The following is a 54,566-nucleotide window of genomic DNA, read 5'->3' as shown; positions in this document are numbered from 1 at the left end:
CTCGTCGTCATGTCGGGGAAATTGCCGACGACCTGGCGCTGTCCGGTCTCGATGTTCAGCACATGCACGCGCGGCTGCTCGCCGGTGCGCTGCGCCATATAAGTGACTTCCTGGGCCACAGGCGAATAACGCGGCGTCACCACCGAGGTCGCGCCATCGGTCAGGTAGCGCACATTGGCGCCGTCCTGGTCCATGATGGCGAGCCGCTTGCGCCTTGCCTCCTTCGAGCCGGATTCATCGACGAAGACGACACGGGTGTCGAAGAAGCCGCCGACGCCGGTGATCTTGGTGAAGACCGCGTCCGAGATGATGTGGCCGACCCGGCGGGAATTGTTCGGGTCGGTGAAGTATTGCTGGCCGTCGATCTGCTGGCCGGCGACCACGTCCCAGAGCCGGAACTCGGCCTTGAGGCGACCGCCATCGCGCGAGACCCGTCCGATCACCAGCGCCTGCACGCCGGCCGCCTTCCAGGCCTCGAACTGTGGTGCCGCGTCGAAGGGCGGGTTTTTCTCTGGATGACGCGCCTTCTCGATCGGCAGGAAGTAGCCGCAGCGCTTCAGGTTGTTGGAGATGATGCCGGAGACCAATGCCCCGCCCTCGCCGGCAAAATCGGCGACCGCGATCGGCATCGGCTGGAAGGTGCCCTTGCGCAGGTCGATCACCAGTTCGGCTCGCGCAGGTGCGATCAGCGTCGGCAAGACCAGCACCGAGCCGGTCAGCGCGAGCGCGTGCCGACGGGTCGGCCCGGTAGCCCTGCCAGCCGGAGGAAGGGCAGGATGATGGATGCGGTCCATGGCGGTCACAGCACGTCCCTGGCGTCGAAGTTGACGATGACGTCGCGCCAATCGTCATAATAGGAAGCAAATTGCGCGGGAATGCGCAGCGGCGAGCAGCGACGCGTCGCCGTCAGCGCCGAATCCGCCGCGACCCGGAAGAGCGGGTCGGGCGAAGAATTGGTCACGCTCGCCTGGCCGATGAGCGAACCGTCGGTGTTGAGCTTCATGCGCACCTGCGGCACCACCGGCTTTTGCGCGCTCTGCAGCGCGATCGGCACGTTCCAGCACTTCTGCAGCTGGTCCTGGATGATGCCCATCAACTGCGCCCTGAGCGACGGCGAGAGCTTCTGCGAGGAACCGGTCTGGGTGCCGAGCGAGGCGGTGCGGTTGATCTGCGGCGCACTCGAACCGGAGGACTGCGCCTGCTCCTTCGATTGCAGGAGCTTGGCGATGTCGTTCGGGTTGAAATTCTTGGCGATCTCGGCCTCGCGCTTGGCCTTGGCCTCCGCCTCGCGCTTAGCCTTGGCCTCGGCAGCGATCTTGGCCTTCTGCTCGGCTTCCGCCTTGGCCTTGGCCTCCGCCTCGGCCTTCTGCTTGGCGGCCTTGGCCGCCTCGACACGCGCCTGCGCCTCGGCTTCGGCCTTCGCCTTGGCGGCGGCCTTGGCCTCCTGCTCGGCCTGCTTCGCCTTGCTCTCGCGGTCGGCCTCCTCGGCGAGCTTGGCCAGTTCCTCGCGGCGCAGCTCGGCTTCCTGGGCGGCGACCTGCTCGGATTTCTGCGGCGGCTGCTTGACCGGCTCGGCCGGCGGCGTCGGCTTCGGGGTCGGACGGGCCGGCGGCAGCGGCGCTGCGGCATTGTCGTCGGCAACCTTGAGCTCCGGCGGGCGCGACGGCGGCGCAGGCGTATCCTGCTTGGCTTCGCCTGCTTCCTTGCGCTCGACGACCTCGGACTGGCGCTCGGCCCGCTGCTGCGGCTGCTCCTGGACCTTCTCGGCCTGGCGCTCGCCGCGGGTGACCTGGTTCAGCGCCGAGGGATCGACCACCTCGACCGCGATAGCTTCCTGATGCTCAGGCAGCGGCGTCGCGCCGGCAAACGCCAGCAGCCCCGCGACCAGAACGGTCGCGTGGCCCAGGGCGGAGATCGCCAAGCCCGGCTCGGAACGCGAAACCATCAACGCGACGGCACCTTCTCGTTCAACGCGAATTCGGTTCGGTGACCAGCGCCACGCGTTTGAAGCCGGCGCTGGTGATCGTCGCCATCACGGAAGCGACGCGGCCATAGTCCACCTGCTTGTGGCCGCGCACGTAAATCCGTTGGTCGAAACCCTCTTTGGCGACCGTTTGCAGCTTCTGGACGAGGTCGGGCTCCAGCGTCGGCTGGTCCTGAAGGAAGATCTGGCCCTTGTCGTCGATGGCGATGGTGACCGGCTTCTGATCGACATTGATCGGCTTGGCGCCGGTTTGCGGCAGGTCGATCGGCACGCCCGTCGCGATCAGCGGCGCGGCGACCATGAAGATGATCAGCAACACCAGCATGACGTCGATGAACGGCGTCATGTTGATCTCGGCGATGGCGCCATGACGGCGCGGGCGACGCCCACGGCGTCCCCCGGCCTTGGCCCCAGTTGCGGCTGACATGCCCATGATTCAGGCCCTCACGCCGCCAGACGTTCGTCGATCTGCCGCGACAGGATCGCGGAGAACTCGTCGGCGAACGCCTCCAGCCGGTTCTGTGCCTTGGCGACCTCGGCCTGCAGCTTGTTGTAGGCCATCAGCGCCGGAATCGCGGCGAACAGGCCGATCGCGGTGGCGAACAGCGCCTCGGCGATGCCGGGCGCGACGACAGCGAGCGAGGAGTTCTTCGAGACCGCGATCGCGGTGAAGGAATTCATGATGCCCCAGACCGTGCCGAACAGGCCGATGAACGGGGCTGCCGAGGCGATGGTCGAGAGCACGAGCAGCTTCGATTCGAGACGCTCGGCCTCGCGCTGGATGGTGACGTCGAGCACCTTGTCGATGCGCGCGGACAGGCTCGCGACCGAGCGCCCGCCATTCTCGAAGGAGCGCTTCCATTCGCGCATCGCCGCGACGAAGACGGCCGCCATGTCGTTAACCGGCTGGTTGGCGAGGTCGCGATAGAGCTCCTCGAGCGAACGGCCGGACCAGAACACCTCCTCGAACGCGTCCATGTCGCGGCGGGTACGGCGATAGAGCAGGGTCTTGTCGACGATGATCGACCAGCACCACACCGACGCGCCGAGCAGGCCCATCATCACGAGCTTGACGACGATATGGGCGTGCCAGAACAGCGACCAGAAAGACATGTCGATCTGCGGCGCGGCCTGCGCGATCTCCACGGCGGGGTTCATCCTGTCATCCTTCTGCCTGGCGGGCGCGAAACTAAGTTCAGTCCCGCACAGCCTGTAGCTTGCGCCGCGAAGGTCGCGCCGCCGCCCGATCTGCGCTCCGGGGATATGCCATCGACACCAATTGCCGCTGAATTCGGCGAAAGATGGGCCAAACGGCGGTGCTCGCGTGCGCCAGAGGCCTTGTGTCCCGCTAAATCCCCATCGAGGTTAAGGGCCGGCATGGTTAATATCGCGTTATGACGGCCATGCGGGCCGCATCCAGGAGGGGTCCGTAGCTGTATGCCGCGGCCTCGTGCGCGAAGCGTTTCGTCGAGATGCGGCCCATAAACGCCAACGGCCCGCTTCCATGAGGAAGCGGGCCGCCGATAGTCGACAGGACTGACGGGGCGGGTCAGGCGCTTTCGACGGTATCCGTGCCAGTGCTGGGACGGCGCGTGTTCATGAACTGGTCGAACTCGGCCTTGTCCTTGGCCATGCGCAGCCGGCCGAGGAAGTCGTGGAATTCGCGCTGCTCGTCCTCGAGACGGCGCAGCGTCTCGTCACGATATTCGTCGAAGGCGCGGTTGCCGCTCGACGACGGACCGCGGCCCCAGCCGCCGCCGAAGCCGCCACGACCGAAGGGCTGAGCCCCGCCCATGCGCTCGCGCAGGCGCTCCATCTTGTCCTGCAGGCGATTCATCCGGTGCTCGTAACGTGCCGGTCCACAACCATGTCCCATGCGTCCACTCCAGAACAGAAAGACCAGGGTCGCCAGACCCAGCGGCCAGAAAATGATGAAGCCGAGCACCGCAAAGGCGATCCAGGCCCCTTTTCCGTATTCATCAAGCTTTGCGACGATCGGCATCGATTCCTCTCGAACCTGAATGACAGCGACGGATGCCGCTGCCGGCCAACCTCCCGATCGGCTCGGAGCCCGTTCCGATCAGCCTGTAAGCGGGCTGATCGGCAAAACGGTCTCCATTTAGGAGTGAGGGACGGATTCACTGATCAGGTTATCCAACCTGATCAGATCCGGCCCTCGCCGACCGTGTGAATGTAAATCACATTCACATATCTGGACGCACCTGCCAAGGCTTTCAAGACAGCCGGATCAAAATTTTCCGCGAAACGTCAGACCGCTTGATCGGGGGGCAGGCCCAGGCCTTTGAGATAGACCAGCATTCCAGCCTCGAGCAGGTCGGCGGCCGACATCGGCAGCGGCCGCCGGCCGGCATCGGCGCGGCCGAACAGCGCCGCGACGCCGTGCGACATCGCCCAGATATGCAGCGCCATCATCAGCGCCGGCGGCCGCTTTCCCTGCGGCAGCACCGCGATCAGCGTCTCCGCGGCCTGGCGCAATTGCTGGAAGGCGCGATCGGCGGCGGCGCGCAGCTCCGGGCTCGCGTCAAGCGGGACACCGGCTTCGAACATTGCCGAATAGAAAGCCGGCTCGTCATGAGCGAAGGCGAGATAGGCCGGACCGAGCCGGTGGAAGGCCGTCTCGGCATCCGGCTTGCCGCCGTTCCAGGCCTTGGCCAGGGCGGCCTCGAAGGCGGTGAACCCCCGCACCGCGACATCAGCCAGCAATTCATCACGGTCGCGATAATGCCGATAGGGCGCGGCTGGGCTGACGCCGGCCATGCGGGCGGCTTCGGCGAAGGTGAAGCCGTTCGGGCCCTTCTCGCCGATAAGCCCCAGGGCGGCACGCACCAGCGCCTCCTTGAGGTTGCCGTGGTGATAGCCCCGCGGCTGCTCGGGCTCGTTGCGTTTCCAGCTCATGTTACGGGCCCTAACATGGCGATCCGTCAGCGTCGATGCCAGCAGGCAGCATGAGCTCTCGAAGAGATCGGTCGAGAGTTCGCTGGCGCGAGCTGAATGGCGTGACTGTCGAGAACCGGAGCGGAGCGGACATAAGTCCGTGAGCACCGGAAGCGCAGATGGTCGCGTCAGGCTGCCGCGCCAGTAGAACTCGCGGCCGATCTCTCAGATGATTTCCAGTCCGAGCCGATGCCGCAGCACATCGGGAATGCGCCGCGCCTTGCCGCCGCCGATACAGGCGACCTTGACCTGCGCCGTGATCAGCACCTCCTCGCCGCGCAGGATGCGTTGGTCGAGTTCCATGGTGGCGCCGCGCGCCACCGTCGGCTTCGTCTCGACCGTGAGCAGATCGTCCATCACGGCGGGCTTCATGAAATCGATCAGCATGCGCCGGACCGCGAAGCCGAGCGCCGCATCGCCGTCGAAGAGCTCGCGCTGCTCGATGCCGAGCGCCCGGATCAGCTCGGTACGACCACGCTCCATGAAGCGCAGATAGGAGGCGTGGTAGACGACGCCGGAGAAGTCGGTGTCCTCGTAATAGACGCGGACGGAGATGCTGTGGGCGCCGGCCATGACAGTCCTTCTGCAGATTGGCGCACGATCCTTAGACCGGCCTGCCCCACACGAACAACCGCGACGCAGCCATCGGAACCGTATGCGGCTCCCCTCGTTCCAGCTTGAGAGCGAGACGGAGACCGCGATGCGCAAGCTGAAGCAGGCCACCCAGCGGCAGAAGGCGCGCCGAGCGCTGAAGGAAAAGAAGGAACAGGCAGAGACCAGCCACGACAGGCCAAAATCCATGAAGGCGGGCACGCGGACGGGTCAAACGTCGACAGGGCGTCCGGCGGGCGGGCGCAATGGGCACAGCCAAAAGGCTACCCTCCACTGAGCGATCGTCAGCGACTGCAGGGCTTGCCCATGAACGAGCCGCAATCATAGGGCTGCGACAGGGCGGCGCGGATCGAATAGGCCTTGCCGTCGATGCGATTGACGATGTCGTCGATGCGCCAGCCGCCGCCTTCCTCCACCATCAGGAAGCGGACGGCCATCTTCTGGCCAAAGCTGCGGAAGGAAGCGACCACCCGAGCCCGCCCGCGCGAGGCTTTGCCGGCGAGACCGATCTGAAGATCCTTGACCTCGCCATCCTGCCCATTGATGAACGGATCGGCCCCGACATGGCCGATATCGCCGCTCTCATCCTGGTAGCGGTCGTCGCGGGCAAACAGCGCCGCCAGATTCTTGCTCATCAGCGCGTCGCGATGCGGCGGTCGCCAGGGTGGCTCGCCACCGCCATCCAACGTCTTTTGCGTGACCTCATAGGCCTTGCGCACCGTCGCATCGGGCGTGGGTTCGGCGGCGTGGCCTGGCAGAGACAGGACCACAAGAGCAGCTGCCGCCGCGGCCTTTTGACAGAGATGTCTCATTCCGCTGCCATACCATCTCCAGCGGGCGCCTTGGATGATATTTCGGTCAAACACGAGGCAATATAATTTGGGAAAATCGTCTTAAATTTAATTAAGTTAGAAATACTCCAGGATTTAATTTCATTAAGAAGTTCTGTTTCCGCATCTATATCACCGTCTCGGTAGATAGCGATACGACATGCGCGTCGGCTTTCAAGCTTCTCCCAACTTAGAGGAGATCCAAAACTCGCTTCAAGCTCAGCCCCTTTTCCCTGCAAGCACTCAAACAAGGCTTCATTCCGCTCCTTATCGTCGCAATCAATGTATATCTCGACTCGAACTTGACCACCTTGACTGAAACTTGTTCCATATTTGAATATTTTTGAATTTTCAGAGGAGAAACTATACCAATTCTGCGGCTGCCCAGCGCGAGCATTAGTAAATTTATGAATCACCCTAAGATCATCAATAAGCTGCTGAAAATATTGACGATACTTCTCTCTCGTCTCTGAGATCGTTTCATTAACAACCCCCGATGGAATCGGTGCCTCGACCGGTTCAGAGACGACATCCAACAGAAATGCTGGCTTCGAATTCTCAATACGGACGATAGAAGCTTCTACCGCAAAGAATATGACATTCCCCTTGAAATTGCTATTCAAGAAATCGATAGCAAGTTTGTGTTCCGGTCGACTTCTTTCAGAAATCCAAACGATGACCTCTGCATTCAGGGAAGCTGCATATGTAATTATTTGACCGAGATGACGATGATCTGTCTGCCCAAACTGATTCTCAATAATAACTTTGCGGTTCGTTGACACTTCACGCGCCACAATGTCAGCAGAAAAGTCACCAGCGGTGACTTCCGTTGATTCAAGTTCAAGCTCCATGCCGATCCGCTCGCCAAGCTTGTCGAGATTTTCCGCAAGCCAGGGCGTGAAATCTGTTGCCTCCCCAAGCCAGATGGAACGCAGTGGAAATTTCTCCAATTTCCCAAGAAGAATCTCTGTCATCACTCCTCCCCCTCGTCCCCGAATAGGCCGAACTGCGCTGCCTCGCGGCTCGGCTCCGGCATGCCGAGATGGCGGAAGGCGTGCGGTGTCAGCAGCCGCCCACGCGGGGTGCGCTGGATGAAGCCCTGCTGCAGCAGAAAGGGCTCGATGATCTCCTCGATCGCGTCGCGCGGCTCGGAGAGCGAGGCGGCGATCGTTTCGATCCCGACCGGGCCACCGCCGAAATTGATCGCGACGGTAGTGAGATAGCGCCGGTCCATCTGGTCGAGGCCGATGGCGTCGACATCGAGCAGGCCGAGCGCCTTGTCGGCGACCTTGCGGGTGACGATCGCATCGCCGTCGACGATGGCGAAGTCGCGCACCCGCCGGAGCAGCCGGCCGGCGATACGAGGCGTGCCGCGCGCGCGCCGCGCGATCTCGTTCGCGCCGTCATCCGACATCGGCACGCCGAGCACCCGCGCGCCACGCGCGACAATGCTCTGCAATTCCTCGACCGTGTAGAACTGCAAACGGATCGGGATGCCGAAGCGGTCGCGCAAAGGCGTCGTCAGCAGGCCGGCGCGGGTGGTGGCGCCGACGAGCGTGAACTTCGGCAGGTCGATCTTGACCGAGCGTGCTGCCGGCCCCTCACCGATGATCAAATCGAGCTGGTAGTCCTCCATCGCCGGGTAGAGGATCTCCTCCACCGCCGGATTGAGGCGATGGATCTCGTCGATGAAGAGCACGTCGCGCTCTTCGAGATTGGTGAGCTGCGCCGCAAGATCGCCGGCCTTGGCGATGACCGGCCCCGAGGTTGAGCGGAAACTGACGCCGAGCTCGCGCGCCACGATCTGCGCCAGCGTCGTCTTGCCCAGCCCCGGCGGCCCGACGAACAGCACATGATCGAGCGCGTCACCACGGCTACGCGCCGCATTGATGAAGACCTGGAGGTTCGCCCGCGCCGCCGCCTGACCGGTGAAATCGGCGAGCGAGAGCGGCCGCAGCGAGGTTTCGCTGTCGTCGTCGCGCTTGTCCGCCGTCATCAGACCGGGCCGCTTCGGTTCGCTCACAATGCGATCTCCAGCTCCAGCGCGTCATGCACCGGAATGTCCTGGTAGCCGGACTTGATGATCGTCGGAATCACCGAACGATAGGCATCGATCGCCTCGATATAGAGCCCGGAGAAGCGGAAGCCGTGCTTCTGGTAGAACGCCAGGGCCGGCATGTTGTCATTGGTCAGCATCGCCCTGAGCTTGACCGCGCCGGCGGCTCGCGCCGCCGCCTTCACTGCTTCGAGCATGCGCGACGCGGCGCCTTCGCCCTCCTTCAGGGAATGCAATGCACACAGCACCGCAAGCTCGCCGTCATGCGCCCAGCTCGCCACCGCCAGAAGCTCGCCTTCGGCCGCAAACATGCCGAGCAGGGGCAATTCGGCGCAATCGTAGAGCTTCAGGCCGATCACCATGCGATGCGAGCCCCAGTGCCGCATCATCAGCGCAAGGAATGCCGACTTGTCGGCGATCTCCCGGAAGATCACCGTCGGTCCGTTCGTCACTTGGCAAGCTCCTTCAGCCCGAGCCGGATCAGTTGCGCCGTGCCGGCCCCCTCGCCTGCCGCACGCGATGCAGCCGCAACCGCCGCAACCGCCTGCGCCTGCTGGTAGCCGAGATTGGTGAGCGCCGAGACGGCGTCCGCCACCGGCTGCGGCAGCTTCCTGTCCTCGAGCGCGCCAGAAAGCTGCGCGATGGCCGGGTCGACATGGCCGAAGGCCGGCGCCTTGTCCTTGAGCTCGGCGCAGATGCGCTGGGCGAGCTTGGGGCCGACACCGGGCGCGCGCGCCACGGCCGCCTTGTCGTTGCTGGCGATCGCGGTCGCGAGCGCGCCGGGCTCGAGCGTCGAGAGGATGGCGAGCGCAACCTTGGCGCCGACGCCCTGCACCATCTGCATCAGCCGGAACCAGTCGCGCTCATTGTCCGACATGAAGCCGTAGAGCCGGATCGCGTCCTCGCGGACATGGGTCTCGATCGACAGGGCCGCCGCCTCGCCGACCTTGGGCAGGCGCTGCAGCGTGCGTGAGGAGCACTGCACGACATAGCCGACGCCCTGAACGTCGACGATGACGAAGTCCTCGCCATACGAATCGATGAGGCCCTTGAGCTTTCCGATCATGCCTCCTGTTAGCATGGCGACAGCCCGCCGCCAGATCGGATCATTCGCGGCGATCATGCGTTCTCCACCGACGATATGGAGGGGTGGGCACGTGCTGACGAAAGCGAGAGACCTGCGGACCGGGCGCTCGGTCTGGCAGGGCAAGCGGCCACCGCGCTTTCCGAGGCAAGGCATCACCGAGGATACGCAGAGCGACGTCGTCATCATCGGCGCCGGCATCTCCGGCGCGATGCAGGCCGACGCGCTCAGCGAGGCAGGTTTCAGCGTGCTGGTGGTCGACCGGCGCGGCCCGGTCCGCGGCTCGACGCCGGCGAGCACCGCCCTCCTGCAATACGAGGTCGACCAGCCCCTGACCAAACTGACGCGCCAGATCGGCGAGGAGGCCGCGATCCGCGCCTGGCGCCGCTCGCGCCTCGCCGTCGATGGGCTGGCGGCGCGAATGAAGGCGCTATCGATCGCCCCTGTCATACGTCGCGATTCGCTTTATCTCGCGGGCGACGTGCTCGATGCCAACGGCTTGGCCCGCGAGGGGGAAGCCCGCCGCCACGCCGGGCTGGAAACCGCCTTGCTCGATGCCGCGGCGCTGAAGGAGCACTTCGGCATCGATCGCGAAGCCGCCTTGCTGGGCTATGACAATCTCGAGGCCGATCCGGTCGTGCTCGCAACCGGCTTCCTGCGCGCCGCGCTCGGCCGCGGCGCCCGCCTCGCCTGGCCGGTCGAGATCGTCGATCTCGACGCCAAGCCGCGCTCGGTCGATCTGCGGACCAAGGAGGGCCACCGCATCCGCTGCCGCCACCTCGTCTTCTGCACCGGCTACGAACTACCCTTCGGGGAGATGCCGAAGGGGCACGGCGTGCTCTCGACCTGGGCGCTGGCCACCGCGCCCCAGAAGCGCAGCCTCTGGCCACGGTGCTGCTTCATCTGGGAAGCGTCCGATCCTTACCTCTACATGCGCACGACCCGCGACGGCCGCATCATCTGCGGCGGCGAGGACGAGGATTTCGTCGACGAAGACAAGCGCGACGCGCTGATCGGACAGAAGGTCGAGGCCCTGCGCCGCAAACTCAGCAAGCTCCTGCCCGGGGTCTCGACCGAAGTTGACTATGCCTGGACCGGCACGTTCGGAGCCTCGACGACCGGGCTGCCGACCATCGGCCCGATGCCTGATCTCAGGAATTGCTGGACAGTGATGGGCTTCGGCGGCAACGGCATCACCTATAGCCGCATCGGCGCCGAGATCGTTCGGACCGGCCTCCTCGGCAAAGGCGACCCGGACGCCGAGCTCTACGCCTTCCGCAGCTGATACTGCGCCAGCAGCGCCCTGGCGCCGCGATGCTGCGAGTGGCAGATCGCAACGGCGAGCGCGTCCGCCGCGTCGGCGCTGCGCGTCTCGGCCTTCGGCAGCAGCACGCGGATCATCGCCTGCACCTGCTTCTTGTCGGCGTGGCCGACGCCGACCACGGTCTTCTTCACCAGATTGGCGGCGTACTCCGCGACATCGAGCCCGGCCAGCGCCGGCACGACCAGCGCGATACCGCGCGCCTGGCCGAGCTTCAGCGCCGATTGCGGATCGCGGTTGACGAAGGTCTCCTCGACCGCGACCTCCTGCGGCTGATGCCGCGCGATCACGCCGGCGATGCCGTCATGCAGTTGCCGCAGCCGCTCAGCGAGAGAATGCTTGTCGTCGCTCTCGACCACGCCGCAGGCGACGAAGGACAGCTTCGTCCCCTCGCTGACGACGATGCCCCAGCCGGTCTTCCTGAGACCGGGGTCGAGGCCGAGAATGCGAATCGGATCGGACATGCGCGAACGCTATGCCCGATCGGGCTCCGGCGCACCCCGTCACTGCGAGACAGGGCCGAGGCGGGAGCCTCGGCCCCAAATAATGACAGGGACTGAGAATGCTTTGCTCAGGCGCCCTTCAGCCGGGTGTTGCACTGGCTGTAATAGCCGCCACCCTTCTGGATCCACTTCAGCTCGCCATTGCCGCCATTGGCCTTGTTGGCGTTGTACTGGTCGTTGCAGGTCTTGAAGCGCTGCTTGCCGGCCGAGAGGGTCGAGTATTTCGGATCGACCTTGCTCGGGAACATGGCATTGCCGGCTGCGGCAGGCGCAGCGGCGGCCGGCTTGGCAGCAGCGGGCGCGCTGGCAACGGGCTTGGCAGGGGTCGCCGCTGCCGGAGCAGTCGCGGCGGCGGGAGCGGCTGCGTCACCGCATTGCGCCTTGCGGAAATCATTCCACGACTGCCCGGCCAGCGTATTGCCGGCCTTGGCGGCGTTGTACTTGGTGCTGCACTCCTTCATCGTCAGCGCCAGTGCGGGCGATGATGTCTGCAGCATGAGACTGCCGGTCAGCGCGAAGAGCCCGGCGGCAAGCGCAAATCTGGTGCGTGTCATGATCGCTATCCCCCTGTGGGGTCAGGTTTATGCAGCGTCGACCAGGCGAAACATTCCGGGAGGTCTCGCAGCCGAGGGACGCTAGGACCGCCAAGATGAACGCGCGATGACGGATTGTATTAAAGTTTTGTAAGGTATCTGGCCCAGGAACAGGACGGAAGGCAGGGACGAGGGCTCGCACCATCGATGAGCGATACTCATCGCCGCCATCACTGCAACAGGGGTTGATCGTCTCGCGCCTTGCGTGAAGGAAAGACAATCCTTCCCCGGCGTTCCGATGACAGCTCTCCTGATCTCGCTCTTTCCCGGTGTCTCGCTCGACGGCATCGCCGTCCTGATCGGCGCGACCTTGCTCGGCGGCCTGGTCCGCGGCTTCACCGGCTTTGGCTTCGCCATGGTGTTCATGCCGCTGGCCTCGATCGTGCTTGGGCCGGTCGCGGCGCTCGGGCTGATCTGGGTGATCGACCTCCCCTTCGCCCTGCCATTGGCGGCCCGTTCGGCAAAGCGCGCGGAATGGAGCGAGGTCATCCCCCTCTTGATCGCCGCGACGCTGACCCTGCCGCTCGGTATCGCCCTTCTCACCTGGCTCGATCGCGAGACGATGCGCTGGCTGCTGGCGCTGCTCGTGCTCGCCGCCGTCCTGCTGATGGCCTCCGGCTGGCGCTATCACGGAAAACCCGGCATGCCGCTGTCGCTCGGCGTCGGGGCGGCCTCGGGTCTATGCAATGGTCTCGCCAGCATCGGCGGCATGCCGCTCGCCGTGTTCTGGCTCGGCGCCCAGCGCAACGACCGGCACAAGACCCGCGCTAACCTGCAGACCTATTTCGGGCTGAGTACCGTGGTCAGCGGCGCGGTCCTGTGGGCGAAGGCCATCATCACCTTCACTTCGCTGGTGATGGCACTGCCGCTCTTTGCCGTCTATGGCGCAGGCCTCTGGCTCGGCACCCACGCCTTCGGCTTGGCCTCCGAACAGACCTTCCGCCGCATCGCCTATCTGACGATCTTCCTGAGCGCGCTCATCAGCCTGCCGTTCTGGGATGGGCTGATCGGGCGGTGACAAAGGTCGTCATGCTCGGGCTTGACCCGAGCATCTCGTGGCGAGGAGATACCAGGGTCTCATCCGGCAAGAGATTCTCGGGTCAGGCCCGAGAATGACGCCATATCGCGCTCACCCCCCGAGCTTAGCCATCACCTCGTCGGCGATCTCGAAATTGGCGAAAACGTTCTGGACGTCGTCGTCATTGTCGAGTGCCTCCATCAGTTTCATCATCGACGCCGCCTTCTCCTCGTCGAGGGGCGTCGTTGTCGTCGGCCGCCAAACCGGCTTGGCTGAGGCCGGCGCACCGAGCGTGCCTTCGAGCGCTTTGGAGACTTCATTGAGCGCATCGAAGGCGCACAGGATGGTGTGGCCGTTCTCGTCGCTGATCACGTCGTCGGCGCCGGCCTCGATCGCTGCCTCCATCACCTTGTCGGCATCGCCGGCTTCGGCGGGATAGCTGACCTCGCCGACGCGATTGAACATGAACGAGACCGAGTTGCTCTCGCCCATCGCTCCGCCGGACTTGGTGAAGTAGGAGCGCACCGCCGAGGCCGTGCGGTTGCGGTTGTCGGTCAGCGCCTCGACGATCACGGCGGTGCCGCCGGGCCCATAACCCTCGTAGCGGACCTCGTCATAGTTATCGCCCTCGCCACCGAGCGCCTTCTTGATCGCGCGCTCGATATTGTCTTTCGGCATGTTCTCGGCGCGCGCGGCGAGCACGGCCATGCGCAGGCGCGGATTCATGTTCGGGTCGGGCATGCCCAATTTGGCGGCGACGGTGATTTCGCGGGCCAGTTTCGAGAACAGCTTGGAGCGCACCGCGTCCTGCTTGCCCTTGCGGTGCATGATGTTCTTGAACTGTGAATGGCCGGCCATACGCCCAGATCTCCGCTGTTATGCGTCGGCCGGCTTATACTCAGCCGGCTCGACGCGAGGCAAGCGCGGCGGCAGCCTTTCCGGCACGCCCATGCTTAAGCGTTTATTCGCGAACCTGCAGCAATGTCGCGGGCAGGCCCACCAGCGGAAACGAACACAGCGCGCATGAACAACGCCATCGCTGAGCACGCGGCGCGCCTGCGGACCTTCCGGATCGACGCCATCGACATCGGCCTGCTGCGGCAGCAGGCTGAATTTGCGCGACGGCGCCTGCCGACCTTGCTGCCGGAGCTGCACGAGCATTTCGAGGCCTGGCCCGAAATCCTGAGCGCGATGCAGCGCTCGGAGGTGCACGAACTCAGGCTCGCGCACTGGATCAGGCTGGTGTCAGGCGAGCTCGAGGACGGCTATCTGCAATCCGCGCACGCCCTTGCCGGCGCCTTCAACGACAACGGCGTTCCCGCCCACGCCGTCGCGATCTGTCACGCCATCGTCGGCAATGCGATCGGCGCCGAACTCGGGCTGCTCCGCGACGGCCTCGCCAAGCTCAGCCACTTCTGGCAGGCCAAGGAATACAACCGGCGCATCGCGCTGCGCGCCGCCCTGCAGAAAGCTGTCCAGCTCGATCTCGAGCTGCTGCTCGAGACCTATTCGCATGTCCAGCGGCAGAGCCGCGAACGCGCCCAGCGCGAGATCTCGGCTTTCGAGGTCACGGTCCGTGACGTGGTCGGCGCCGTAACCGGCAGTGCCCGTGTCGTCGAGGCGACGGCTCATACGATGAATGGCATAGTCAAGGAGACCGGCGTGCAGGCCGTTGCCGCCGCCCGGGCGTCGGACGAGGCTTCGGACAATGTCGGCAGCGTTGCCAGCGCTGCCGAGGAGCTGTCGATCTCGCTCAGCCAGATTTCCGAGGAAGTCGCCCGTGCCACCACCAAGGCGCACGATGCCAGCCAGGCGGCGTTGCGAACAGAGGCGATCGTCAAGGGTCTCGCACAATCGGCGCAGACGATCGGTTCCATCGTCGACCTGATCCGCGACATCGCCGCACAGACCAATCTGCTCGCGCTCAACGCGACGATCGAGGCGGCGCGCGCCGGCGAGGCGGGGCGAGGCTTCGCCGTGGTCGCGCAAGAGGTGAAACAGCTCTCTGCCCGGACCGCCAAGGCGACGGACGAGATCGCGGCCCAGGTCCCAGCCATGCAGTCGGCGACGCAAGAAGCCGTCGAGGCGATCGAAAGCATCGTCGGCTTCGTCAGCGACATGGATCATACGACGCTGACGATCGCGAGTTCCGTCGACGAGCAGCGGGCAGCGACCCAGGAGATCGCCCGCAGCGTCAGTTTCGCATCGCAAGGCACGCAGGAGGTTTCGTACGCCATCGCCAGCGTCAACGAATCCGCCCAAGCCGCCGGCATGGGCATCGACGAGATGCTCGGCCTCGCCCAGGCGCTGACGCGCCAGGCCGAAACCCTGACCGAGGCCTTCGAGAACCTGACCCGACAGAATCGCGCTGCGTGAGCATCGGCCGTCACCGATCTGTCAAGCGTGACTCATAGTTTTGAGTCATTCTAGCTTGTGTGACAGGAGGGGCCGGTCATGACCGAAGAGACCCAGTACGAATCCACTTTCGGCGCCAGCATGCTCGAGCATGACGACGCGCCACCGCAGAACCAGTCCGCCAACCCGACCATGGGCGAACTGATCGGCCAGCGCTTCTCGCGTCGCGGCCTGCTCAAGGGCGCGCTCGCCGTCTCCGCCATTTCGGCGACGGTTGGCGCGGCCGCGCTGGCGACCGCCGAGGAGGCCAAGGCCCAGGCGAAGGGCTCCGCCTTCAGCTTCAAGGAAGTCGAAGCCGGGGTCGATGCGGACCACCATGTCGCGGAAGGCTATCAGGCCGACGTGCTGCTGCGCTGGGGCGATCCGATCGTTGCCGGCGCGCCGGAATTCGACCCGGCCAAGCAGACGGCCGATGCCCAGTCCAGGCAGTTCGGCTACAATAACGACTTCGTCGGCTACACGCCGATGCCCGGCGCTGCCGACCCCTCGGCCCACGGCCTGCTCTTCGTCAACCACGAGTACACCAACCCGCATCTGATGTTCCCCGGCGTCGTCGAGATAAAGGACGGCAAGCCGGTAATGAAGAACGCGACCAAGGAGCGTTTCGAGATCGAGGCGATGGCGCATGGCGCGACCGTCGCCGAAATCCGCAAGATCGACGGCAGATGGGCACTGGTGAAGGATTCAAAGTACAATCGCCGCATCACCGTCGCGACCGAGATGCAGCTCTCGGGTCCCGTCACCGGCTCCGATCGCGTCAAGACCAACGCCGACGCGAGCGGCAAGAAAGTCTTCGGCACGATCAACAACTGCGCCGGCGCACTGACGCCCTGGGGCACCTTCGTCACCGGCGAGGAGAACGTGCACGGTTATTTCTCCGGCAAGCTGCCGGACGGCCATCGCGAGGAGGCCAACTACAAGCGCATGGCCATTCCGTCCGCGCCCTATGCCTGGGGACGTTTCGAGGAGCGCTTCGACCTCGCCAAGGAGCCCAACGAAGCGAATCGTTTCGGCTGGATCGTCGAGGTCGACCCGCTCGATCCGAATTCGGTTCCGAAGAAGCGCACGGCGCTCGGCCGCTTCAAGCATGAAGGCGCCGACAACATCGTCGCGAAGAATGGTCAGGTCGTGGTCTATCTCGGCGACGACGAGCGCTTCGACTACGTCTACAAATTCGTGACCGCCGGCCGCTTCGACCCCAACAACCGCGCCGCCAACATGGACCTTTTCGACGCCGGCACGCTCTATGTCGCCCGCTTCGACGCTGATGGCGGCGTCGCCTGGCTGCCGCTGGTCTTCGGCCAGGGGCCGCTGACGGCGGCGAACGGCTTCCAGAGTCAGGCCGACGTGCTGATCGAGACGCGCCGCGCCGGCGACCTGCTCGGCGCGACCAAGATGGACAGGCCCGAGGACATCACGCCCAATCCGGTTACCGGCCGCGTCTACGTCATGCTGACCAATAACACCAACCGCACCGACGCGCAGGTCGACGCCGCCAATCCGCGCGCCAAGAACGCCTTCGGCCATATCGTCGAGATCATCGAGGACGGCGGCGACCACACCGCGACGAAGGGCAAATGGGAGATCCTGCTGAAATGCGGCGATCCTTCCGTCGCGGCGGTTGGAGCGACCTTCTCGACTGAGACCAGCAAGAACGGCTGGTTCGGCATGCCCGACAATGCCGTGGTCGATTCCGCCGGGCGCCTCTGGATCTCGACCGACGGCAACGGCTTCCCCGAGACCGGCCGCACCGACGGGCTCTGGGCGGTCGATACCGAAGGCGAGGCGCGCCGCACCTCGAAGCTGTTCTACCGCGTGCCGCACGGCGCCGAACTCTGCGGCCCCTGCTTCACGCCGGATGACACGACGGCTTTCGTCGCCGTCCAGCATCCGGGCGACGATGGCCCGGACTGGCCCGCCTTCGGCCGCCGCTCCTATTACGAGGACCTCTCGACCCGCTGGCCGGACTTCAAGCCCGACATGCCGACGCGTCCTTCGGTGGTGGCGATCACCAAGCGCGGCGGCGGCAAGATCGGCGTGTGAGCGACTGGCAACCGGTCATGGTCGGGCCTGACCCCACCATTTCCTGAAATGAAAACGCCCGGCACAGCCGGGCGTTTTTTTGTAAACCATCATGTGACACTGCCGTCATGCTCGGCCTTGTGCCGAGCATCCACGTCTTGAACACCGCGCGACCAGCAAAGACGTGGTGGTCGGGACAAGCCCGACCATGACGGATGCGGCGTTTTCAGCAGCTAACTACGCCGCCTTCTTGGCACCGAAGGTCGGATCGAGCTCGCCCTTGGCGTAGCGCTTGGCCATGTCCGCCAGCGTGATGACGCGCTTGATCTTCGAGGCCTGGCCGGCGGTGTTGAACTCCTCCAGCCGCTTCTTGCAGAGCGCGGTCATGGCTTCCATCGCCGGCTTCAGATACTTGCGCGGATCGAACTCGCCGGGATTCTCGGACAGGATCTTGCGGATCTGGCCGGTCATCGCCATCCGGTTGTCGGTGTCGATGTTGATCTTGCGCACGCCGTGCTTGATGCCGCGCTGGATCTCCTCGACCGGCACACCCCAGGTCTGGGGCATCTTGCCGCCGTACTGGTTGATGACGTCCTGCAGGTCCTGCGGCACTGAGGAGGAGCCGTGCATGACGAGGTGCATGTTCGGCAGCTTCTTGTGGATCTCCTCGATGACATGCATCGCCAGGATCGCGCCGTCAGGCTTGCGGGTGAACTTGTAGGCGCCGTGCGAGGTGCCCATGGCGATGGCGAGCGCGTCGACCTTGGTCTCGGCGACGAACTTCACGGCTTCGTCCGGGTTGGTCAGGAGTTGGTCGTGGCTGAGCTTGCCCTCGAACCCGTGGCCGTCCTCCTTCTCGCCCTCGCCGCTTTCAAGCGAGCCCAAGACACCGAGCTCTCCTTCGACGGAGATGCCGCCGAGATGGGACATCTCGGTGACGGTCTTGGTCACGCCGACATTGTAGTCCCAGTCACCCGGCGTCTTGCCGTCAGCCTTGAGCGAGCCGTCCATCATCACCGAGGTGAAGCCGGCCTGGATCGCGGTCATGCAGGTTGCCGGCTCGTTGCCATGGTCGAGATGCACACAGACCGGGATATGCGGATAGATCTCGGTGACGGCGTCCATCATGTGCTTGAGCATGATGTCGTTGGCGTAGGAGCGCGCCCCGCGCGAGGCCTGGATGATCACCGGCGCGTCCGTCGCATCCGCCGCCGCCATGATCGCGAGCGCCTGCTCCATGTTGTTGATGTTGAAGGCCGGAACGCCGTAGTCGTTCTCGGCAGCATGGTCGAGCAATTGGCGAAGCGTGATGCGGGCCACGATGATCCTCCGGTTGGGCTCTGCTTTATCTGGAGGGTTTAGAATCGAACTGTGGCGGACGCAAAGCGAAACCGGCCAAAAAAGTGAATGCGATCAGCGCCCGCGCGCTTCCAGAACCCTCGCGCGCTCTTCAATTGCCGCGACCTGCTCGGCAAAGTCGCCCGTCACAGCCTTGGCCATGACGAGCAGACCGGCCGTATCACGGCGCTGCTTGCGGACGAGGTCCTCCAGCCGCTCGAAACGCTCGCTCGTTTCGGACCGGAAAGACGCAAAGTCGCTCTGAAGCCTTTTCAGAATCTCGAACATTGCAGTCTGGACATTCTCGCTCATCGCATAGTGGCTCCAGCGAAATCGTCATGCCGTAACGAGAACATAGCATAAACATCGCCTCACGCAACCGGAAGCTGCGCCGCCGATCAGCCCTTCCGCAGTGCCTCGACGCCCGGCAGGGCCTTGCCTTCCATCCATTCGAGGAAGGCGCCGCCCGCGGTCGAGACATAGGTCAGGTCTTCGGCGACGCCCGCATGGTTCATCGCCGCGACCGTGTCGCCGCCACCGGCGACCGCGACGAGCTTGCCGTCCCGGACGCGCTCCGCCACGGCCTTGGCGACCGCGACGGTCGCCGTGTCGAAGGGCGGCAGCTCGAATGCGCCGAACGGACCGTTCCAGACGACCGTCTTCACGGTATTGAGCTTGAGCACGACCTCGGCGACGCTGAGCGGGCCTGCATCGAGGATCATCTCGTCCGCCCCGACTTCGCCGATCGAGACGACGCGATGGCCCGGATGGGCCCTGAACTCGCGGGCGACCAGCGCATCGACCGGCAGAATGATCTCGCAGCCGGCCGCCTTGGCCTTCGCCTCGATCTCGCGGGCGGTACCGGCGAGATCATGCTCGCAGAGCGACTTGCCGACATTGACGCCGCGCGCGGCGAGGAAGGTGTTGGCCATGCCGCCGCCGATGACGAGCACATCGACCTTCTGCACGAGGTTCCCCAGCAATTCGAGCTTGGTCGAGACCTTGGCGCCGCCGACGATCGCCATCACCGGCCGCGCCGGGTTGTCGAGCCCGGACGAGAGTGCCTCGAGCTCGGCTTGCATGGCGCGCCCCGCATAGGCTGGGAGCAGATGCGCCAGCCCTTCCGTCGAGGCATGGGCACGATGCGCGGCCGAGAAGGCGTCGTTGACATAGAGATCGCCATTGGCGGCGAGCGCCTTGACGAACTCGGGATCATTCGCCTCGTCGCCGGCATGGAAGCGGGTGTTCTCGAGCAGCAGGATTTCGCCATTCTTGGCGGCGGCGATCGCCTTCGGCGCTTCCTGGCCGATGCAGTCGCCGACGAAGATCACCGGCTGGCCGAGCGCATGCGCCAGCGCCGGCACGACCTGCCGCAGGCTGTTCTTCTCGTCGCGCCCCTTCGGCCGGCCGAAATGCGCCAGCAGGACGACCTTGCCGCCCTTCTGCGCGATCTCGCGGATCGTCGGCAGGATCCGGTCGATGCGAGTGGTGTCGGTGACCCTGCCCTCCTCCGTCGGCACGTTGAGGTCGACACGGACGAGGACGCGCTTGCCGGCGAGATCGGCGTCGTCGAGGGTGCGGAAAGCAGGCATGGAGAACTCTCTTACAAGCGTTGAAACAGGCTGGGATAATCCATGACGAGGCCGTCCTCGTCGACCGGAAGCTCGGCGCTGAAACTGCCATCGGCCGTCTCGAACCGGAAGAGCTTTAGTGCAAGACAGGTATAGACCTGCTCGGTCACGAAGGGCTCGAAGCTGTCGAACGGCACGAACAGCATGGCGATGCGCCGTTGCAGGCCTAGCTGCCAGGCGCAGCGGCGGATCGGCAGCGTATTGGTGAACGGCGTGGCGGAGAGGTCGATGTCGATGCAGGCGTCGAAGGCCGGCAGATGGCCGCGCGCCCTGTCGTGCCAGGCGCCGTCGCGCCGTGTCATGGCGAGACGACGGCCACCGGTCGTCGTGATCTCGAAGGAGCGGACCGTGAAATCGGGATCGCAGTCGATCCGATAGGTCGCGCCGTAGCGCTTTCCGTCACGCTCGCCGACCAGCACGGCATCGGCGCGAAAGCCGTTCGCCTCCGCTCGCAGGGTGAGATGTTCGAGCCCGTCGCCTTCCAGCGCCCGCCAGCGGACATTGCGCCCGCCCGCGAGATCGGCGGCCGGGCGAAAGCTCATCGCGGCAGGATCGGCGGCAGCACGCCGGGAACGCCGGCCTTCAGCACGATCACCGTCAGGATGACCGTCAGGATCGCCGTGACGATGCCGGTGAGCAGCAGCGCCCCGAAGCGCGGCGTGGCGCTGACACGCTGGCGCAGCGCCGAGAGCTCCTCGCGCAGGCCGGCGAAGTCCATGGTGCCGGCGGCGAGCTCGACCTTCTGGGCGCTGCGATCGAGCGAAGCCTCGGCGCGGGTCAGCACCGCCTCGTAGCGCGCGAACTTCTCTTCGATCCGGGCCGCCTTGTCCTCGATCCGGGAGAGTTGGTCGAGCTTGCGCGGATCGCTGGCGGACAGCGGCTCGGCCGGCTTCGCCTCGGCGACGCGCGATGCGGCGATCTCGGCCATGCTCGGCGCCGGCGGTACGGTAATGGTCTCGGTCGGCGTGGCCGGCGTGGCGACGGTCGGCTCGATCTTGTTCATTGCGCGGTCCGTTCCTCGGCGGTGCAGGCACAGCCGCGCCGGGTAAGCGCGGCTGCGATGGGAGAGTGCGTCAGATCAGCTTCGCCATGGCGACGGCAGTGTCGCTCATGCGGTTCGAGAAGCCCCACTCATTGTCGTACCAGGTGAGGATGCGGACGAACTTCTCGTCCAGGACCTTGGTCTGGTCGAGCGCGAAGGTCGACGACGCCGGATCATGGTTGAAGTCGATCGAGACGTTGGGCTGGTCGGTGACGGCGAGGATGCCCTTCAGCGCGCCACGCTTGCTCGCCTTGATGATGGCGTCGTTGATCTTCTCGACCGTGGTCTTGCGCTTCGCGATGAACTTGAAGTCGACGACCGAGACGTTCGGCGTCGGCACGCGGATCGAGGTGCCGTCGAGACGGCCCTTGAGCTCGGGGATGACGAGGCCGATCGCCTTGGCGGCGCCGGTCGAGGTCGGGATCATCGACATCGCGGCGGCGCGGCCGCGGTAGAGGTCCTTGTGCATCGTGTCGAGCGTCGGCTGGTCGCCGGTATAGGCATGGATCGTGGTCATGAAGCCCTTGTCGATGCCGACCGCGTCATGCAGCACCCGGACCACGGGGGCCAGGCAGTTGGTGGTGCACGAGGCGTTCGAGACGACGACGTGATCCTTGGTCAGGGCCTCGTTGTTGACGCCGAAGACCACCGTCAGGTCGGCGCCGTCGCAGGGAGCCGAGACCAGCACGCGCTTGGCGCCGGCGGCGAGATGGGCCGCCGCCTTCTCGCGGGTGGTGAAGATGCCGGTGCATTCCAGCGCGATGTCGACGCCGAGCGCCTTGTGCGGCAGGTCCTTGGGATCGCGGATCGCGGTCACCTTGATCGGGCCACGGCCGACATCGATCGTGTCGCCGGAGACGGTCACCGTGCCGGGGAAGCGGCCGTGCACGGAGTCGAAGCGGAAGAGATGGGCATTGGTCCCGACCGGCCCGAGGTCGTTGATCGCCACGACCTCGATGTCCTTGCGCTTCGACTCGATGATCGCGCGCAGCACGTTGCGCCCGATACGGCCGAAGCCGTTGATCGCCACCTTGACCGTCATCTCAATCCTCTCCTTCGCCATTCGCCGGCAGGACCGGCGTCATTCACGCGGGCAAATCGGCCAAACCATGGCGGAACGCAAGGGCAGGCCTTAAAAATTTCAAGGAAACTCAGCCGTTGTGACGTTTGATCGCCGCCTCGGCCACCGCCTCCGGCGTGATGCCGAAATGCTTATAGACTTCCTTGTAGGGGCCGCTCGCCCCGAAGGAGGACATGCCGATAAAGCCGCCATCGGCGCCGATCACGCCATCCCAGCCAAAGCGCACGGCGGCCTCGACCGCGATCTTGATCGGTGCCTCGCCGATGATCCCGGCCTTGGTCGTATCGTCCTGCTCCAGCAGCGCTTCGAGCGAGGGCACAGAGACGACGCGGGCGCGAATGCCCTTTTCCGCCAGGAGCTTGCGGGCCGCGACAGCAATCTCGACCTCGGAGCCCGAGGCGAAGAGCGAGACCTGCGCCGTGCCCCCTTCGGCCGCCAGCAGCTCATAGGCGCCCTTGGCCGAACGGTTCGTCGCCGAGGCGTCGGTGCGGACCGGCGTCAGGTTCTGGCGCGACAGCGCCAGCACGGTCGGCCCGTCGGTACGCTCCAGCGCGATCTGCCAGGCTTCCGCCGTCTCGATTGCATCGGCGGGACGCAGCACGCGCATGTTCGGCATGGCGCGCAAGGAGGCGATCTGCTCGACCGGCTGGTGGGTCGGACCGTCCTCGCCGAGGCCGATCGAATCATGGGTCATGACGTAGACGACGGGCAGCCCCATCAGCGCGGCGAGCCGCATCGACGGACGGGCATAGTCGGCGAAGACCAGGAAGGTGCCGCCGGCGGTGCGGAAGCCGCCATGCAGCGTGATACCGTTCATCGCCGCGGCCATGCCGTGCTCGCGGATGCCGTAGCGGACATAGCGGCCCTTCGGGGTCTTCGGCGTGAAGTCCTCGAAGCCCTTTGCGCGGGTGTTGTTCGACGGGGTGAGATCGGCCGAGCCCGAGACCAGCTCCGGCATCACCGGCACGATCACATCCAGTGCCAGTTCGGACGCCTTGCGGGTCGCGACCGTGACCGGGCTCGCGGCCAGCGTCTTCTTGTGGGCAACGAGGGTCTTGGCGAGCTTGGCCGGCACCGTGTGGGCCAGCCGGCGCTCGAACTCGCCGCGCTTGCGCCCGGACGTCGCCGCGAGGCGCGCATTCCATTCCTTGCGCTCGGCGAAGCCGGTGGCGCCAAAACCGCGCCAAGCCTTGAGCACATCAGCCGCGACCTCGAACGGCCCGCCGGTGATGCCGAGCGCCTTCTTGGCGGCGGCGAGTTCCTCGGCGCCGAGCGGCTCGCCATGCGCCTTGGAGGTGCCGGCCTTCTTCGGCGCGCCAAAGCCGATCACGGTCTTGCAGGCGATCAGCGTCGGCTTGTTCGACTTCTGGGCGCGGCGGACCGCCGCCTCGATCGCATCGGGATCATGCCCGTCGACACGCTCGGCCTTCCAGCCGCAGGCCTTGAAGCGGGCGAGCTGGTCGACCGAATCGGAGATCGAGAGCGGCCCGTCGATCGAGATGCCATTATCGTCCCAGAGCACGATCAGCTTGTTGAGCTTCTGATGGCCGGCGAGCGCGATCGCCTCCTGGCTGATGCCCTCCATCAGGTCGCCGTCGGAGGCGAGCACATAGGTCTTGTGGTCGACCAGCTTCTTGCCGAATTCGGCGGCGAGCATGCGTTCGGCCATCGCCATGCCGACGGCGGTGGCGAGACCCTGGCCGAGCGGGCCGGTGGTGGTCTCGACGCCGAGCGTCATGAAGTTCTCGGGATGGCCCGGCGTCTTCGATTCGAGTTGGCGGAATTTCTTGAGGTCGTCGAGCTCCAGGCCCGGCGTGCCGGTGAGGTAGAGCAGCGCGTAGATCAGCATCGATCCGTGGCCGGCCGAGAGCACGAAACGGTCACGGTCGGGCCAGCGCGGCTCGGCCGCATCATATTTCAGGATACGCGTGAACAGCACGGTCGCGACATCGGCCGCGCCCATCGGCAGACCGGGATGGCCGGACTTCGCCTGCTCGACGCCATCCATGGCGAGCGAGCGGATGGCGTTGGCCAGCCGCTCGTGCAAAGCGCGGTCGATCGCGGGCGTCGTCATGAAGTCTCTCCGGCGAGGCGGGAACGAGACTCGCGCGCCGGAGCCGGCCGGTAGCGAGCAGCGAAACCCGGAAAAAGGATCGCGCGTTCGATAGGCCGCCGGCTCAAGCGGAGTCAATTCGCCTGACGCCGCTTGGAAGCGATCAAAGAATGCATGTCCCGCGAACATTCCGGGACGTGGCCTGGCGATGGCTGGAACGAGAAGGCACGAGCCCGCGGCCTATCGTCGCCGCCAATGCAAAAAGCCCGGCCGCGAGGCCGGGCTTTCCTGTTGCAGTCGCGAGCCTGAAAGGGCTGCGAAAACGCGGATTACTTCTTGCCGAGGGCGCCCAACGCGCCGAAACGCGAGTTGAAGCGCGAGACGCGGCCGCCGCGGTCCAGCATGTGCTGGGTGCCGCCGGTCCAGGCCGGGTGGGTCTTCGGGTCGATGTCGAGGTTGAGGGTGTCACCCTCCTTGCCCAGCGTCGAACGCGTGAAGTATTCGGTGCCATCGGTCATGACGACCTTGATGGTGTGGTAGTCGGGATGAATGCCGGTCTTCATGGCGAAATCCTCAATTGTCGAAAAGCGGGTGGCCGGAACGCGGCGCACATCGCCGGCTCTTCGAACAATTCGTATGAGCCTGTCGTGAAGTCGGGTGCCCATAGCGCAGCCGCAGCGACGGTGCAAGCTTTTCAGGATAGGTAAGCGTGGCGAACGAGACCAAGGAAGACCAAAAGGCGCGGCCGGATTTCAGCGCCCTGCGCTCGTTCTGGCCCTATGCGCTGGCGCAGAAGCAACGGATCGCCTTCGCGCTCGTCGCGCTGATCGTCGCCTCGGTGGCGACGCTTGTCCTGCCGCTCGCGGTGAGGCGCGTCATCGATGTCGGTTTCTCCGGTGGCGAGCAGCAGTTGGCGAACTCCTATTTCGCCCTGCTGATCGGCGTCGTCGCCGTGCTGGCCCTGGCGAGCTCGTTCCGATTCTATCTGGTGATGACGGTCGGCGAGCGCGTCGTCTCGGAGCTGCGTGCCGACGTCTTCGCGCACCTGACCCGGCTCGAGCCGGCCTTCTTCGACGCCAGCCGGGCCGGAGACCTGGTCTCGCGGCTGACCGCCGACACCACCCAAATCAAATCGACCTTCGCCTCGACCGCCTCGATCGCGCTGCGCAACGGCATCATGTTCCTTGGCGCGCTCGTCATGATGATCGTGACCAGTCCGCAGCTTTCGGCGATCGTGATCGGCGCGATTCCCCTGATCGTGCTGCCGTTGGTCTTCTCCGGCCGCACGGTGCGCAAGCGGGCCCGGGCGGCGCAGGACCGGCTCGCCGATGCCTCCGCCTTCGCCGCCGAGGCGATCGGCGCGATCCGGACGATGCAGTCCTTCGGCGCTGAGCGCGAGACGACGCAGCGCTTCCAGGGCGCCTCGGACGGCGCCTATGACGCCTCGCGCGATGCGACGCGTTCCCGCGCCTGGCTCTCCGGCATTGCGATCTTCCTGGTCTCGGCCAGCGTCGTGCTGGTGCTCTGGGTCGGCGCGACGGAAGTCTTTGCCGGGCGGATGAGCGGCGGGCGCCTGTCGCAATTCGTGCTCTACGCCGTCTTGGCAGCAAGCTCGCTCGGCCAGCTCTCGGAAGTCTATGGCGACATCTCGGCTGCGGCCGGCGCCGCCGGACGGCTCGGCGAGATCCTCGCGACCAAGCCGGCGATTTCAGCCCCGCCCCATCCCAAGGCGTTGCCCACGCCGCCGGTCGGCGCCCTCGCCTTCGAGAGCGTCTCCTTCCGCTATCCTGGCCGCAGCAACCTCGCGCTCGCCGATCTCGACCTCACGATCAGGCCGGGCGAACGTGTCGCACTGGTTGGCCCGTCCGGCGCCGGCAAGAGCACGGTGCTGCAGCTGGCGCTGCGCTTCTACGACCCCTTCGCCGGCCGCGTCGTCGTCGACGGCGTCGCCGGGCCGGAGGCCGACCCGACCGACTGGCGCAGCCGCTTCGCGCTGGTCCCGCAGGAGCCGACCGTGTTCGGCGTCTCGGTCGCCGACAACATCGCCTATGGTCGCCCCGGCGCGGCGCGCGCGCAGATCGAGGAAGCGGCGCAGCTCGCCGCTGCCGACGGCTTCATCCGGGCGCTGCCTGATGGCTACGACACCATCATCGGCGAGCGCGGCGTCACGCTGTCAGGCGGCCAGCGCCAGCGCCTCGCCATCGCCCGCGCCGTGCTGAAGGACGCGCCGATCCTGCTATTGGACGAAGCGACCTCGGCGCTCGATTCGGAAAGCGAGCGCGCCGTGCAGGACGCACTCGACCGGCTGATGCAGGGCCGGACCACGCTGGTCGTGGCCCATCGGCTCGCCACCATCCTCTCCGCCGACCGTATCCTGGTGATGGAGGATGGGCGGGTGGTCGAGGAAGGCACGCATGCCGCCCTCGTCGCCAAGGGCGGGCTCTATGCGCGCCTCGCCGCGCTCCAGTTCGGGCTGGAGGCGGCTTAGCCTCTTCTCCCTCCGGGGCTTCCTTCTCCCCTCGGAGGAGAAGGTGTCTGCAAAGCAGACGGATGAGGGCAGTTTGGCTGGGTGAACGAGAAAGCGCCGCTTGCACAGCCCTTCCCTCATCCGTCAGCGCTTCGCGCTGCCACCTTCTCCCCCGAGGGGAGAAGGGCCGCTTCCAGCAGCGTCGCGGCATCCAGCAGGCCTCGCTTGCGCGCCGCCTGCGCGGGCGTCAGCTCCTGCTTGTTGCGCGCAGCCGGATCGGCCCCTGCCGCCAGCAGGAACTCGACGAGGTCGCAGGCGCTGGTGTCGTCGTCCGGCAGGCAGAACAGCGGCGGCTCGCCCGAACGGGCCGGCGCATTGGCGAGCGCCGGCTCCTTGGCGAAAAGAGCCTCCAGCCGCTCGATCTCGGCGGCCTCGCACAGGGCTTCGATATCGCTGCTGCGTGAGGCCAGATAGATCTGCGCGGCACTGGCGCCCTGGTGACGCGCCCAGCCGAGCGGGGTCGAGCCATAGCGGAGCTCGATCGGATCGATCTTGGCACCTGCCTCGACCAGCAGCGCAACGATCTCGGTCGCGTCGGTTCCGGCCGCTTCGTGCAATGCACGAACGCCGTCGCGCGTCGCGGCATCCGGCGAGACGCCGAGGCGCAGTGCCAGCGCCGCGATCTCCGGCTTGCCCTGCCGGATCGCCACCAGCAGCGGCGCCGGGCTAAGCAAGAACTTCGGATCGCCGTCGAGCAGTCGGCGCGCCTCGGCTTCCTCGCCACGCGCGACCGCGGCGGTGAAGGCCTCCTGCCCGCTGAGCTCGACCGGGCTCGCGCCATTGTCGACGAGCAGGCGAACGAGATCGCTCCGGCCGTCGAGCATGGCCTGCTTGACCAGGCTCTGCTTCGAATAGGCGTTGACCGCCTGCGCCCGGGCGCCATGGGCGAGGAGCCAGGCGGCGCGTTTCGGCTGGCGCGGTACGGCGTTGCCGAGCAGATAATCGAGCGGTGGTGCCGGCAATTCGCGTACCGGCTCGTGCCAGCGCCCGGCCTCGCCGCGCTTCTCCGTCTCGTTCCAGAGCAGGTCGAGCCAGAAGGTATCATCCGCACCGAGCGACGAGTTGTAGAGCGCTTGGCCATTGAGCGGATCGGCGCCGCGGGCGATCAGGAGCCGCGCCAGCGCTTCGGCTTGCGGATGCGGTGGCTGGTTGCCCTCGCCGCCGCCGATGACGCCGGTCAGTGGGGTGAAGTGGTTGCTGCCGTCGCTGAACAGAGCGTTCGGGTCGGCGCCATGATCGAGCAGGAGCTGCGCGATCGCGACGGCGTTGCGTGACAGCGCCTCGTTCGGCAGGCGGGTGAAAGCGAGGCGGACCAGCGGGGTCCAGCCGTCGAAGCCGCTCGGCTTGTCAGCGAGTGCAGCGTCCCTGCTGAGAAAATCACGGACGGCATCGAGATCATGCCCGGCGACGGCGGTATGGATGCTGTCGCCGGCGATCTCCGGATGCCGTTCGAGCAGGCGCTGCGCCAGCGCGCCGCGTGCCGGCCGGTCGGCCTCGTACTCGCCCCAGCTTTGCGTGCCCGGCCTGACGCCATAGCGCAACGCCGATTTCTCCAGGAACAGCGCGACGAGCGCGGCATGGCCGCGCGCCGCCGCCTCGCGCGCGATGAGTTCCTGCTTCAGCGCCGCCCAGCTCGCGAGTCCGTAATCGCGGGCGAGCGCATGCTGGACCTCGCGCAGTTTGGCCGCGCCGGCATGGTTCGGGATCAGCTTGCGAAAACGGGCGACCGCCTCAGGCTCGCCGGCTTCGATCTCCTTCAGCCAGCGCTTGGCCTGGCGGCGGGCGGTCTCGAGGGTCGAGCGGGGCGTGAGTTCGCGGGTGGGATCGGACATGGGTCTTCCTTCCGAGGAAAGCCTGATGTCCGCTCGACAGGCCGGAAGAAAGCGATGATGCGATGTCGTCGCTTGGATATGGGTGGGAGCAGGCTCCCTTGCCGCGGACTGGTGGCGCCCCATGCGCTCTATGCGGATGAAAAACGCATGGCAGCGGCGGAGTCAATCGCCATCGATGCTGACCACGACGCCCTCTTCCTTCTCCCGGATGGGAGAAGGTGGCGCGGAGCGCCGGATGAGGGCCCGCCCTTACCGCAGAGGACCTCAGCAGCGCCGTCGCACTTCAACAATCAGCGGCGGTCCGTCACCCCTGCCCCTCTCACTGATCCCGGGCTTGCCCGGGATCAGATCTCAGAGTGTCGAAGTCGGGTAAACCCGACTTCGATGCGGGAGAGGGGTTCCGCGTGGAGGCTCACTTCGCCCGCTTGGCGCCCACCAGCTCGTCCCACTTCCTGAAAGCGACGACCATCTTGTCGGGCTTCAGCGGCAGCTCGATCGGGTTGTTGGCGATGAGGTCGGCATATTCCGGCCGGCCGAACTCGGCGATCACCTTCTGGCTCGCCTCGGGTGCCAGCGAGAGCGGCACGTTCTTCACCGCCGGGCCGGGATAGAGATAGCCCTCGTCATAGGAATAGGCCTGCATCTTCGGCGTCAGCACATGCGCCATGATGTCGAGCACGACGGCGAGCCGGTCGTTCGGCAGGCCCTTCGGCACGCACATGAAGAAGGCGTCCGAGACCCAGTGGAAGCCCTTCAGCGTCTGGATCTTGGCTTCCTTCGGCACGATGCCGAGCGCCCGCGGATTGATGTCCCAGCCGGTGGTCGAGATGATGATGTCGCGCGAGCCGTCGCCGAACTCCTTCATCGTCGCGCCGGTGCCGGCCGGATAGTACTCGATGTACTGGCCGAGCTCCTGCAGATAGGCCCATGTCTTGTCCCAGCCGCCGACCGGGTCCTGCGGGTCCTTGTCGCCGAGGATGTAGGGCAGCCCCATCATGAAGGTGCGGCCTGGGCCGGAATTGGTCGGGCGGGCATACATGAACTTGTTCGGATTGGCCTTGGCCCAGGCGAGCAGTTCCTCGGCCGTGGTCGGCGGGGTCTTGACCCGGTCGGGCATGTATTCGAGCAGCGGGCCGGAAGGGTAGTAGTTGACGACGACGCCGAAGCCATCGCCCTGGACCTTGTGCAAATTGAGCGCCGCCGGCTCGTAATTGGCCTCGATATTCGGGAACCTGTCGGCGAAGTCCGGCAGGATTTTCTGCCAGAGCTTCTGGTCGAGGCCGGCGGCGAGGCCGTCGCTGCCGGTCAGGATCAGGTCGAGATCGACCCTGCCGGCATCCTGCTGCGCCTTGAGCTTGCTGGCGAGCTCGGGCGCCGGCGCCTTCACGAAGGCGATGCGCGAGACCAGCTTGGGATTGGCGGCGCGGTAATCCTCGAACGCCTTCTGAATCAACGCGAGCGCACCGCCGACATCCATGACGCTGATCACGACCGGACTGGTCGGCAGTGGCGGCGAGGCAGCGAATGCCGGGCCGCCGGCGGCAAGGGCGCCAAGGCCACCGAGAACGGTGCGGCGGTCGATGCCATGAAGATGCTTGGTCATTGCCTTCCCCCTTTGTTGTCGCGCCGTTCCAGCGGCGCTCATGCGTCGTAACGGCGTTCCTGACCGGCGAGGCGGACCCGCCGGACGAAAAGGTCATCCGACCACTCGACCTCGCCCTCCGCAAGCGCGATGCCGTGCGCGTCGAGCGCCGGCCGGATCGCGGCGAGGGCATGGCTCCCTGCCATGGCTAAAGCCTGCTCGGGCGTCCCGATGCCCCAGGCGACGACATTGCGCACCGCCTCGTCGAGGCAGAGCGCCGAGCCGGCGAGCAGTCCCGCTTCCTGCCGGACCGAACCATCAGGCATGCGGTCGACCGCCATGCCGGCGAAATGATAACGGCCGACCGGTGCAGCGGCTGCTACCACCGCGTCGGTGACGAGGATCGAACGCTCGAAGCCCTTGGCCCGGATCAGCGCGGCGAGCGCCCTGGGGTGGACATGGATGCCGTCGGCGATGAAGCCGGCCATCAGCCGGTCCTCCGCGAGCTGGGCGAAGATCGGATTGGCGAGCTTGTGCAGCGTCTGCGGCAGGCCGTTTCCGAGATGGGTCGAGAGCGACAAGCCCGCATCGGCTGCGGCCGAGACCTGATCGAAATCGGCGGCCGAATGGCCGATGGCGACGATCTTGCCGGCGTCCGCCAGAATTTTCGTCAGCGCGACCGCACCTTCGCGCTCGGCGGCGAGCGTCACCATCAGGATCGGCCGCGACAGGCCGCGCTCGACCTCGGCGATCAGCTCCGGCTGTGCCGCCGTCATCGCCTGGGGCGGGTGGCAGCCATGATAGCCCGGCGCCGGGTTCAGGAACGGGCCTTCGAGATGATAGCCCGGGCACATCAATGGCCCGAGCCGGCTCCCGGCGACGGCTTCATCCAGCGCCCGGAAACGCTCAATCAGTTCGTGCGGATGGGCGGTGATGATCGTCGGCAGGCAGTGCGTGACGCCGGTCTTCAGCATCGCCTCCAGCGCCCGGTCGAGATCGGCCGGGGTGATCGCCGGGTCGTTGAAGTCGACGCCGGCGAAGCCGTTGATCTGGAGATCGACGAGGCCGGGCGAGATGGGCATCTGCCCTCAGCCCTTCTTCAGCAGCGAAGCAGCCGGCGGATCGAGGAACAGGACCGTGTTCGGGTGACGCTGCAGGATCGAGGCCGGATGCAGCGGCGTGATCTCGCCTTCGAGTGCATCCTTCACCGCCTGCGCCTTGCGGGCGTCGGGCACCGACAGGATGATCAATTCGCTCTTCAGGATCTGGCGGATGCTCATCGAGATCGCCTGTTCCGGCACCGCGGCAAAGCTCTCGAACCAGCCCTCGCCGAATTGCTGGTTGCGGCAGGCCTCGTCGAGCGTGACGACGATATAAGGCTCTTCGGTCTCGAAATCGGCCGGCGGATCGTTGAAGGCGAGATGGCAGTTCTCGCCGAAGCCGGCGAAGCAGAGATCGATGCGGCGCCCGGCGATCAGCCCATTGAGGCGCCTGGTCTCGGCTGCGGGATCGCCCTCGCCGTTGACCGGAATGAAGGCCGGCTTGACCGCGAGCTGAGCGAGGAAGCGCTCTTCCAGATAGCCGCGGAAGCTCGCCGGATGGCTCTTAGGCAGGCCGACATATTCATCGAGATGGAAGGCCGTGACCTTCGACCAGTCGATGCCCTCGGCGGCGACGAGGTTCTGCAGCATTTCGAACTGGCTCGCGCCGGTAGCGACGATGATCGTCGCCTCGCCATGGCGGGCAATCGCAGCGCGGATCGTCTCGGCGCCGAGCTTCGCCGCTTGCCGGCCGAGTTCGTTCTTGTCGGGGGTGATGCGGATATCGATCATGCTGTTCCTGCCCGGCACGGCGGCGGCGGTCGGCGTGGTACACTACCATACCAGCTCTCATGCTAGCATGGGCGGAAGACGGCGCACCTATCGCAAAGGCATGGCGCGCCGCCGCTTTTCGCGGGATTGCGCGAACGACGCACGCTCACAACAACCGGTGAGTGACAGACTTGAAGCGCATTTCATTCTGATAAATCGCAACCATCATGGGGCGGCCGCGTTGAGATTACTCCGCTGGCGAGTTAGTCACATGCCCTTAGTCGTACTAGTTGTCGAAGATGATGCGATTGTCCGGATGGATACCGCATCGATGATCGTCGAGGCTGGCTTTGAGGCGATCGAGGCAACAAGCGCCGATGAGGCGATCGTCATCTTGGAAACTCGGTCCGATATCAACGTCGTCATCACCGATATCGAGATGCCAGGGTCCATGAACGGGTTGAAACTTGCCTTCGCGGTGCGCGACCGCTGGCCGCCCGTAGTGATTATCATCGCTTCCGGCCGCATCAGGCCCGAGCCTGACCAAATGCCTAGCGATGTCACATTTCTCCGAAAGCCATACAGCGAGGCAGCGGTTCTCGCCGCTGTCAGGGAGGCCGCCTAGCCAGCCAGTTTCGCCGTATTCATCTTCAGGGTGACGATGACGCCCTCGGCCGACCAGTCGTAGTCTATCGAGCCGCCGAGTTGCCCCGATATGCTGCGCACGACCAGGCGGCTGCCGTAGCCGCCTGCACCATTGGGAGGTTCGACGGTCGGCCCTCCGCGCTCGATCCAGACGATTTTCACGTCTTCGTCGTCAAGACTGCCCGAGACGTCGAGCATTCCGGTTTCGGCAGACAGCGCCCCATACTTCAGCGAGTTCGTTGAGAGTTCATGGATGATCAGGGCGAGCGTCGTTGCGGCCACTTCGCCGACACCCATGCGCGGAACGGCGACCCGGATTCGTCCGCTGAAGGCTGCCATGTCCTCATAGGGCGCGAGCAGGATCGAGAGCAGGTCGCCTAGCAGCGCCGCCTGGCCCTGATGACCGGGAAGAGGCCGCACGAGGTCGTGGGCCCGGCCAAGCGCAGCCAGCCGGCCTGTGAGTTCGGTGGCCATCTCCTTGGCCGTTATGGTGGATCGGGATGAGATCTGAGTCAGTCCTGAGGCGATCGCCAGCAGGTTCTTGACGCGATGGCTCATCTCGCCAGCAAGCAGTTCGTGTCCTTCCTCGGCCTGCTTGCGCCCGGTTACGTCAAGGAAGATGCCATAGGCTACGTTGTCGTGCAGCGCCGAATCGTCGCCGATGCCGCGGGCCGAAATCCAGCGGATCTCGTCTCCGATGATGATGCGGAAGTCGATCTCATAGGCGCCGACGACACCTCGAGTCGCCATGAAGGCTGCCCTGACCCGATCCCGATCGGCGGGGTGAACGCGGGCCGACATATCCTCGAACTTGACGTGCTCGCTCTGCGGCAAGGCCCATAAGGCATATCCCCGTTCGTCCATGGCGAACCGGTCGGTCTCGACGTTCCACGACCACAGGGCGACCCCGGCCGCGCCGATCGCACGCCGGAGGCTGTCCGCGCTCCATGACAGCGGGTTGTTTGCGGGCATTATGCGTCTCGTCGCGGGGTCTCCGGAGGCGCCATGCTAACAGCAGATACCGATGTGTAATATGGCTTTAGAGTGAACGGCCTGGGGTTCACTCCAGCGGCCGCGACAGCACCCTGCTGCCGTCTCAGGTAAGGTCTTTGGCAGGGGCGACCCGGCCTCCGCCGTACGCTTTGAACTTCGGTCTTCTACGGCCTCTCATCATGCAACCAGATAATTGCATGACATATATCCACGTGTTAGCAATCCCCCATGGACCTCGACCGCCTCTTCCGGGCGCTGGCCGATCCGACGCGGCGCCGCATGCTGGACGAGCTCACGGAGCGGGACGGCCAGACGCTGTTCGAGCTGCATGTCCGCCTGGTCAGTTGGCACGGGGCGAGCCTGTCCCGGCAAGCCCTGTCGAAGCATCTGCAGCTGCTGGAGGAGGCCGGGCTGGTCCGAACCGAATGGCGCTGGCGCAGCAAGCATCATTTCCTCGAAAGCTCGCCGCTGCGGCAGATGTGGGACGTGTGGATGCGGCCGCTGGCCGGGCCGCCGGAGAGGGAGAAGACGGATGCCGATCAAGATCGTCGTGACGAGCGTGCTGGTGGATGACCAGGAGAAGGCGCTGCGCTTCTACCGCGACATTCTCGGCTTCGAATTGAAGCACGACATCCCGCTGGGCCAGCATCGCTGGCTGACCCTGACCTCGCCCGGCGATCCCGATGGCGTCGAGCTTCTACTGGAACCGAGCGAGCATCCGGCGGCACAGCCCTGGAAGGACGCGCTCGTCGCCGACGGTATCCCGGCGACCTCGTTCGGGGTCGAGGACGTCCATGCCGAGCATCAGCGCCTGTCGGCGCTCGGCGTCGCCTTCACCCAGCCGCCGGTCCATCTCGGCCCGGTCAGCACCGCGGTCTTCGACGACAGCTGCGGCAACCTGATCCAGATCGCCCAGCGGCATTGAAGAGCCGGCCGCCACGGCGGCCCTCCCTCACCGCTCGGTGATCTTGAACTCGATCCTGCGGTTGCGACGCCAGGCGTCATCGTTGTTGGCGACGTCCAGCGGCTGGAACTCGCCGAAGCCGGTCGCGGCGATGCGGTCGGCCGGGATGCCCTTGCTGACGAGGTATTCGACCACGGCGACGGCGCGCGCCGTCGACAGGTTCCAGTTCGAGGGGAACTGGGCCGAGCGGATCGGCCGGTTGTCGGTATGGCCGTCGACGCGCAGGATCCAGGGCAGGTCCGGCGGCATTTCGCGGCCGAGATCGACGATGATGGCGCCAAGCTTGTCGAGCTCGCCGCGGCCTTCCGGCTTCAGCACGGCCTGGCCGGCATCGAAGAAGACCTCGGACTGGAAGACGAAGCGGTCGCCGACGACGCGGATGTCGGGCCTCGTGCCGAGCACCTGGCGCAGGCGGCCGAAGAAGTCGGAGCGATAGCGCGCCAGCTCCTGCACGCGCTGGGCCAGCGCGACGTTGAGGCGCGAACCAAGCTCGGAAATCCGCGTCTGCGATTCCTTGTCCTTGGCCTCGGCCGCGCCGATCGCCTCCTCCAGCGCCGCAAGCTGGCGGCGCATGGCGACGATCTGCTGGTTCACCATCTCGACGGTCGCCTGAGCCTTGGCGGAGAGCTGCTTTTCGGCGTCGAGCGCCTTCTGGGCCTCGGCGAGCTGGGCGGGGGCATTGCTGGCGGCGCCGTCCAGCAGGCTCTGGACGCGGGCACGCTCCGCCTGCTCGACGGTGAGCGAGGATTGCAGCAAAGCGAGCGAATCCTTGGCCTCCTTGCCGGTCGACCGTTCGAGCGCGAGCAGGTCGCTGAGCTCGGAGATCTGGCGGTTCAACCGGTCGAGCACCGTGTCCCGGCCGCTGATTTCCTGCGACAGGAAGAACTGGCCGAGGACGAAGACCGAGAGCAGGAAGACAATGCCGATCAGCATCGTCGAGAGCGCGTCGACGAAGCCCGGCCAGAAGTTGGTCTCTTCCCGGCGATGCGCGCGCGACAGGGCCATGCTCAGCCTTTCTTGCGATCAGCGCCTGCGATGCCGCAGCACCATGGCAGGGTCATGACTCACCGACGCGTTCGGCGGCGAGGCGCTCGATCAGGCGCTTCAAATCCTTCTCGCGTGCCGCCTGCGCCTCGACCCAGTCGCGGATCAATTGCTGCTCGGAGCGCATGTGCTGGACGAGGCCCTGAATGCCCTCGGCGAGATTGGCGAGCGCCTGCGTCGCGGCGCGATTGTTAGTCCCGTCCTGCATCGCCGCCTGGAGCTTGTCGAGACGCTCGACCACGACGTCGCCGGACGCGGGACCGGCCAGCGGCATCGCCAGCGGGGTCGTCGCCGAGTTCGCTGTGGCGGAGCCGAGATAGTCTTCGACCTCGTTGCGGAAGCGGCGCTGCGCCTGGCCGAGCTGAAGATCGAGAAAGCCGAGCAGAACCGCGCCCGCAATGCCGAACAGCGAAGCCGAGAAGGACAGGGCCATGCCGGCGAGCGGTGCAGCGAGGCCCGTCTTGAGCTCGTCGAAGAGCACGCCGGATTCCGCCCCGGTGCGCAGGCTCTTGATGACGTTGCCGATCGACGAGATCGTGTCGAGCAGGCCCCAGAACGTGCCGAGCAGGCCGAGAAAGACCAGGAGTCCGGCGATATAGCGCAGCACCTCGCGCCCGTCGTCGAGCCGGACCGCGATCGATTCGAGCAGCGTCGCAGCCTGCGCCGGGGCGAGCGTGCGACGCTCCAGCGCCGGCAGCACGGAGCCCAGCGGGCTGATCACCTGATTGCGCCGGATCGCCACTCCCGCCGGATTGGCGGCAAGACGGGTGGCGGCGCGCGCCTCGCTATCGACGCGCCAGAGTTCGCGCAGCGTGATCAGCACGCCGACGGTGAGCGCGCCCAGGATCAGTCCGTTGAGGCCGGGATTGGCCATCACGGCGGAGATGAGACTGGTGTGCAGGATGTAGACGAGGAAGCCGATCAGCGCGAGGAAGACCAGCGCGCGGAGGAAATAGCGCAGCGGACGAGAGAATCGGAAGGTCTGCGGCCTGTGCGTTGCCGTCGCCGAGATTCCCTGCGCCGGATTCTCCTGCGGCTGGACCTCCGGGGCCGCCTCGTCATTGGCCATGCCTGCTCATCCGATCCGGTTTCGTCGCGGCGGCGACTGTCGCCTCCCGCTAAGCAGGGATCAAGCCGAAAACGGTCCCCGTTCCGTCAAAGAACCGTCTTGAGGGCGGCGCGCAACGCCGGCTCGCCGGCTTCGTTGCCGCAGATCACGTCCTTGGCCGAGGTCGGCTGCTTGCCGTCGAGCGTGCCGAAAGTGCCGCCCGCCTCGCGGACCATCACCGCAGCGGCGCCGAAATCCCAGGTGTTGAGGCCGCGTTCCCAATAGGCGTCCATGCGACCGGCGGCGACATAGGCGATGTCGAGCGCGGCCGAGCCCATGCGCCGGACATTGGCGAAGCGGCTCATCACCGCCCCTAACTCTTTCAGGAAGAGCGGATGGCCACCCTTGCCGATATGCGGCACGCCCATGCCGATCAGCATGTCCGGCGATTCGCGGCGGCCGGAGACGCGCATGCGGCGGTTGTTGACATAGGCGCCCTTGCCCTTCTCGGCGATGAAGAGCTCGTCCTTGGCGGCGTCATAGACAACGCCGGCGATGAACTGGTTGTCGCGCTCCAGCGCCACCGAGATGTTCCAGTGCGGGATGCCACGCAGGAAGTTGTGGGTGCCGTCGAGCGGGTCGACATGCCAGCGATTGCTCTCGTCGGTCCCGGCGACGACACCGCTCTCTTCCATGACGAAGCCGTAGCCCGGCCGCGCCTTCTCCAGCGCCGCGCGCAGGATCTCTTCGGCCTTGTGGTCGGCCTTGGAAACAAAGTCGCCCGGGCCCTTGGCCAGAACCTGCAGATTCTCGACCTCGCCGAAATCGCGCTTCAGCGAACGCGACGCCTTCATCACGGCATCGGTCATCACGGTCATCAGGGGCGAGCGGATCATGGTCAAAACCTCCGGCGCTCGAAGCGCGGCAGAATGGAACGGACTATCAAAGAGCGGCAGTCGTTGGGCGGCGCCGGCTGCGCGGCGCGAATTCGCGCCGTCACTTGCTCGGTTGGCTCGGCGTCGTCAAGGCCGTGGCCTCGATCCGGTCGGCCGCGAGGCGGGCTGCACGGGCGCGCTGCTCCGGCGAAAGCCGCTCCAGCACCTGGTCGAGCGTGGCGTCGGAAAGGCCCTGCGCGCGGGCTGCGAGATGCCAGGCCGCAGCTTCCGAAAGGTCCGGCGAGATGGCGCGGCCGAACTGGTAGAGCTTGGCCAGCCGGTTCTGGGCGATGGCATTGCCCTTGTTGGCGGCGCGGATGAAAAGCTTCACCGCGGCGCGCTCGTCCTTGGCGACGCCGTCGCCGTTGAACAGCATGATCGCGTACTCGACTTCGCCGGCGATCAGCCCGCTGGCGGCGGCCTTGCCCATCCACTCGGCCGCCATGCCGTCATCCTGCGGCACACCGCGGCCCATCTTGTAGAGAATGGCGAGAGCATGCTGGGCATCGCCGAGATCGGCGGCGGCAGCGACCCTGAGGCAGCCTATGGCCCGCTGATCATCCTGCGGCCTGCCCGTCGCCAGCAGCGCGATGGCGAGATTGTAGTTGGCGGCGGGATGGCCGGCCGCAGCGGCCTTCTCCAGCAGGGCGCCGGCTGCTTTCGGGTCACGCGTCACACCGCGGCCTTCCAGCATCGCCATAGCGAGCGCGAACATGGCGCTGACATCGCCCTTGTCGGCTGCGAACCGGTACCAGTCGGCAGCGGCCCTGGCGTCGTCACGGACACCGAGGCCCTGGCGATAGATCTCGCCGAGCAGCGTCATCGCCGCAGCGTCGTTCGGATCGGCCTCGAGCCGCTTCAGAGCCTCCGCCTGGGCCCGCCGATAATGTCCGGCCTGATAGGCGCCGTAAGCGAGGTCCAGCACCGGCCCCGCCGCGGCCGCCGGTAGGGCAAGCGTCAAGGCGAGCGCGGCGAGCGCAAGCCTCATCGCGTCGTCCTGCGGGCGTGCTGGGCCGTTATCGCAGCATCGGCCTCGGCGACCGCAGCGCGGATGTCGACGCCCTCGGCGAAAACCCATTCGCCGAGCGCGACGAACTCGGCGCCAGTCTCGATCAGGGTCGGAACGGACTCGGCGTCCGGGCAATAGGCGATGCAGGGCGTCTCGAAGATCTCGGCCCACCAGGACGCGCGCTCGATCACCGCCGGCAGAGGCGGGAGCGAACCATCCGGTCGCGGCTCGCCAAACATGACGTAATCGACGCCGGCCTCGCCCATATCCATCGCGTCATGACGCGAGCGCAGGCCCCCAGCCCCGATGATGCGCTCCTGCTTCAGGCTGGAGCGCGCCTCGGCGATCACGTCGGCACCTTGGGTCAAATGGACGCCATCGGCGCCGCCGCGGCTGGCGACCTGGGCCGAGGCCTCGACCACCAGAGCGACGTTCTGCGCCTGCACCGGCGGAGCCAGCGCCTTGACCCGTTCGGTCAGGCTGCGCTCGTCGCCGGGCGCGAGCCGCAGCAGCACGGCGGCGACATCGCCGCCGGCGAAGGCCTGCATCAGGCGAAAGGTGATCGCGCCGGGATCCAGGATCGGCGGCGTGACGAGCATCAGGCGGGTGCGGGGCAGGTTCGTAGTCATGATCTTGCGCGCAAACGGCCTGCGGCGTGATCCAATGTCAAGACCATAAGCCCTGCGACCAGGCTCCAGAAGGCGGAACCGACGCCGAACAGCGACAGGCTGGAAGCGGCAACGGCGAAGGTGACGACGGCGGCGAAGCGGTCCTTGTCGCTTCCCATCGCCTGGCCGAGCGCTCCCGTCAGCGAGCCGACGAGACCGAGGCCGGCGACCGCGACGATCAGCGCTTTCGGCATGGCGAGGATCAGCGCGAGCAGGAGGCCGGCAGTCGCCGCAATGGCGAGCCAGAAGAACCCGTACCAGATCCCGGCCTTCCAGCGCTCTTTCGGATCGGGATGGGTATCGGCGCCGGTGCAGATCGAGGCGCTGATCGCCGCCATGTTGACCATGTGCGCACCGGTCGGCGCCGTCAGGAAGGACATCAGCCCGGTGACGAACAGGCAGGACGCCGTCGGCGGCTGGTAGCCGGAGGCGCGCAACACGGCAAAGCCCGGCAGGTTCTGCGCCGCCATGGTGACGAGATAGAGCGGGATGCCGATGCCGACGATCGCTGTCAGGTCGAGATGCGGGACGATCAGCTCGATATGGGTCAGCGCCACCGGCCCGGCCGGCAGCGTCGCGGTACCGGTGGCGAAGGCGAGCGCCAGGCCGGCAGCAAGCGCAGCGATGACGCCGAGAAAGGGATTCCACAGCCGCGCCAGCAGGAAGACGACGAGCAGCGTCAGCACCAAAGCCGGCTGCAGCTTCATCTCGTCGAAGACCGCGACGACGAAGCGGAAGATCACGCCGGCGAGCATGGCCGCGGCGATGCTCATCGGAATCCGCTCGACCAGCGCGCCGAGCGGGCGGAAGGCGGCGGTCGCCATCATCAGCGCGGCGGCGGCGAGAAAGGCTCCGACGGCCGAGGCCATGTCGATGCCGCTCGCAGCCGCGATCAGCGCCGCGCCCGGTGTCGACCAGGCGCAGATGATCGGCATGCGGTGCCGCCAGGAGAGGATGAGGCTGGCGAGCCCCTTGGCGATGGCGAGCCCGGCGAGCCATGAGACGGTCTGCCCCGGCGTCGCACCGAGCGCCTGCGCGGCGGCAAGCACCACCGCGACCGAAGCCGCATAGCCGACGAAGACGGCGACGACGGCGGAAAAGAGCTGCGACATCAGCCGCCCTGCTGATCCCAGGCGACCGGCCAGGTCTCGGCGAGCGTCGCGCCAAGACGCACCGGCCAGGCTGCCTTGGCGAGGCCGGTGCGGTCATCGGTCTCGACGGCGATACCCGACAGCGTGCCCTCGCCGAGCGCCGGCTCCAGCCGCGAACCCGGCGTCTTCTGCAGGAAGCGGCGGATCGCCTCCTCCTTCTGCATGCCGAGGATCGACTCGTAGTCGCCGCACATGCCGGCATCGCTCTGGTAGGCGGTGCCGGCCGGCAGCACGCGTGTATCGGAAGTCGGGACATGGGTATGCGTGCCGACGACCAGGCTGGCGCGGCCGTCGAGATAATAGGCCATGGCAAGCTTCTCGCTGGTCGCCTCGGCATGGACGTCGACGATGACCGCATCCGCTGCATCTCCCAGCGGGCAGGCGGCGAGCTCGCGCTCGAGCGCGGCGAAGGGATCGTCGAGCGCATCCATGAACAGCCGGCCCATGACGTTGACGACGAGGACGCGCGCACCGTTCCGCGCCTCGATCACGGTCGCACCACGACCGGGCGTGCCGGGTGGATAGTTTGCCGGCCGGATCAGGCGCGGCTGGCGCTCGATGAAGACCATCGCCTCGCGCTGGTCCCAGGAATGGTTGCCGAGCGTGATGACGTCGGCGCCGGCGGCAAGCGTCTCGTCGCAGATCGCTTCGGTGATGCCGAAACCGCCAGCGGAGTTCTCGCCATTGATGACGACGCAATCGAGCTTCCAGCGCTCACGCAGGCCAGGCAGGCGATCCTGTACGGCGAGGCGGCCGGCGCGCCCGACGATGTCGCCGAGAAAAAGTAGACGCATGACACTATCCAGTGATTGGGCCGCCGCATGGCAGCCCGTTCCGTCGCGCTTTCACCAAAGATGCCGTCGTCCCGGCCAGAGCGGCGAGGTCGCGCAGGACTTCGCGGTTTTGAGGAAAGCACGGCGGGACAACTGCGTCTTGAATGAAAGACGCTTGCTAATGACGTGATCACCGCAGCGAAATCAACCGCAGCAGATCGCCTCGTCCTGCGTGACGACCCAGTCGAGGCGGCGGTCGTGCGCCTCGGCGGGAACTTCGGCGATCTCCTGCGCGGCATAGGCGATGCCGATGGTCAGGGCCGGCTCGAGCTCGGCAATGGCGCGGTCGTAATAGCCCTTGCCGTAGCCGATGCGGTAGCCGCGCCGGTCGAAGGCGGCGAGCGGGACGATCAGGATCGCAGGCCTCACCTCAGGCTCTTCCGGGCCCGGCACCAGCGTGCCGAAGCCGCCGGGCACGATCGGCTCCCAGGGCGCCCAGCGCCGGAACAGCATGCGCTTCTCGACGATCGCCGGCAGGCAGAGCGGCAGTCCACGCTCGTGCAGGGCTTCCAGGATCGGGCGCGGATCGGCCTCCGAGCGCATCGGCCAGTAAGCGGAGACAGGCCCTTCCTTGAACACCGGCAGGGCCAAAGCGCGCGCGACGATGGCCTCGTCCCAGATCAGGCGGTCGTCGAGTTCAAGGGCGTCGCGCCGGGCGAGCGCCTCGGCACGCAGCGCCGCCTTGCGCGGAGAGGGAATGGGAGAGACGGCATCGGTCATCGGAAGTGCGGAGCCACCTTGGCCGTGGAGATTTCGATCCCGGGACACCTACAAAGTAGGTGGGCGCCGTGTGTCCGGGTCCAGGGACCCGGTCAGGGACAGCTCCCTAGGGAGTCGTATGGGCCCGGGAATACATAACTCGCACGCACCAGGCAGCCCCGCCAAGCCAAGGTAGGATGCATGCCGGCAAAGCGCCAGAGGTGTTTGGTGGAGGGTGCGGGAATTTCGTGCCGTCAGGCACCCCGCGCGATACCGTGCCGGATCACGCGGTCGATCAGGTCGGGATAGGCGATGCCGCTGGCGGCGAGTGCCTTGGGAAACATGCTGATGTCGGTGAAGCCGGGAATGGTGTTGATCTCGTTGACCAGCGCACTGCCATCCGGCCGCAGGAAAAAGTCGACGCGCGCCATGCCGTCGCAGCCGAGCGCATAGAAAGCGCGCTTCGCCAGAACCTGCAGATTGGCGACCGTCTCCTCGGGCAGATCAGCTGGAACCTCGACGCGGGCGCCGTCCTCGTCGAGATATTTGGCCTCGTAGGTGTAGAAGCCGTGGCTCGCAGCAGCGACGATCTCGCCCGGCAGCGAGACGATCGTCTCACCATCGGCCTGCTCCAGCACACTGAGCTCGATCTCGCGGCCTTCGATGAACTCCTCGACCAGGACCACGCGATCATGCCGGAAGGCCTCGGCGAGTGCCGCCGCGAAAGCCTCGGCGCTCGTCGCCTTGCTGACGCCGACCGAGGAACCCTGCCGGGCCGGCTTGACGAACAGAGGCAGGCCGAGCGCGGCGCTGGCTTGCTCGAAGCTCAGCGTCTCGCCTTGGCGAATGGTGAGCGAACGGGCAACGCCGAGGCCAGCCTCGCGCAGGAGCCGCTTGGCGATGTCCTTGTCGAGTGCATTGGCCGAGCCGACGATGCCGCAGCCGGCGAGCGGGATGCCGGCGACCTGGGCCAGGCCCTGGACCGAACCATCCTCGCCGTCGAGGCCGTGCAGCACCGGGAAGAGCACGTCGATCTTCTGGAGCGCCTGCGGCGCGGCGCCGTCCTGCAGGCGCAGGAGGCGCCCGCCCCCGCCGGGCAGCAGGCAGAGCTCGGCGCCGTCCTGCGGGATCGGATCGGGCAGGACGCCGTTTTGCAATTCGAGCTCGCGCCATTGCCCGGCCTTGGTGATCTGGATCGGCACGACGTCGTATCGCGCCTTGTCGATCGCCTTCACCACATTGGTGGCAGACATCAGCGAGACCTCGTGCTCGGCCGACTTGCCACCGAGGAGAACCGCCACCCGCACCCTGTCGCTCATCGTCCCTGCCTTCATCGACTCATCTCAGCTGCGAGCGTCAGTCGGGGATGATTGAGGAATTGCAAAGGCAGGCCGGATAAAAAAGGGAGCCGGGTTAGACAGGCCTCCGGTCGATCAATTCAAAGCTGTTCTGGCAACCCCTGCAACTTCACGTTTCCAGAGATTCACTCGGTGGCCGCGGCCCAAGCCAAAATAGCTTGGTCCACAAGATAAAATATGCCGCGTACCAACCGAAAAACATTGACATTCTTGTCATTTGCGAACGTGAATGAGCAGTACTCCCAAGCAATTGAGCACCATCTATCTCAATCTTTTTTGCCATAAGAACAAATAAAAACCCAATAAAGAGAAAAACTAAAGTCACGATCTTAAATTCAATAATTTTTTCTTGATGATAAGTTTTGTGCATAAGATATGCAGCGATTATAATCCAGAAAATTATATAAATAATCCATTTGAAAATTATATCTTCAAAAAGGGATGGAATTAGCGCAGTAACGACAAAATCAACAATCAGAAGCGCAATGGCAGTCCGCGTTGTTTCGGCAGGGAATCTTAATTTCAGTGCCTTCATCGAATTGATGTCTGCATCTGCTTCTCAAAATCAACCCGTCTGCCCCGGCAGCAGGCTCCGCGCCACCCCCTCGATGCGCTCGGCGGCAGCGACGAGGGCAGCCGCCGCCTTCTCTTCGACCTCGCCGGCGCGCTGGTCGGCGCTACCCGCATCGCCCTGGATCGATTGCAGCCGGCCTTCGAGCGTCTCGACCTTCTTCTTCAGCTCGCTGACCTCGTCGGCGACCATCAGCGCCGCCATGACGTGCAGGCGCATGTCGCCGATCTCGCCGAAGGCCTGGCGCATCTCCTCGATCTTGCCGTCATAGAGTTGCGCGAGCGCCTCCAGATGCGGCTCTTCGCCCTCGCCGCACGCCATGCGGTAGGCCTTGCCGGAGATGGTGACGTTGACCTGGGGCATCAGGCGTCCTGTTCGGCTTCTTCGTCAGGGCGGACTTCGACGCGCGCGATAACCTCTGCGAGCGCCGTCATGGCGCGGTCGAGCTTGCGATCGACCTCTTCCGCGACGCCCTGGACCTGGCCGATCCGGGCCATGGCACCGTCCAGCTCGACCGCGAGGCGAGCTCGGTCATCCTGCATCAGGGTCAGCTCGGTTTCGAGATTGCCGCGGCCGCGCTCGACCTCTAGCCGCCTGCGGGCGGCTGCTTCGAGCTGGCCGAGCGCGCTTTCGAGGCGCGACAGGGCGTGATCCAGTCCTGGAGACGCCACGCTTCCTCCTCTGCTGGCCGGCCAAGCCGGCTCATCCGATTCGGAAGCCTAGTTTAACAAATATGAGCGTGGAAAGCGCTTCGGGTGTCCCGAGGGCCCGCGCAGGAACCTCGGCAGTGGATATCCTGCATTCAGCGACGGTGCAGATGGGTCGAAACGACGAGCGAGCCGCTTCAGCGCAGCAGACCGAGCCGCGCCTGCAGGCTTTCGAGCTGGCCGCGCACCGGGTTCACCGCGACGGGTCGGCCCGTACCCGACATCTGCTCCTCGAGATGGCGAATGCGCTCCTGCAGGCGGCTCGAATGGGCGACGAGATCGCGCAGGCGCTGCGGCAGGCGCTCCGCCTCGGCGCTGGTCGGCTGCAGCATCGACTCGGCGATGCGCACCTTGTTGTGCTCGTTGCGCGCCTGCTCGGCGCTCATCTCGCCCTCGGCGACGGCACGCTGCACCAGCAGCCAGGAGGCGATCTGCATCAGGCGCGTGGTCAGGCGCATGCTCTCGGTCGCATAGGTCAGCGAGACCTCGCGCGGCAGCGCCGCCGACTCGGTGCGCCCGTCGCCATCGAGATAGGAAGCGGTCGCCTCGACCAGCCCCATCCCCTCGCGGAACAACTGCATGAACGCGTCCGACTTGACGAAGCCGCGCGCAAAAGAGATCGCGCCGTCCTCGGCCGCGGGCCTCAGCATCGTCAAATCGGTCATACCCTGTCTCCAATCGGCACAATGGCGCGCGAATGAAGGACGCGACGCCGACTCCTGCCGGGACATCGCAAGGATAACGCCACAGCGTTGTCTGCGCCGCGGTAACGTGTCGTTAAGGTTAACGGTGCCATGGTCCGGCCCGGCGACGCCCCCGCCCGCTCGGCCAAGCCGAGCCGCAGGCAAAAAAAGAGCCGCCCCGAAGGCGGCTCGAAGGTCAACAGGGAGGCGTCAAACAGAGTGGGCAGGAGCCACTCGACATCCAGACAAACTGGATGATGCGATTCATACTTTGGAATCGTTAAGCGACCGTTAACGCCGCCCGAAAATGCGACAAATTCGAACGATCCTGATCCAAACCTGGATTGCTAGCGCGTGACCGTCAGCTTGAGGCCGAAACGCTCGCTCACGAAGCGCTCGCCGAGCGAATAGCGATAGGTGCCGCCAAGGCTGATGCTGGGCGCGATCTCGCGCCGGATCTCGATGCTGTGACCGCCGAGCACCGCGACCGGCGCCTGCATGATCAGGACAGTCTGCGGCCAGCGCAGCTGCAGGGCGGCCAGCGGCTTTCCGCCATCCTCGCGCAAGCCGAGATTGGCGATGTCCTCGTCGGCAAGAGCCGGAGCGGCGGCCAGCAATGCAATGGCGAGCGCAAGGAAGCGCATCGTCTCTCTCCTGTCGAAAGGCAGGCGTGCCGTCGAGACAGCGCAAGCTGTCACGTCGGCATCCTCCACCTGCTGTCATTGTCGGAAGTGGCCCGGTCGAGGCATTCGCATCGACACCGGCGAGCGGCACCTGGCCGCCTTCTGTCCACGCCCACAGGATAGGCGCTTCGGCCCACCAGGCGAAGATGAATATCCGTTCATTGGCTGGCGCATCTTGTCGCGTGGCGGGAAGGACTCAACCTTCCCGCAAAGTGCCGCCGGCCCTGCCTTCGCGGTTGACGGCCGCGGTTTCGCCTCAAGCCTTCGCCTTGAAGAAGGCATCGGCGGCCGAGCGCGAGGCCGCCTTCTTCTCCCGCGCTTCCTGCAGCCGCGCGACCTCCGCTTCGAGGAGCGCGATCCGCTCGTCGAGCTCGGCGACAGCCAGCTGCGACAGGTCCTGCCCGATCTCGTGAGCCCGCTTCGGCAGCGGGCGATCGTCGTCGAGAAATCCAGCCATCGTAGCCTCGCCTTGCATCCTCCGGACGTGGGAGCTTAATCGGATGCGAAAGCCAGCACCACAGGATGCCCATCATGACAGCCCTGCCCGCGATGATGACCGCCATCGGCTTCGATGCCCCCGGCGGTCCGGATGTTTTGAAACCGCAGCAGCGCCCGGTTCCGCAGCCTGGTCCCGGCCAGCTCCTGGTCCATGTCGCGGTCGCCGGCGTCAATCGGCCTGACGTGCTGCAGCGCATGGGCGGCTATGCTCCGCCCCCCGGCGCCTCCGACATCCCCGGTCTCGAGATCGCCGGCCGCATCGTCGCCCTCGGCGAAGGCGGGTCGCGCTACGAGGTCGGCGATCAGGTCTGCGCGCTCGTCGCTGGCGGCGGCTATGCTGAATACGCCGTGGTCCATGAGGACAATGCCCTGCCGATCCCGGCCGGGCTGTCGCTGGAGGAAGCCGGCGCGATCCCGGAGACCTATTTCACCGTCTGGACCAATGTTTTCCAGCGCGGCGGATTGAAGAAGGGCGAGAGCTTCATGGTGCATGGCGGCACCTCGGGCATCGGCACCACCGCGATCCAGCTCGCCAAGGCCTTTGGCGCGACCGTGCTGGCCACTGCAGGGTCGGACGAAAAATGCACCGCCTGCCGCGACCTCGGCGCCGACCACGCCATCAACTACCGCACCGAGGATTTCGTCGCCGCGGCGAAGGCGGCGACCGGCGGGCGCGGCGTCAACCTGATCCTCGACATGGTCGGCGGCGACTACATCAACCGCAACTACGACGCCGCCGCCGAGAGCGGCCGCATCGTCCAGATCGCCTTCCTCAATGGGCCGAAGGCCGAGGTCAATTTCAGCCGCCTGATGATGAAACGCCTGACTCATACCGGCTCGACGCTGCGACCGCGCACGATCGCCGAGAAAGCCGCGATCGCGCGCGAGCTCGAAGACAGGGTCTGGCCGCTGCTGACGGAAGGGCGCTGCAAGCCGGTGATTCACGCCCGCTTCCCGCTGGGGCAGGCTGCGGAGGCGCACGCGCTGATGGAAAGCAACGCCCATATCGGCAAGATCGTGCTGACGGTGTGACCTCTGTCTCTGCTTTCCATGGACAGCGATCCCAGCTTTGCCTATAAGGCGCGCCATCCTCCTCATCGTCGATGATTTGGATGACCGGCCGGGGCGGCCGGTCGGCGCCTGAGAGCTATTGCCCGCGACATTCCAGGAGACGGCCCGTGTCACAAACGCCGCTGATGCCGAAAGCCACTGCGGTCTGGCTGGTCGAGAACACCTCGCTGACCTTCGAGCAGATCGCCGAGTTCTGCAAACTGCACCCGCTCGAAGTGCGCGGCATCGCTGATGGCGAAGTTGCGGCCGGCATCAAGGGCCTCGACCCGATCACCTCCGGCCAGCTCACCCGCGAGGAGCTCGAGCGTGCCGCCAAGAATCCGGCGCACCAGCTCAAGCTCGCCGAGCGCAAGGTCAAGGTGCCGGAGATCAAGCGCACCAAGGGGCCGCGCTATACCCCGGTCTCGAAGCGCCAGGACCGCCCGAACGCGATCCTCTGGCTGCTGCGCAACCATCCCGAGCTCAAGGACGCGCAGATCATCCGCCTGATCGGCACGACCAAGACGACGATCGCCCAGATTCGCGACCGCACGCACTGGAACGCCCAGCAGCTGCAGCCGATCGATCCGGTCAGCCTCGGCCTGTCCTCGCAGATCGACCTCGATTTCGAAGTCGCGCGCGCCGCCAAGGATCGCCCGGCCATGGTCGTGCAGGAAACCGGCTCGACCTTGCTCCCGGCCGAGGTGACCACTGCGCCGCAGCCGGCGCCCGCCTCGCAGCCCTTCGCCGACATGAGCCGGCCGAAGCGCGAGGAGGAGGAGAAGATCGACGTCGACTCCGTCTTCGCCAAGCTTAAGCAGCTCAAACGCTCGGCCGACGAGGACGACGACGGCGGCTACTGAGTTCTGCTGACCGGACCAGAGCTGAAGGCGAGTGACTGTGACCACTGATCTCGCCTTCACCTTCCTCGGCACCGGAGCACCGCCGGTCAGCCTGCGCCGCGCCGGACCGGCTCATCTCGTCGAGGCGGGTGGTGTCAAGGTTCTGATCGATTGCGGCTCCGGCGTCAGCCAGCGCCTCGTCGCCGCCGGCCATGCCGGGTCGCAGATCGACGCGCTCATCGTCACGCATGAGCACTCCGACCATCTGGTCGATTTCTACCAGCTCGTCGTCTCGTCCTGGCACCAGGGTCGGAACCGGCCCTGGCGGGTGATCGCGCCCGAGCCGGCGCTTGCCAACATGCGCGGCCAGTACCAGGCCTTCGCCCGCGAGCGCGCCTTGCGCATCGCCTTCGAGAAGCGTCCGGACGCAACCGGTCTCGAGGTCGTCTTCGAGGAATTGCGCGAAGGCCCGGTCGCGGGACTGGGCGCTCTTGTGATCGAGGCCTTCCTCGTCGACCACAAGCCGGTCGAGCCCGCCTTCGGATTGTCATTGTCGGCGGCCGGCAGCCGTATCGTCTTCTCCGGCGACACGCGCCTGACGCCGTCGCTGAAGCAAGCCGCCCGGGATTGCGACCTCCTCGTCTGCGAGGTCCTCATCGACAGCCAGATGCCGGTCACCGCCGGTGTCCGCTCGGCCGAGACCGTCGCTTCGGTCCAGAGCTATCACATGACGCCGGCGGTTGTGGCCGGCCTTGCCGAGCGCGCCGGCGTCAAGGCGCTGGCGCTGACCCATATCGTCCCGCCGGGGGGCGATACGGCGGCGCTCTTCGCCGAGGTTCGCGCCGGCGGTTATGCCGGACCGCTGATCGTCGGCGAGGACCTGATGCGGTTGGAATTGCCGGCGCGACTGCTGCGCTGGAACGGCGCCGCGCTGGGGTTCTAATCACGGACGCGCCGCTCAGGCGGCCCGGCGCACTCTTGCGCGATCCTGCTCACCGCCGAGCCGGAAGCCTGCCGCCAGTTTTGCGACCGCCTCGGCCGCCTCCGCCATGCCGCGCCCTGCTGCAGCGGTGCGTTCCGCTGCCTGGGCATTGTCCTGGGTGGCGGCATCGATCTCGACCAGCGCTCGCTCGATCGCGCCGACGCCCTGCGATTGCTCCGCCGTCGCCTGGCTGATCTCGCCGAAGGCCTGGGCGACCTCCTCGACCTCGCCGGAGATGGTAGTGAGGCTGGCGCCAGCCTCGCGCACCAGTTTCACGCCCTCGTCGACATGGACCTTGGTCTCGCTGATCAAGGCCCGGACGTCGCGCGCCGCGTCGGCCGATTGCTGGGCGAGCCGGCGGACTTCGGTCGCGACAACCGCAAAGCCGCGACCGCCATCGCCCGCCCGCGCCGCCTCGACCGAGGCGTTCAACGCGAGCAGATTGGTCTGGAAGGCGAGCCCGTCCATGACCTCGACGATATCGACGATCCGGCGCGCCTGCTGGTCGATCTTGTCGATCGCCTCGACTGCGCGGCCCGCAACCGCAACCCCAGCGCCGGCGTCGTCGGCGGTCGCGCGCGCCTTGCGCGCCGCCGCCTGGACGATGTCGGAGGTCTGGCGAACCGTCGCCGCGATCTCCTCGATGACGCTGGAGGTGTCCTGGATCGCGTTGGCCTGGCTTTGCCCACGCTGCGACAGGTCGAGCGTCGCCGAGAGGATATCCTCGGCGGCCATGCGCGTCTGCCCTGCGTTTTGCACCACCGCCGCCAGCGCCCCTGCGAGCGCTTCTGTCGAACGATTGAAGTTGCCGGCGACGGCGGCAAGCCGTCCCTCGAACCGGGTCGACATCCGCGCTGTCAGATCGCCGTCGGCGAGGGCCGCGAGGGCCCGATCGGTCTCGTCCAGGAAGCTCTCGCAGGCCCCGGTCAGCTCATCGATGCCGCGCACCAGCGCGCTGAAGCGGCCGAGTTCGGCGGTCTGCGCGGTCCGGACCGAAAAGTCGCCGCGCTTGGCCGCATCGACCACGACCGAGACCGCCTCGATCAGCCGCGCCTCGATTTCGCCCCGGCCGGTTTCCGCCACTGCGCTGTCATGGCGCAGCGCCTCGGCGCGCTCCTGATTGGCGAGCGCCGTCGAAGCCGCCTCGTCAGCCTGGCTGAGCGCAGTCGCGAGCCGCTGCGCGATCCAGACCAGCGCGCCCGCTTCGGCCAGCAGGATGACGGCATGAACCACGACGCGGGCGAACTCGCCGCCATCCGGGAACACTGCCGCCGGATAGGCGAAGTTGAGCACGAGATGATGCACTGCCACGACTGCAGTCGCCGCCACGATCGAACGCCAGCAGCACCAGGCTGTCATCACCGCAAGCGCCGCGAAAAAGGCCATGTGCAGGTCGATCTGGTAGCGCGTGCCCTCGCAGGCGAAGACCAGCAGCGCCACCTGCCCGTTCACCGCAATGGTCGAGGTCAGGCGCGTCGACAGGCCGATCCCGTCCGAGCGCCAGGCCAGCGTCGTGGCTGCGGCGAGCAGGGTCGAGACCAGCCCGATCGCGATCAGCGCGGGATGACCGGCAAACCAGGCGACGGCGCAGGTCACCGGCACCAGAAGCCACTGTCCCGCCATCAGCGGTTTGGCGAAGGCCCGGCGGAACGTCTCGAGGCTCAAGCTCATGGGGACCGTCTCGCTGAGATGAGGGGATCGCGCGTCTGGCCGGAACAGCCGCCGCCCAGTCCTGCCAGGACGAGCGCGGCGCCGGAGCTGTAGAGGCGTGTGGAAAAACCGGGAGATTGCGAGCGGGCCAGCAGTCCGAAACGGCCAACCGAAGCGAGGATGACACCGTCTGCCCGGCTCACTGCTTCGGCGGCTGCCGCGGAACTCGTGGCCAGCACGAGCACGACCGTCCCCTCCCGTGGGGCGAGGACAACGCCGACCGGCGCGAGCAACGCACCGATCGCCAAGGCCAGCATTCCGACGCGTAGGCGAGGCGCCATCGTTTAAATCCGGCGGGATAAGCGCCTGCGATCCTGAACGATTCTATTTAAAGCAACGTAAAGTTGTACTTTCGTCGAACAACGCTTCTGCGTTTTTCAGCCGAGCCCCCTGCCCTTCAGCGCCACGCCGATCTCAGCCAGCACCGCCGGATCCTCGATCGTCGCCGGCATGGCGTACTCCTCGCCATCGGCGATCTTCTTCATCGTGGCGCGCAGGATCTTACCCGAGCGCGTCTTCGGCAGCCGGGCCACGGTGATCGCCAGCTTGAAGGCGGCAACAGGGCCGATCTTGTCGCGCACCAGCCCGACCAGCTCCTTCTCGACCTCGGCCGGCGACTGCGTCACCCCCGCCTTCATCACGACGAAGCCGCAGGGCTGCTCGCCCTTGAGCGCGTCCCTGATGCCGACCACGGCGCATTCGGCCACGGCCGGATGCGAGGCCAGCACCTCCTCCATGCCGCCGGTCGAGAGCCGGTGGCCGGCGACGTTGATGATGTCGTCGGTGCGGCCCATGATGAAGACATAGCCGTCCTCGTCGATGAAGCCGGCATCCGAGGTGTTGTAGAAGCCGGGATAGGTCTCGAGATAGGCGCTGCGGAAGCGGGCATCGTCCTGCCAGAGCGTCGGCAGCGCGCCGGGCGGCAGCGGTAGCTTGGCCACGATCGCGCCCATCGTGCCCGGCGGAACCGGTTTGCCGCCCTCGTCGAGGCACTGGATGTCGTAGCCGGGCAGCGGCACGCTCGGCGAGCCATGCTTGATCGGCAGCAATCCCAGCCCGACCGGATTGCCGACCATGCAAGCGCCGGTCTCGGTCTGCCACCAATGGTCGACCACCGGCACCTTCAGCACCTCCTCTGCCCATTTCAGCGTATCGGGATCGGCGCGCTCGCCGGCGAGAAAGAGCGTGCGGAACTGCGAGAGATCGTAATTCTTGAGATAGGTCGCCTGCGGGTCTTCCTTGCGGATCGCGCGGAAGGCGGTTGGCGCGGTGAACATCACCACCGCCTTGTGCTCGGCGATCACCCGCCAATAGGCGCCGGGATCGGGCGTGCCGACCGGCTTGCCCTCATAGAGGATCGAGGTCGCACCGAGCAGCAGCGGCCCGTAGACGATGTAGCTGTGGCCGACGACCCAGCCGACATCGGAGGCGGTGAACATCACCTCGCCGGGCTTGACGTCGTAGAGCTGCGTCATCGTCGCCAGCAGCGCGACCATGTGCCCGCCATTGTCGCGCACCACACCCTTGGGCCTTCCCGTCGTGCCGGAGGTATAGAGCACATAGAGCGGGTCGGTTGCGGCGACCTCGACGCAGTCGGCCTTCCGGCCATTGGCACGGGCGGCGGCGACGAGCGTGCGCCAGTTCTTGTCGCGGGTGACATGCATGGAAGCGTCGACCTGCGGCCGCTGCAGCACGATGCAGGCGTCGGGCTTATGCGTCGCAAGATCGATCGCTGCGTCGAGCAGCGGCTTGTATTCGACGACGCGCGTCGGCTCGATGCCGCAGGTCGCGGTCATGATCAGCTTCGGGGTGGCGTCGTCGATCCGGGTCGCCAATTCCTTGGCCGCAAAGCCGCCGAACACGACCGAATGCACTGCGCCGATCCGGGCGCAGGCCAGCATGGCGATGGCCGCCTCCGGGATCATCGGCATGTACAGGATGACGCGATCGCCCTTGCCGACGCCGAGATCCTGCAGCACGGCCGCGAGGGTCGAAACCTCGTCGAGCATCTGCGCATAGGTGAAGCTCGCCTTGGTGCCGGTGACCGGGCTGTCATAGATCAGCGCCGTCTGGTCGGCCCGGCCGTCGCGGACATGCCGGTCGAGCGCGTTGAAGCAGGTGTTGCAGCTCGCATCGGGGAACCAGCGGCCATAGATGCCGGCGCTCGCGTCGAAGATCGCCTGCGGTGGCTTGATCCACTCGATACCCTCAGCGATCTCGGCCCAATAGGCTTCAGGGTCCCGCTGCCAGGCGGCATAGGTCTGCGCATAGCGGCTTGCATGGCTGGCAGTCATCAAAAGCGTTCCTCTTCGCCTGCTATCGGCCTAGAGCTGCACTCCGGGCTGGCCGTCTGCGGGCCGGATTTGGCGCGGGATCGTGCCCATGTCCGTCGCTTGCGTGCAAGCACTGCTCTGTCAGACTTTCAGCGCAACCGCATGGGCTGTGCTGCACAACCGGCTCAGCCGGCAGCCGCGCGGGACGATGACCTTCGACCTCACCTTCTTCGCCGTCATGGTTCCCGCCGTCGTCCTGATGGGACTGTCCAAGGGCGGCTTCTCGGGCCTTGGCCTGCTCTCGCTGCCATTGATGGCGCTGATCGTCTCGCCGGTGCAGGCAGCGGCGATCATGCTGCCGATCCTGATTATCCAGGACGTCGTCACCGTCTGGTCCTATCGCCGCGAGTTCGACCGCCGGAACCTCGCAACGCTGCTGCCCGGCATGCTGCTCGGCGTGCTCGCCGGCTATCTCCTCGCGGCCAAGGTCTCCGACGCCGTCGTCGGCCTTGCTGTCGGCATCATCTCGATCGGCTTCGCGCTGCGCCGGCTCCTCGCCGGCAAGACCGCGGCCCAGCCGGTTACGCAGGCGAACTATGCCGCCGGAACGGTCTGGGGCGCCATCTGCGGCTTCACCAGCATGATCGCCCATGCCGGCGGCCCGCCCTTCCAGATCTATGTGATGCCGCAGCGCCTGCCGCCGGCCGTCTTCGTCGGCACCGGCGCGTTGTTCTTCGCGCTGATGAACTGGATCAAGGTGCTGCCCTATTTCATCCTCGGCCAGTTCAGCGCGCAGAACCTCTCGGCCTCGGCCGCGCTCGCCCCGGTCGCGATCCTCTCGACCATCGCCGGTGTCTGGCTGGTCAGGCGCGTTCCGGCCGAGCGCTTCTACACCATCATCTACTGGCTGCTCGTCGCGGTCGGCGTAAA

The 54,566-nt window shown here is 66.1% G+C and carries 58 protein-coding genes and 1 other RNA gene (2 of these 59 cut by a window edge); 13 read left to right on the top strand and 46 right to left on the bottom strand.

The features are described 5' to 3' along the window. The 7 genes from tolB to ybgC all read right to left on the bottom strand — a co-directional run. Positions 1 to 794 carry the 5' portion of a Tol-Pal system beta propeller repeat protein TolB gene (gene tolB, locus B6S44_RS27245; RefSeq protein WP_129159978.1) on the bottom strand. Its footprint begins 565 nt before the window's first position, so 794 of the gene's 1,359 nt are visible here — the first part of the coding sequence; the start codon lies at positions 792 to 794; its stop codon lies beyond the left edge, outside the window. Between the two features lie 5 nt (positions 795 to 799). Further along, positions 800 to 1,921, bottom strand: a complete 1,122-nt coding sequence (gene tolA / locus B6S44_RS27240) for a cell envelope integrity protein TolA (protein WP_206735252.1) — start codon at positions 1,919 to 1,921, stop codon at positions 800 to 802. Between the two features lie 46 nt (positions 1,922 to 1,967). Beyond that, the gene (gene tolR, locus B6S44_RS27235; protein ID WP_129159976.1) at positions 1,968 to 2,417 is read right to left on the bottom strand and encodes a protein TolR; all 450 of its coding nucleotides are present in this window, start codon (positions 2,415 to 2,417) and stop codon (positions 1,968 to 1,970) included. Positions 2,418 to 2,428: 11 nt separating this feature from the next. Next, the gene (gene tolQ, locus B6S44_RS27230; RefSeq protein WP_129159975.1) at positions 2,429 to 3,142 is read right to left on the bottom strand and encodes a protein TolQ; all 714 of its coding nucleotides are present in this window, start codon (positions 3,140 to 3,142) and stop codon (positions 2,429 to 2,431) included. A gap of 391 nt (positions 3,143 to 3,533) precedes the next feature. After that, positions 3,534 to 3,986 (bottom strand): DUF2852 domain-containing protein, encoded by a 453-nt coding sequence (locus tag B6S44_RS27225; RefSeq protein ID WP_129159974.1) that lies wholly within the window; start codon positions 3,984 to 3,986, stop codon positions 3,534 to 3,536. 266 nt (positions 3,987 to 4,252) lie between these two features. After that, positions 4,253 to 4,900: a TetR/AcrR family transcriptional regulator gene (locus tag B6S44_RS27220; protein WP_126115985.1), complete on the bottom strand. Its 648-nt coding sequence runs from the start codon at positions 4,898 to 4,900 to the stop codon at positions 4,253 to 4,255. Between the two features lie 204 nt (positions 4,901 to 5,104). Next, positions 5,105 to 5,512, bottom strand: coding sequence for a tol-pal system-associated acyl-CoA thioesterase (gene ybgC / locus B6S44_RS27215; protein WP_129159973.1), 408 nt, complete (start codon positions 5,510 to 5,512; stop codon positions 5,105 to 5,107). Between the two features lie 127 nt (positions 5,513 to 5,639). Here ybgC and B6S44_RS27210 point away from each other — a divergent pair, with 127 nt between their 5' ends. After that, entirely contained in the window at positions 5,640 to 5,828 is a 189-nt protein-coding gene (locus tag B6S44_RS27210) for a hypothetical protein (protein ID WP_129159972.1), read from the top strand. 7 nt (positions 5,829 to 5,835) lie between these two features. Here B6S44_RS27210 and B6S44_RS27205 read toward each other — a convergent pair whose 3' ends face one another. Genes B6S44_RS27205 through ruvA form a run of 5 tightly spaced genes read right to left on the bottom strand, consistent with a single transcriptional unit; the run spans position 5,836 to position 9,503 of the window. Continuing rightward, a complete protein-coding gene (locus tag B6S44_RS27205) occupies positions 5,836 to 6,321 on the bottom strand; it encodes a DUF3828 domain-containing protein (RefSeq protein ID WP_164985982.1) in 486 nt (161 codons plus the stop codon). A gap of 38 nt (positions 6,322 to 6,359) precedes the next feature. After that, the gene (locus B6S44_RS27200) at positions 6,360 to 7,355 is read right to left on the bottom strand and encodes a DUF4268 domain-containing protein (protein ID WP_206735251.1); all 996 of its coding nucleotides are present in this window, start codon (positions 7,353 to 7,355) and stop codon (positions 6,360 to 6,362) included. Beyond that, positions 7,355 to 8,377, bottom strand: coding sequence for a Holliday junction branch migration DNA helicase RuvB (ruvB, locus tag B6S44_RS27195; protein ID WP_129160030.1), 1,023 nt, complete (start codon positions 8,375 to 8,377; stop codon positions 7,355 to 7,357). The genes B6S44_RS27200 and ruvB overlap by 1 nt, the downstream gene beginning before the upstream one ends. A 23-nt stretch (positions 8,378 to 8,400) precedes the next feature. Beyond that, positions 8,401 to 8,889: a GNAT family N-acetyltransferase gene (locus tag B6S44_RS27190; protein ID WP_129159970.1), complete on the bottom strand. Its 489-nt coding sequence runs from the start codon at positions 8,887 to 8,889 to the stop codon at positions 8,401 to 8,403. Continuing rightward, positions 8,886 to 9,503, bottom strand: coding sequence for a Holliday junction branch migration protein RuvA (ruvA, locus tag B6S44_RS27185; RefSeq protein ID WP_129160029.1), 618 nt, complete (start codon positions 9,501 to 9,503; stop codon positions 8,886 to 8,888). The genes B6S44_RS27190 and ruvA overlap by 4 nt, the downstream gene beginning before the upstream one ends. Positions 9,504 to 9,594: 91 nt before the next feature. On the opposite strand from ruvA, the gene B6S44_RS27180 reads away from it, so the two are divergent. Further along, positions 9,595 to 10,806, top strand: coding sequence for an NAD(P)/FAD-dependent oxidoreductase (locus B6S44_RS27180; protein WP_206735250.1), 1,212 nt, complete (start codon positions 9,595 to 9,597; stop codon positions 10,804 to 10,806). Here B6S44_RS27180 and ruvC read toward each other — a convergent pair. Beyond that, positions 10,788 to 11,306: a crossover junction endodeoxyribonuclease RuvC gene (ruvC, locus tag B6S44_RS27175; protein ID WP_129159968.1), complete on the bottom strand. Its 519-nt coding sequence runs from the start codon at positions 11,304 to 11,306 to the stop codon at positions 10,788 to 10,790. The two genes, B6S44_RS27180 and ruvC, sit on opposite strands and share 19 nt — an antisense overlap. A gap of 107 nt (positions 11,307 to 11,413) precedes the next feature. Further along, the gene (locus B6S44_RS27170) at positions 11,414 to 11,899 is read right to left on the bottom strand and encodes a hypothetical protein (RefSeq protein WP_164985981.1); all 486 of its coding nucleotides are present in this window, start codon (positions 11,897 to 11,899) and stop codon (positions 11,414 to 11,416) included. 277 nt (positions 11,900 to 12,176) lie between these two features. On the opposite strand from B6S44_RS27170, the gene B6S44_RS27165 reads away from it, so the two are divergent. Continuing rightward, positions 12,177 to 12,956, top strand: coding sequence for a sulfite exporter TauE/SafE family protein (locus tag B6S44_RS27165; protein WP_129159967.1), 780 nt, complete (start codon positions 12,177 to 12,179; stop codon positions 12,954 to 12,956). Positions 12,957 to 13,067: 111 nt separating this feature from the next. Here the strand turns inward: B6S44_RS27165 and B6S44_RS27160 are convergent, their stop codons facing one another. Beyond that, positions 13,068 to 13,814 (bottom strand): YebC/PmpR family DNA-binding transcriptional regulator, encoded by a 747-nt coding sequence (locus tag B6S44_RS27160; RefSeq protein WP_129159966.1) that lies wholly within the window; start codon positions 13,812 to 13,814, stop codon positions 13,068 to 13,070. A gap of 165 nt (positions 13,815 to 13,979) precedes the next feature. On the opposite strand from B6S44_RS27160, the gene B6S44_RS27155 reads away from it, so the two are divergent. Together B6S44_RS27155 and B6S44_RS27150 are read left to right on the top strand one after the other, a co-directional pair. Next, positions 13,980 to 15,332, top strand: a complete 1,353-nt coding sequence (locus B6S44_RS27155) for a globin-coupled sensor protein (RefSeq protein WP_164985980.1) — start codon at positions 13,980 to 13,982, stop codon at positions 15,330 to 15,332. A 78-nt stretch (positions 15,333 to 15,410) separates the two neighbouring features. Next, positions 15,411 to 17,414 (top strand): PhoX family protein, encoded by a 2,004-nt coding sequence (locus B6S44_RS27150; protein WP_129159964.1) that lies wholly within the window; start codon positions 15,411 to 15,413, stop codon positions 17,412 to 17,414. Positions 17,415 to 17,630: 216 nt separating this feature from the next. Here B6S44_RS27150 and fba read toward each other — a convergent pair whose 3' ends face one another. From fba to rpmE, 8 genes are all read right to left on the bottom strand, one after another. Continuing rightward, the gene (fba, locus tag B6S44_RS27145; RefSeq protein WP_126115974.1) at positions 17,631 to 18,713 is read right to left on the bottom strand and encodes a class II fructose-bisphosphate aldolase; all 1,083 of its coding nucleotides are present in this window, start codon (positions 18,711 to 18,713) and stop codon (positions 17,631 to 17,633) included. A gap of 93 nt (positions 18,714 to 18,806) precedes the next feature. After that, a complete protein-coding gene (locus B6S44_RS27140; protein WP_129159963.1) occupies positions 18,807 to 19,043 on the bottom strand; it encodes a hypothetical protein in 237 nt (78 codons plus the stop codon). 86 nt (positions 19,044 to 19,129) lie between these two features. Further along, positions 19,130 to 20,323: a phosphoglycerate kinase gene (locus tag B6S44_RS27135; RefSeq protein ID WP_129159962.1), complete on the bottom strand. Its 1,194-nt coding sequence runs from the start codon at positions 20,321 to 20,323 to the stop codon at positions 19,130 to 19,132. Between the two features lie 11 nt (positions 20,324 to 20,334). Beyond that, positions 20,335 to 20,904 (bottom strand): putative glycolipid-binding domain-containing protein, encoded by a 570-nt coding sequence (locus B6S44_RS27130; RefSeq protein WP_129159961.1) that lies wholly within the window; start codon positions 20,902 to 20,904, stop codon positions 20,335 to 20,337. Then, positions 20,901 to 21,365: a hypothetical protein gene (locus B6S44_RS27125; RefSeq protein ID WP_129159960.1), complete on the bottom strand. Its 465-nt coding sequence runs from the start codon at positions 21,363 to 21,365 to the stop codon at positions 20,901 to 20,903. Before B6S44_RS27125 ends, B6S44_RS27130 begins: the two co-directional genes overlap by 4 nt. Positions 21,366 to 21,435: 70 nt before the next feature. After that, positions 21,436 to 22,446, bottom strand: coding sequence for a type I glyceraldehyde-3-phosphate dehydrogenase (gene gap / locus B6S44_RS27120; RefSeq protein ID WP_129159959.1), 1,011 nt, complete (start codon positions 22,444 to 22,446; stop codon positions 21,436 to 21,438). Between the two features lie 109 nt (positions 22,447 to 22,555). Next, on the bottom strand, positions 22,556 to 24,559 hold the full coding sequence (gene tkt, locus B6S44_RS27115; protein WP_129159958.1) for a transketolase: 2,004 nt from the start codon (positions 24,557 to 24,559) through the stop codon (positions 22,556 to 22,558). A gap of 308 nt (positions 24,560 to 24,867) precedes the next feature. Then, on the bottom strand, positions 24,868 to 25,101 hold the full coding sequence (rpmE, locus tag B6S44_RS27110; protein WP_066471911.1) for a 50S ribosomal protein L31: 234 nt from the start codon (positions 25,099 to 25,101) through the stop codon (positions 24,868 to 24,870). 197 nt (positions 25,102 to 25,298) lie between these two features. Between rpmE and B6S44_RS27105 the strand changes: the two genes are divergently transcribed. After that, entirely contained in the window at positions 25,299 to 27,026 is a 1,728-nt protein-coding gene (locus B6S44_RS27105; RefSeq protein ID WP_465246143.1) for an ABC transporter transmembrane domain-containing protein, read from the top strand. Between the two features lie 116 nt (positions 27,027 to 27,142). On the opposite strand, the gene B6S44_RS27100 is transcribed toward B6S44_RS27105, so the two are convergent. The 4 genes from B6S44_RS27100 to B6S44_RS27085 form a co-directional block, all read right to left on the bottom strand. After that, complete coding sequence (locus tag B6S44_RS27100; RefSeq protein ID WP_164985979.1) at positions 27,143 to 28,897, bottom strand: ankyrin repeat domain-containing protein; 1,755 nt, start codon at positions 28,895 to 28,897, stop codon at positions 27,143 to 27,145. A gap of 412 nt (positions 28,898 to 29,309) precedes the next feature. After that, positions 29,310 to 30,500 (bottom strand): ABC transporter substrate-binding protein, encoded by a 1,191-nt coding sequence (locus B6S44_RS27095; protein WP_129159955.1) that lies wholly within the window; start codon positions 30,498 to 30,500, stop codon positions 29,310 to 29,312. Positions 30,501 to 30,538: 38 nt separating this feature from the next. Further along, the gene (locus B6S44_RS27090) at positions 30,539 to 31,561 is read right to left on the bottom strand and encodes an N-acetylglucosamine-6-phosphate deacetylase (protein WP_129159954.1); all 1,023 of its coding nucleotides are present in this window, start codon (positions 31,559 to 31,561) and stop codon (positions 30,539 to 30,541) included. A 6-nt stretch (positions 31,562 to 31,567) separates the two neighbouring features. Further along, positions 31,568 to 32,311: a glucosamine-6-phosphate deaminase gene (locus B6S44_RS27085; protein ID WP_129159953.1), complete on the bottom strand. Its 744-nt coding sequence runs from the start codon at positions 32,309 to 32,311 to the stop codon at positions 31,568 to 31,570. On the opposite strand from B6S44_RS27085, the gene B6S44_RS30160 reads away from it, so the two are divergent. Next, positions 32,310 to 32,915: a response regulator gene (locus B6S44_RS30160; protein WP_349236390.1), complete on the top strand. Its 606-nt coding sequence runs from the start codon at positions 32,310 to 32,312 to the stop codon at positions 32,913 to 32,915. The genes B6S44_RS27085 and B6S44_RS30160 overlap by 2 nt on opposite strands. Here the strand turns inward: B6S44_RS30160 and B6S44_RS27075 are convergent. After that, a complete protein-coding gene (locus B6S44_RS27075) occupies positions 32,912 to 33,907 on the bottom strand; it encodes a sensor histidine kinase (RefSeq protein WP_129159952.1) in 996 nt (331 codons plus the stop codon). The genes B6S44_RS30160 and B6S44_RS27075 overlap by 4 nt on opposite strands. Positions 33,908 to 34,156: 249 nt before the next feature. Between B6S44_RS27075 and B6S44_RS27070 the strand changes: the two genes are divergently transcribed. Together B6S44_RS27070 and B6S44_RS27065 are read left to right on the top strand one after the other, a co-directional pair. Further along, positions 34,157 to 34,501, top strand: a complete 345-nt coding sequence (locus B6S44_RS27070) for an ArsR/SmtB family transcription factor (protein WP_129159951.1) — start codon at positions 34,157 to 34,159, stop codon at positions 34,499 to 34,501. Then, entirely contained in the window at positions 34,461 to 34,853 is a 393-nt protein-coding gene (locus tag B6S44_RS27065) for a VOC family protein (RefSeq protein WP_248309780.1), read from the top strand. The genes B6S44_RS27070 and B6S44_RS27065 overlap by 41 nt, the downstream gene beginning before the upstream one ends. Positions 34,854 to 34,880: 27 nt before the next feature. On the opposite strand, the gene B6S44_RS27060 is transcribed toward B6S44_RS27065, so the two are convergent. The 16 genes from B6S44_RS27060 to B6S44_RS26985 form a co-directional block, all read right to left on the bottom strand. Continuing rightward, the gene (locus B6S44_RS27060) at positions 34,881 to 35,897 is read right to left on the bottom strand and encodes a peptidoglycan -binding protein (RefSeq protein WP_129159950.1); all 1,017 of its coding nucleotides are present in this window, start codon (positions 35,895 to 35,897) and stop codon (positions 34,881 to 34,883) included. A gap of 52 nt (positions 35,898 to 35,949) precedes the next feature. Continuing rightward, positions 35,950 to 37,005: a MotA/TolQ/ExbB proton channel family protein gene (locus B6S44_RS27055; RefSeq protein WP_129159949.1), complete on the bottom strand. Its 1,056-nt coding sequence runs from the start codon at positions 37,003 to 37,005 to the stop codon at positions 35,950 to 35,952. Positions 37,006 to 37,091: 86 nt separating this feature from the next. Further along, positions 37,092 to 37,880 carry an inositol monophosphatase family protein gene (locus B6S44_RS27050; RefSeq protein WP_129159948.1) on the bottom strand — a complete coding sequence of 263 codons (789 nt, stop codon included), beginning with the start codon at positions 37,878 to 37,880 and terminating at the stop codon, positions 37,092 to 37,094. 100 nt (positions 37,881 to 37,980) lie between these two features. Beyond that, a complete protein-coding gene (locus tag B6S44_RS27045; protein ID WP_164985978.1) occupies positions 37,981 to 38,907 on the bottom strand; it encodes a tetratricopeptide repeat protein in 927 nt (308 codons plus the stop codon). Further along, complete coding sequence (locus B6S44_RS27040; RefSeq protein WP_129159946.1) at positions 38,904 to 39,557, bottom strand: thiamine phosphate synthase; 654 nt, start codon at positions 39,555 to 39,557, stop codon at positions 38,904 to 38,906. Before B6S44_RS27040 ends, B6S44_RS27045 begins: the two co-directional genes overlap by 4 nt. Beyond that, the gene (locus B6S44_RS27035) at positions 39,554 to 40,708 is read right to left on the bottom strand and encodes a benzoate/H(+) symporter BenE family transporter (RefSeq protein ID WP_129159945.1); all 1,155 of its coding nucleotides are present in this window, start codon (positions 40,706 to 40,708) and stop codon (positions 39,554 to 39,556) included. Before B6S44_RS27035 ends, B6S44_RS27040 begins: the two co-directional genes overlap by 4 nt. After that, positions 40,708 to 41,541 (bottom strand): TIGR00282 family metallophosphoesterase, encoded by an 834-nt coding sequence (locus B6S44_RS27030; protein WP_129159944.1) that lies wholly within the window; start codon positions 41,539 to 41,541, stop codon positions 40,708 to 40,710. The genes B6S44_RS27035 and B6S44_RS27030 overlap by 1 nt, the downstream gene beginning before the upstream one ends. Before the next feature lie 183 nt (positions 41,542 to 41,724). Next, the gene (locus B6S44_RS27025) at positions 41,725 to 42,300 is read right to left on the bottom strand and encodes a 5-formyltetrahydrofolate cyclo-ligase (protein ID WP_129159943.1); all 576 of its coding nucleotides are present in this window, start codon (positions 42,298 to 42,300) and stop codon (positions 41,725 to 41,727) included. Between the two features lie 6 nt (positions 42,301 to 42,306). Then, positions 42,307 to 42,462: non-coding RNA, 6S RNA (gene ssrS, locus B6S44_RS27020), on the bottom strand. Positions 42,463 to 42,533: 71 nt separating this feature from the next. After that, positions 42,534 to 43,598: a D-alanine--D-alanine ligase family protein gene (locus B6S44_RS27015; RefSeq protein ID WP_129159942.1), complete on the bottom strand. Its 1,065-nt coding sequence runs from the start codon at positions 43,596 to 43,598 to the stop codon at positions 42,534 to 42,536. Between the two features lie 148 nt (positions 43,599 to 43,746). Then, positions 43,747 to 44,172, bottom strand: coding sequence for a hypothetical protein (locus B6S44_RS27010; protein ID WP_129159941.1), 426 nt, complete (start codon positions 44,170 to 44,172; stop codon positions 43,747 to 43,749). 30 nt (positions 44,173 to 44,202) lie between these two features. After that, entirely contained in the window at positions 44,203 to 44,571 is a 369-nt protein-coding gene (locus tag B6S44_RS27005; RefSeq protein ID WP_129159940.1) for a cell division protein ZapA, read from the bottom strand. Continuing rightward, positions 44,571 to 44,879: a DUF4164 domain-containing protein gene (locus tag B6S44_RS27000; protein WP_248309779.1), complete on the bottom strand. Its 309-nt coding sequence runs from the start codon at positions 44,877 to 44,879 to the stop codon at positions 44,571 to 44,573. Before B6S44_RS27000 ends, B6S44_RS27005 begins: the two co-directional genes overlap by 1 nt. A 173-nt stretch (positions 44,880 to 45,052) precedes the next feature. Further along, positions 45,053 to 45,580, bottom strand: a complete 528-nt coding sequence (rcdA, locus tag B6S44_RS26995; RefSeq protein ID WP_206735249.1) for a protease adaptor protein RcdA — start codon at positions 45,578 to 45,580, stop codon at positions 45,053 to 45,055. A 365-nt stretch (positions 45,581 to 45,945) separates the two neighbouring features. Next, complete coding sequence (locus tag B6S44_RS26990) at positions 45,946 to 46,296, bottom strand: hypothetical protein (protein WP_129159939.1); 351 nt, start codon at positions 46,294 to 46,296, stop codon at positions 45,946 to 45,948. Between the two features lie 241 nt (positions 46,297 to 46,537). Continuing rightward, positions 46,538 to 46,738, bottom strand: coding sequence for a DUF1192 domain-containing protein (locus B6S44_RS26985; RefSeq protein WP_129159938.1), 201 nt, complete (start codon positions 46,736 to 46,738; stop codon positions 46,538 to 46,540). A 71-nt stretch (positions 46,739 to 46,809) separates the two neighbouring features. Here B6S44_RS26985 and B6S44_RS26980 point away from each other — a divergent pair, with 71 nt between their 5' ends. The 3 genes from B6S44_RS26980 (at position 46,810) to B6S44_RS26970 (ending at position 49,614) form a co-directional block, all read left to right on the top strand. Next, positions 46,810 to 47,811 carry an NAD(P)H-quinone oxidoreductase gene (locus B6S44_RS26980; protein ID WP_206735257.1) on the top strand — a complete coding sequence of 334 codons (1,002 nt, stop codon included), beginning with the start codon at positions 46,810 to 46,812 and terminating at the stop codon, positions 47,809 to 47,811. 146 nt (positions 47,812 to 47,957) lie between these two features. Then, positions 47,958 to 48,692 (top strand): DUF1013 domain-containing protein, encoded by a 735-nt coding sequence (locus B6S44_RS26975; RefSeq protein ID WP_129159936.1) that lies wholly within the window; start codon positions 47,958 to 47,960, stop codon positions 48,690 to 48,692. Positions 48,693 to 48,729: 37 nt separating this feature from the next. Next, on the top strand, positions 48,730 to 49,614 hold the full coding sequence (locus B6S44_RS26970; RefSeq protein WP_129159935.1) for an MBL fold metallo-hydrolase: 885 nt from the start codon (positions 48,730 to 48,732) through the stop codon (positions 49,612 to 49,614). Positions 49,615 to 49,629: 15 nt separating this feature from the next. On the opposite strand, the gene B6S44_RS26965 is transcribed toward B6S44_RS26970, so the two are convergent. Together B6S44_RS26965 and B6S44_RS26960 are read right to left on the bottom strand one after the other, a co-directional pair. Further along, complete coding sequence (locus B6S44_RS26965; protein ID WP_129159934.1) at positions 49,630 to 51,324, bottom strand: methyl-accepting chemotaxis protein; 1,695 nt, start codon at positions 51,322 to 51,324, stop codon at positions 49,630 to 49,632. Between the two features lie 416 nt (positions 51,325 to 51,740). Then, positions 51,741 to 53,657, bottom strand: coding sequence for a propionyl-CoA synthetase (locus B6S44_RS26960; RefSeq protein WP_129159933.1), 1,917 nt, complete (start codon positions 53,655 to 53,657; stop codon positions 51,741 to 51,743). Positions 53,658 to 53,745: 88 nt separating this feature from the next. On the opposite strand from B6S44_RS26960, the gene B6S44_RS26955 reads away from it, so the two are divergent. Continuing rightward, positions 53,746 to 54,566, top strand: the 5' portion of a protein-coding gene (locus tag B6S44_RS26955) for a sulfite exporter TauE/SafE family protein (RefSeq protein WP_248309778.1). The gene runs 37 nt beyond the window's last position; only the first 821 of its 858 coding nucleotides appear in the window; the start codon lies at positions 53,746 to 53,748; the stop codon falls past the right edge of the window.

Source organism: Allobosea sp. Tri-44 (genome assembly GCF_004123845.1).
Classification (GTDB): Bacteria; Pseudomonadota; Alphaproteobacteria; order Rhizobiales; family Beijerinckiaceae; genus Allobosea.
This window is presented reverse-complemented; position numbering and strand designations above follow the sequence as displayed.

Bases quoted from the DNA above. Each gene is read 5' to 3' on its own strand.
- B6S44_RS27225 (WP_129159974.1), bottom strand. From the start codon at position 3,986: ATGCCGATCGTCGCAAAGCTTGATGAATACGGAAAAGGGGCCTGGATC.
- B6S44_RS27065 (WP_248309780.1), top strand. From the start codon at position 34,461: ATGCCGATCAAGATCGTCGTGACGAGCGTGCTGGTGGATGACCAGGAG.
- B6S44_RS27090 (WP_129159954.1), bottom strand. From the start codon at position 31,561: ATGCCCATCTCGCCCGGCCTCGTCGATCTCCAGATCAACGGCTTCGCC.
- B6S44_RS27025 (WP_129159943.1), bottom strand. From the start codon at position 42,300: ATGACCGATGCCGTCTCTCCCATTCCCTCTCCGCGCAAGGCGGCGCTG.
- B6S44_RS27015 (WP_129159942.1), bottom strand. From the start codon at position 43,598: ATGAGCGACAGGGTGCGGGTGGCGGTTCTCCTCGGTGGCAAGTCGGCC.
- B6S44_RS27160 (WP_129159966.1), bottom strand. From the start codon at position 13,814: ATGGCCGGCCATTCACAGTTCAAGAACATCATGCACCGCAAGGGCAAG.
- tolQ (WP_129159975.1), bottom strand. From the start codon at position 3,142: ATGAACCCCGCCGTGGAGATCGCGCAGGCCGCGCCGCAGATCGACATG.
- B6S44_RS26960 (WP_129159933.1), bottom strand. From the start codon at position 53,657: ATGACTGCCAGCCATGCAAGCCGCTATGCGCAGACCTATGCCGCCTGG.
- B6S44_RS27130 (WP_129159961.1), bottom strand. From the start codon at position 20,904: ATGAGCTTTCGCCCGGCCGCCGATCTCGCGGGCGGGCGCAATGTCCGC.
- B6S44_RS26985 (WP_129159938.1), bottom strand. From the start codon at position 46,738: ATGGCTGGATTTCTCGACGACGATCGCCCGCTGCCGAAGCGGGCTCAC.
- B6S44_RS27030 (WP_129159944.1), bottom strand. From the start codon at position 41,541: ATGCGTCTACTTTTTCTCGGCGACATCGTCGGGCGCGCCGGCCGCCTC.
- B6S44_RS27070 (WP_129159951.1), top strand. From the start codon at position 34,157: ATGGACCTCGACCGCCTCTTCCGGGCGCTGGCCGATCCGACGCGGCGC.
- B6S44_RS27035 (WP_129159945.1), bottom strand. From the start codon at position 40,708: ATGTCGCAGCTCTTTTCCGCCGTCGTCGCCGTCTTCGTCGGCTATGCG.
- B6S44_RS27135 (WP_129159962.1), bottom strand. From the start codon at position 20,323: ATGCCTGCTTTCCGCACCCTCGACGACGCCGATCTCGCCGGCAAGCGC.
- ruvA (WP_129160029.1), bottom strand. From the start codon at position 9,503: ATGATCGGAAAGCTCAAGGGCCTCATCGATTCGTATGGCGAGGACTTC.
- B6S44_RS27165 (WP_129159967.1), top strand. From the start codon at position 12,177: ATGACAGCTCTCCTGATCTCGCTCTTTCCCGGTGTCTCGCTCGACGGC.
- B6S44_RS27125 (WP_129159960.1), bottom strand. From the start codon at position 21,365: ATGAACAAGATCGAGCCGACCGTCGCCACGCCGGCCACGCCGACCGAG.
- B6S44_RS27150 (WP_129159964.1), top strand. From the start codon at position 15,411: ATGACCGAAGAGACCCAGTACGAATCCACTTTCGGCGCCAGCATGCTC.
- ybgC (WP_129159973.1), bottom strand. From the start codon at position 5,512: ATGGCCGGCGCCCACAGCATCTCCGTCCGCGTCTATTACGAGGACACC.
- B6S44_RS27140 (WP_129159963.1), bottom strand. From the start codon at position 19,043: ATGAGCGAGAATGTCCAGACTGCAATGTTCGAGATTCTGAAAAGGCTT.
- B6S44_RS27055 (WP_129159949.1), bottom strand. From the start codon at position 37,005: ATGGCCAATGACGAGGCGGCCCCGGAGGTCCAGCCGCAGGAGAATCCG.
- B6S44_RS27155 (WP_164985980.1), top strand. From the start codon at position 13,980: ATGAACAACGCCATCGCTGAGCACGCGGCGCGCCTGCGGACCTTCCGG.
- B6S44_RS27040 (WP_129159946.1), bottom strand. From the start codon at position 39,557: ATGACTACGAACCTGCCCCGCACCCGCCTGATGCTCGTCACGCCGCCG.
- B6S44_RS27220 (WP_126115985.1), bottom strand. From the start codon at position 4,900: ATGAGCTGGAAACGCAACGAGCCCGAGCAGCCGCGGGGCTATCACCAC.
- B6S44_RS26965 (WP_129159934.1), bottom strand. From the start codon at position 51,324: ATGAGCTTGAGCCTCGAGACGTTCCGCCGGGCCTTCGCCAAACCGCTG.
- B6S44_RS27050 (WP_129159948.1), bottom strand. From the start codon at position 37,880: ATGATCCGCTCGCCCCTGATGACCGTGATGACCGATGCCGTGATGAAG.
- rcdA (WP_206735249.1), bottom strand. From the start codon at position 45,580: ATGACCGATTTGACGATGCTGAGGCCCGCGGCCGAGGACGGCGCGATC.
- B6S44_RS27200 (WP_206735251.1), bottom strand. From the start codon at position 7,355: ATGACAGAGATTCTTCTTGGGAAATTGGAGAAATTTCCACTGCGTTCC.
- rpmE (WP_066471911.1), bottom strand. From the start codon at position 25,101: ATGAAGACCGGCATTCATCCCGACTACCACACCATCAAGGTCGTCATG.
- B6S44_RS27005 (WP_129159940.1), bottom strand. From the start codon at position 44,571: ATGCCCCAGGTCAACGTCACCATCTCCGGCAAGGCCTACCGCATGGCG.
- B6S44_RS30160 (WP_349236390.1), top strand. From the start codon at position 32,310: ATGCTGTTCCTGCCCGGCACGGCGGCGGCGGTCGGCGTGGTACACTAC.
- B6S44_RS27170 (WP_164985981.1), bottom strand. From the start codon at position 11,899: ATGACACGCACCAGATTTGCGCTTGCCGCCGGGCTCTTCGCGCTGACC.
- tkt (WP_129159958.1), bottom strand. From the start codon at position 24,559: ATGACGACGCCCGCGATCGACCGCGCTTTGCACGAGCGGCTGGCCAAC.
- B6S44_RS27210 (WP_129159972.1), top strand. From the start codon at position 5,640: ATGCGCAAGCTGAAGCAGGCCACCCAGCGGCAGAAGGCGCGCCGAGCG.
- B6S44_RS27095 (WP_129159955.1), bottom strand. From the start codon at position 30,500: ATGACCAAGCATCTTCATGGCATCGACCGCCGCACCGTTCTCGGTGGC.
- ruvB (WP_129160030.1), bottom strand. From the start codon at position 8,377: ATGACGGCGGACAAGCGCGACGACGACAGCGAAACCTCGCTGCGGCCG.
- B6S44_RS27010 (WP_129159941.1), bottom strand. From the start codon at position 44,172: ATGAAGGCACTGAAATTAAGATTCCCTGCCGAAACAACGCGGACTGCC.
- ruvC (WP_129159968.1), bottom strand. From the start codon at position 11,306: ATGTCCGATCCGATTCGCATTCTCGGCCTCGACCCCGGTCTCAGGAAG.
- gap (WP_129159959.1), bottom strand. From the start codon at position 22,446: ATGACGGTCAAGGTGGCGATCAACGGCTTCGGCCGTATCGGGCGCAAC.
- tolR (WP_129159976.1), bottom strand. From the start codon at position 2,417: ATGGGCATGTCAGCCGCAACTGGGGCCAAGGCCGGGGGACGCCGTGGG.
- B6S44_RS27045 (WP_164985978.1), bottom strand. From the start codon at position 38,907: ATGAGGCTTGCGCTCGCCGCGCTCGCCTTGACGCTTGCCCTACCGGCG.
- B6S44_RS27100 (WP_164985979.1), bottom strand. From the start codon at position 28,897: ATGTCCGATCCCACCCGCGAACTCACGCCCCGCTCGACCCTCGAGACC.
- B6S44_RS27085 (WP_129159953.1), bottom strand. From the start codon at position 32,311: ATGATCGATATCCGCATCACCCCCGACAAGAACGAACTCGGCCGGCAA.
- B6S44_RS27060 (WP_129159950.1), bottom strand. From the start codon at position 35,897: ATGGCCCTGTCGCGCGCGCATCGCCGGGAAGAGACCAACTTCTGGCCG.
- B6S44_RS27075 (WP_129159952.1), bottom strand. From the start codon at position 33,907: ATGCCCGCAAACAACCCGCTGTCATGGAGCGCGGACAGCCTCCGGCGT.